The sequence below is a fragment of the Kitasatospora sp. NPDC001119 genome (genome assembly GCF_053598475.1).
In genome coordinates this window covers 1-53,948 of record NZ_JBSFKI010000052.1, presented here as the reverse complement: position 1 = coordinate 53,948, position 53,948 = coordinate 1, and the positions used below count along the sequence as shown (strand labels likewise).

The following is a 53,948-nucleotide window of genomic DNA, read 5'->3' as shown; positions in this document are numbered from 1 at the left end:
GGGTGTCCGTCCCGCCGGCCGCGATGCCGCGGGCGGCGGTGGCCGCGGTGCGCAGCCGGCGGCTGATCCGGTCGGCGACGAGCACGCCGGCCAGCACGGTGGTGAAGACCGCGGCGACGACGGTGAGCAGGATGATCCGGTCCAGGTCGGCGATGGCCTGGCGGTCCTGGGTGAAGTCCACCCGGACGGACACCACCCCGTCCGGCACCGGGCCGGCCGCCCACATCGACTCGCCGATGCCGTCGGCGACGAGCAGCGAGCCGTGCCGGTCGTCGGCGGCGAGGGCGCGCAGCCGCTCGGGCAGCGCCGGGTCGTTCAGGACGGCGCCCCGGCCGACCGCCTTCCCGCCGCCGCGCTCGTAGTCGTTCAAGGCGGAGTCGAGGGTGGCGAGCGAGGAGGAGCGGGCCTGGTCGACGTGCTGGCGGATCATCGCCTGGTGGACCAGCAGGCCGACGGCCACCGCGACCAGGACGGCGATGGCGGCGACGGCGGCGGCGATCTGGCGGCGCAGGGTCATGCCGGGCGCCGCAGCTTGTAGCCGAAGCCGCGGACGGTCTCGATCCGGCCGGAGCCGATCTTGGCGCGCAGCCGCTGCACGTGGACGTCCACGACCCGGGTGTCGGCGCCCCACTCGTAGTCCCAGACGCGTTCGAGCAGGGTGGAGCGCTCCAGCACGATCCCGGGCGCGGCGCTGAACTCCAGCAGCAGCCGCAGTTCGGTGGGGGTGAGCGGGACGAGGCGGTCGTCCACCCGGACCTCCATGCTGTCGGTGTCCACCCGGAGGCCGTCGAAGCTGCGGACGGACGGAAGGGTGGGCGGGGACGGCGGAGGGGACGAAGGAGCGGGCGGGGACTGCGGCAGGGCTGGCGGGGCGTCGGCCGCCGGGGCGACCGGGACGCGGCGCAGCACCGTACGGATCCGGGCGACCAGGACGGCGCTCTCGAAGGGCTTGACCACGTAGTCGTCCGCCCCGGCCTCCAGCCCGGAGACCACGTCCACCGGGTCGGTCCGGGCGGACATCATCAGGATCGGCAGCTGGCTCTCCTCCCGGATCCGGCGGCAGAGGCCGACCCCGTCGAGCAGCGGCAGCATGACGTCCAGCAGGAGCAGGTCGGGCCGGACGGCGTGGAAGGCCTCCAAGCCCTCCAGGCCGTCGGCGGCGGTGGTGACCGGGAAGCCGTAGCGCTCCAGGGCCATCCGGGTGGCCTCGCGGATCACCTCGTCGTCCTCGACCAGGAGGATGTGCGGGTGGGCGGGGGTGGCGGCGGGGGTCATCGCTTCGCTTCCGGGAGCACGGCGGGGACGGAGGGCGCGACGGGCGCGACGGACGCGCCGGGCACGGAGGGGGCGGAGGGCACGGAGGACGGCCGGGCGCCGCGCGGGGACGGGACGGCGGCTTCGGGGGCCGCCTGCTTCGGCGCGTACGGGGCGGGGCGGGGCGCCGGTCCGGGGTCGGGGACGGCGGTGGCCGGCCGGCCGGCGTCCGGGCCGGTGGACGGGAGCGGTATGACGCCCTCGTCCCTGCGTTCGTTCAGGGTGAGCCTCTTGCCGTCCCACGCGTAGTGGCTGGTGGTCCGGGCGTCGACGCTGGTCGGCTCGATCAGCCACAGGTCGGTGCCGATGGTCGAGGCGTTGAACGCCGGCTGGACCCGCACCCGGAGGACGGGCAGCAGCCGGTCCTCGGCGAGGGCGTAGACGTGCAGCACGGCCCGCCCGGGGGTGGTGACGACGGTGATCAGCTCGGGTTGCCCGTCGCCGGTGAGGTCGCGGAACTCCGGGGCGCGGACCTCGCAGCCGGCGCAGGAGCCGAGTGCCTGGCGCTCCTCCTGGTCGACGTCCGGGTCCTTGGCGAGGACGGTGCGGACGTCGACCGCGGTGATGTCGCGCCCGGGGACGGTCACGTCCGGTACGGGCTGCGGCGGTTCCTGGGTGGTGTCGGTCGCGGACGCGGCCGGCGGCGGGGAGGTGGGCAGGTCCGGCCAGAGCGGCTGGGACACCGCCGGCGGCCTGACGGCCCGGGCCGGGCCCTGGTCGCGCAGCTCGCCGGGGGTGGCCCGGCCGAAGGCCAGGGCGGCGAGGGCGAGGACGACGACCAGGCCGGCCAGGGCGGCCACCGGGACGGCGCCGGGACGGCGGCGGGGTGGTGGGGGTGCTGTTGCTGCCACGGTCGGTGCTCGTCCTCCTGCCGGGCCCGCGCTGTCCGCGCTGCCTGCTCTACCTGCTCTGCCTGCGTCCACGGCGACGGTCCGGATCGTCGCCTCCCGTCGCCGCCCCGGTGGTAGGTCGTGCGGGCGGTGGCCGGCGGTTCCCCGACGGCGGTTCGTGCACCGTCAGGCCAGGTCCGCCAGCACGATGATGTTGTCCGTCCAGTGGCCGTCCGAGCCGATCCGGCCACCGCAGGTGATCAGCCGGAGCGCGGGCGCGGGCGTGTCGCCGTACACCTGCTCGGTCGGGAAGCGGTCCTTGGCGGCCTGGAGCAGCTCGCGGACCTTGAAGTCCACGGTGCCGCCGTCCGCGCGCCGGATCCGGATGAGGTCGCCGGGGCGCAGTTTCGGCAGCTGCTTGAAGACCGCCGGGCCGTGCACGGTGTCGTAGTGCCCGATGAGCACGGCGGGGCCGGCTTCGCCGGGGGTGGGGCCGTTGCGGTACCAGCCGACCTCCTCGCCCCGGTCGGCCGGCGGCACCTCGACGGTGCCGTCGGGGTTGAGGCCGAGGTCGGTCACCGGTGCGTCCACTCCGACGGAGGGCACCAGCAGGCGGGTCGGCGGCGAGGAGGCGTACGGCTTCGGGGCGGTGGGCGCGGTGCCGGTCGTGGCCGGGGCGCCCGGGGTGCCCGGGGCCGCCGCCGGGGTGTCGGAGCCGGTGCCGTGCCCGGAGGTCTCGACCCGCACCACCGGGGTCTCCCGGCCGGACAGCGCGAGCGAGGTGCCGAGCACCAGGCAGAGCAGGCCCGCGGTGCCGAAGGCGGTACGGCGCAGCGGGCCGGGGCCGGGCCGGGCGGCGCGTCGGCGCCCCCGCCGGTGGCCCGGGGCGCGTCGGTGGCTGTCGGTCCCCGCCACCGGGGCGGCCCCGGCGCCGCTTCCCCGACTGGCCGGGTACGGGGAAGCGGCGCCGGGGTGCCCGGCGGACTCGGGACCGGTGTCAGCCGCGCGCACCGGAGCGGCGGCGCAGGAGGGCGAAGCCCAGGCCCGCGGCGCCGACGGCCGCGACGGTGCCGCCACCGGCGAGCATCAGGCCGGAACCGTCGGAGGCGGTGGAGCCGTCACCGGCCTGCGCGGCGCCCTTGGGCACCTCGCGGACCTGCGGCTGGGCGCCGCCGGGGGCGGCCGGGGCCGGGGCGGCGCCCTTCGGGGCGGCCACGGCCGGCGAGGCCTCGGCCTTCGGGGCGGCGGAGGGCGCGGCGGGCGCGGGCGGGGCGGTCCGCACCGCGGCGTCGCCGGCCGGGGCGGCGGAGGGCGCGGCCGGCTTCGGTGCGCTGTCGGCCCAGGCCTGCCCGCCGGTGACGGTGGCCAGCAGCGCGGCGCCGGTCAGGGCGCAGGCGGCCAGGACGCGGCGGGCGGGGGAGTGGTGGGTACGGCTCCTGCTCATACGGGGTGTCTCCATCGTGCGTCGGTCGGTGGGTGGTGGCCGCCGGTCCGCGGTGCGGTCCGCGGTGCGGTTTCGCGGGCCCCGGCGGGCCGGTGTCGCGGGACGTCCGTCGTCGGCGCCGGACGCGTACGTCCTCGTCGCGGACGCCCTCCGGCCGCTTCACCCGGTTCGACGGGTTCGGCCGGTGGCGTCGGGGATGACGCTAGGAGGGCCGTGTCGCGGTCCTCGGCCGGTCGTGTCACGGCCGCCCATCGGCTGCGTAACGGTGCGGACGGGGCCTCCGGAAAGCCCGACGCTGCCTCCACCCCTGTCCTGCTCTAACGCCCTGCCCTACCGTCCCGCCCTACCGCCCCGACCGCAGGCGGCGGAGCGTCCAGCCCGGGCCGAGCGGCCGGGTGTGGGCGGTGAAGAGTTCGGCGGCGCGGCGGTAGGAGAGGCGGGCGTGGCCGGTGTACGGGCAGCGGTCGCGGTCGGGGGTGCCGGCGGGGGCGCGGCGGTCGGTGAGGAAGAGCGGGCCGGTGGCGCGGCCGGCGACCAGGAGGGGGAGCAGCCGGGCGGTGCCGGACTGCCAGTGCACCGGGGTGCCGGGCGGGCGGGTGCGGCGGCGGGGCGGGTCGAGGTGGTCGGTGTCCAGGGCGAGGACGGTCGCGATCGCGGCGCCGGACTCGTGCAGCAGGTGCCAGAGCGCCTGCTCGCGCAGCGGCGCGCGGAGGGTGAACAGGGCGCGCAGTTCCTCGGGGCTCAACGGGCCGGTGGCTGTGGCGGGTTCGGGCAGTGGGCGGGGGAGCAGGCCGGTGGTCGGGTCGCCGTCGAGCCAGCCGCGGGCCCGCCACCAGGCCACGGCCGCGCGCAGGGTGGAGAGCTCCCGGTTGAGGGTGCGCGGGTCGGTGTCGGCGCCGCGCCGGGCGGCCGCGGCGCGGAGCCGCTCGGCGGCGTCGGGGTGGTCGAGCAGGGCGAGCGGCAGGACGGGCGGCCGGGCCCGTCGCCGTTCGGGGCCGGTGGGGGCGGGCCGGTCGGCGAGTGCCCAGGCCCAGGTGTCCAGTGCGATCCGGTAGATCCGCCGGGAGCCGTCGGCGAGCCCGGAGGCGGCCAGGTAGCGCTCGACGGCGACGGCGTATTCGACCGGTGGGAGTGCTGTCGCGGTTCCTGTCACGATCGCCTTCTTCCGAAATCCAAGTGCCGCAGTAAATCACTGTTCCGGGACATCTGAACCATAGTCGCTGGGCGCAGTAAACGGCAGGTGGAGAGCCATAGAGGTGTGAATTTACTGCGGTAGATCGAATCCTCATAGAATTGATTCCCAAAGGCTCAACTTTTTTCCCGCAATCCCTTGAATCCACCCTCCGTCGACGCGCAGACTTTCTGCACATGGCAGTGCAGACCGAACGGATCCCGGCCCGCCGAAGGCGCCCGGGAGACCGGCTCGCCGTGTTCGGCGAGCGCGAGTTCACGTGGTTCTTCCTGGGGTACACGACCTCCCTGATCGGCTCCTCGATGGCGCCGGTCGCGGTCGCCTTCGCGGTGCTCGACGGCGGTGGTGGTGGAAGCGGCAACGGCGGAGGGGGCACCGCCCTGGGGTGGGTGATGGCGGCCCGGATCCTCCCCGTGGTGCTGGTGCTGCTGGCCGGCGGGGCGATCGCGGACCGGCTCGGCAGCCGCCGGGTGATGCTGGGCTCGGACCTGTTGCGCGGCGTGGTCCAGGCGCTGTTCGCCGGGCTGCTGGCGGCCGGGCACGTCCCGGTCTGGGCGATGGTCGCGCTGGTGGCGGTCTGGGGGGTCGGCGAGGGGCTGTTCATGCCGGCCTTCGGCGCGATCGTGCCCGACCTGGTGCGCCGTACGGGACTGGTGGCGGACGCCAACGCCCTGCTGGGGCTGGCCCGTTCGGTGTCCACCGTGGTCGGCCCCGCCACCGCCGGCCTGGTCACCGCCGCCTGGGGCCCGGCGACGGTGCTGCTGGCCGACGCGGTGACGTACGGCGTCGGCGCCTTCGCGCTGGCCAGGCTGCGGCTGCCGGTGCGGGCGGCGGCCGGCGAGGGGTCGATGGTCCGGGACCTGCGGGCCGGCTGGTCGGAGTTCGCCTCCCGCCCGTGGCTGTGGGTCACCACCGTGCAGATGGGCCTGTTCAACCTGCTGGTCTGGGCCCCCTTCCTGGTGCTCGGCCCGCTGCTCGCGCAGCGGGACCTCGGCGGCGCCCGCGCCTGGGGCCTGGTGATGGGCGTCTACGGCGCCGGCGCGGTGCTGGGCGGCCTGCTGGTGCTCGGCCGGTCTCCGGCCCGCCCGCTCGCGGTGGCGTCCCTGGCGGCGCTGGCCTGGGCGCTGCCCTCCGCGGCGCTCGCGGCCGGGGCGGGGCTGCCCTGGGTGGCCGCCGGCGCGCTGGTGGCCGGGGTCGGCTCGGCGGTCTGCGGGACGCTCTACGGCACCACCACCCAGAAGTGGGTGCCGGTGGAACTGCTCGGCCGGGTGACGGCCTTCGGCGTGCTGGGCTCCTTCGCCCTCGGCCCGCTCGGGCTGGCGGCGGCCGGTCCGCTGGCGGGCCGGTTCGGCGCGGACACCGTGCTGCTGATCGGAGCGGTCTGGCAACTGGCGGCCGGGGCCGTAGTGTTGGCCGTACCGGCGGTACGTGACCGTCGCTGGGAGGAGGGCCCGGACAGCTGACCAACCCCTCGGACGGCTCCGGGGCGCACCCCCGGCCCACCGCGCACCGCGCCCGGCCGGCCCCGGAGCGCAACCGGCTGCCCCACCCGCGCACGTACGCCTCCGCGGCGGGCGGGGCGGCCGACCCGGTCGTACGGTGGAGGACGGGGGTGACGGAGGAGGTCGATCATGCCCGGCTCGCTCACCATCAGCCATCACGGGTCCGCGGTCACCCTGGACCACGCGGACGCGGAGCGGCTCGCCACCGTACTGGCGGACCTGGCGTACCTGCTGGAGATCCCGGGGCCGAACCGGATCAACGACGAACAGCTCGCCGTGCTGTGCGAGGGCCGCGCCCCGGACCGCGCCGAGCTGGTGCACTGGTGCGCGTCGAACGCGCGCGGACTGAAGGGGCAGTTCTGACCGGAGCGGCCCGGGCCCGGGCCGCGGACCGTCCGCACCCGGGCCGCCCGCCGGAGCCCTCGGCCCGTTCGCCGGAGCCCGTTGTCCGCCCGCCGGAGCCCGCTGCCGGCCCGCCCGAGCCCGTGGATCGCGCGCCGTGGCCTGTCGGCCGCCCGCCGTACGATGGCGCGCGGGGCGGGGACGCCCCCCGGACGCCGGGGTGGCCGGCGGCCGGTCCGGCGGAGGGTGGGGGCCCGAACGTGCCGCAGTCCTGGTCGATGTCCTGGCTGACCGTGCCCACGCCGCTGCCCAGCGGGCCGATGCACATCGCGGTGACCCCGCTCGGTGTGGTGTCGGCCGGCTACCGGGGGCCGCGCGAGGGCGAGGCGCCGCCGTGCACCGACGAGTCGAAGATCGCCGCCGTCACCGAGCGGATCGGCGCCTACCTGGCGGGCCGCACCCGCGACCTGGGCCTGCCGATCGACTGGAGCCTGAGCTCCGGCCCGCACCGCGCGGTGCTGCAGGCGCTCTGGCGCGAGGTGCCGTACGGCCGGACCATCACCTACGGCGAACTGGCCGCCCGCAGCGGGGTATTCGAGGACGTGACGGAGCCCGGCCTGGCCGCCCGCACGGTCGGGCAGATGATGGCCGCCAACCCCGTCCCCCTGCTGGTGCCCTGCCACCGGGTGGTGGCGGCGGACGGGATCGGCGGCTTCGGCGGCGGCCGGGTCGGGATCGAGGTGAAGCGCTGGCTGCTCACGCTCGAGGGCGTGCTGGAGCCGACCCTCGACTGGAACGGCCCGCTCTAGGGGCTCGGCCGCTCACCGGTGCAGCGCCCGGACCAGTGACACCCGTCCCGGCGCCCGGCGCTGCAGCACCGGCCGGATGCCGGACACCAGCGTGTACTCGATGCCGCGCACGTCCGGTTCCGCCCCCGGGTACTCCGGCCGCTCCCCGAGCGCCAGCCGCACCGCGTCCCACGGCAGGTTGAGGCCGCACAGCCGCAGCTGGTGGAGCCCGGCGGCGGGGCGGGTGTTGACATCGATGACCACCGGCCGGCCGTCGAAGCGGCGGAACTGCACGTTGGAGAGGTACGCCATGCCGGTCGCCCGGACCAGCCGCCGGACCGGGTCCAGGTAGCACTCCTCGGTGGTGAAGCCGCGGCGGCGGCCCTCCTTGGTGCGTCCGACCGCGGTGAGCGGGCCGCCGTCCCGGTCGGCGAGGCAGTCCACCGAGACCTCCGGTCCGTCCAGGTAGGGCATCACCAGCAGGTCCACCGGCTCGCCGTCCGGGCCGCCCTCGGCCAGTGCCGCGGCCACCTGATCGACCTGCACCCGGTGGTCCCAGCCGGTCAGCCGCCGCGCTCCGTACGGTTCCCGGGTGAGCACCCGGAAGCCGGCGCCGCCCGCACCGGCGGTGGGCTTGAGGCAGGCGGTGTGCCCGGCGTCCTCGATCCGCTCGACGGCGTCCCACAGCTCGCCGGGGGTGCGCACCCGCCACCAGGGCGGGGTGGGCAGGCCGGCCCCGGCGATCACCGCGTAGCCGTCGGCCTTGCTGGTGAAGGCCGCTATCGCGGTGGCCGGCGGGCAGAGCAGCGCGGTGCCGATCGCCTCGAACTCCGGCCGGGCGAGGGCGATGGCGAGCTGGTGCAGCTGCGGGACGAAGACGTCGACGGCGTGCCGGGCGCAGTAGTCCAGCGCGTAGCCGACGTAGCCGTCCGCCGGCAGGTCGGCCGGCTCGGCGCTGCCGTGGTCGGCGGCGGCGAGCACGGGGGAGTCCGGGTCGCCGTGGGTCGCGTGGACCACCACCGGGCGCGGGGCGGCGCGCAGTTGTTCGATGAAGAAGACGTTCTCGGCGTAGGTGCGGTTCAGCCAGACACGTACGGGTGCACTCATGTGACCCTCTCGGGAAGAGAGTTGACGAAGGGTCAGGGCACCCTAGCGGCCTGTTCGAACGGTCCGGACGGCGGGGGCGCCGCCTGTGGATCGTGGCGCGGGGTGGCGCGGTTCGGGGCGCGGATGGGGGAGGATGGGGCGCCGCGCTCCGAGTTGTTCGAATGGGCGGTCGAACAGATATCGATCGGGTGATCTATTCGTACTATTTGTTTAGGCATTCCGAACCACTCGAACGAGTGATTGCGGGGCACCCTCGGCAGGGCCCACCATGAAGCTGCAACACGCATGTGCAAGGCGACACTTCATCGGGATATGCGAAGGGCTCCCCCATGTCGACCGAAACCAATGCCGGAATTCCCGCGCCCAGTGCGCAGTCGGAGATTCGGCAGCAGCAGAGTCTGAGCACGGCCGGCGCGCGGAACCTCGCGACGACCACCAAGTCCGCGCCCCAGATGCAGGGCATCAGCCCGCGCTGGCTGCTCAGGAAGCTGCCCTGGGTGCAGGTGTCCGGCGGCACCTACCGGGTGAACCGCCGCCTGCGCCACTCGGTCGGCCGCGGCCGGGTGGGTTTCGTCAAGACCGGTGCCGAGGTGCGGATCGTCGCGCCCACGCTGGCCGAGGTGCCGGTGCTGCGCGGGTTCCAGGACGAGGCCGTGCTGGAGGAGCTGGCCTCGCGCTTCGTGCAGCGGGAGTTCGCCCCGGGCGACGTGCTGGTCCAGGCCGGCGCCCCGATCACCGAGGTGTTCCTGATCGCGCACGGCAAGCTCGACCGGCTGGGCACCGGCAAGTACGGCGAGGAGACGGTCGTCGGCACCCTCGCCGACGGCGACCACCTCGGCGACGAGGCGGTCCGGCAGGACGGCGGCGCCTGGCCGTACACCGTCCGCGCCGCGACGGCCGGCACCGTGATGACGCTGTCCTGGCCCGCCTTCCAGGAGCTGCACGACCGCTCCGAGGCGCTCCAGCTCCAGATCATCGAATACCTGAACGGCTTCCAGCAGGCGCAGAACAAGCACGGCGAGGCCGCGATCGACCTCTCCGCCGGCCACCAGGGCGAGTACGAGCTGCCCGGCGCCTTCGTGGACTACGAGCTCAAGCCGCGCGAGTACGAGCTCAGCGTCGCGCAGACCATCCTCAAGGTGCACAGCCGGGTCGCCGACCTCTACAACCAGCCGATGAACCAGACCGAGCACCAGCTGCGGCTGACCATCGAGGCCCTGCGCGAGCGCCAGGAGCACGAGCTCGTCAACAACCCCGACTTCGGCCTGCTCGGCAACGCCGCGTACGACCAGCGCTTCCAGACCCACTCCGGCCCGCCCACCCCGGACGACATGGACGAGCTGCTCAGCCGCCGCCGCGGCACCAAGCTGTTCCTGGCCCACCCCAGGGCCATCGCCGCCTTCGGCCGGGAGCTCAACAAGCGCGGCCTCTACCCGGACACGGTCGAGGTCGACGGCAAGCAGATCCAGTCCTGGCGCGGCGTCCCGGTCTTCCCGTGCAACAAGATCCCGATCGTCGGGAGCACCAGCTCGATCCTCGCGATGCGCATCGGCGAGGACAACCAGGGCGTCATCGGCCTCCACCAGACCGGAATTCCGGACGAATACCAGCCGAGCCTTTCGGTGCGGTTCATGGGAATCGACGACAAGGCCATCATTTCCTACCTGGTGAGCGCCTACTACTCCGCCGCGATCCTGGTGCCGGACGCGGTCGGCGTCCTGGAGAACGTGGACATCGCGCAGTACTGACGGTTCGCACGGCCGGTCGCGGCGCCGCGCCGTCGTGCCGTCCGTCGGGGCCGCCCATCCGGCCCCGGCGGACGGCGGCCCCGGCGCGTACGGACCCGGCCGGTACGACCCCGGCGCGTACGGGCCCGACCGGTACGGCCCCGGTGCGTACCGACCCCGCCGGCACGGGCCCGGCCGGGGCGAGGCGCGACCGCGCCCGGCACCGCAGCGAAACTCCGGTCCGCCGTCGGCGGGCCGTCCCACGACAGGCGCCCGACAGGGGGAGAGACCCATGACGAGTCCCACGCTGGAGCGGGACCACAAAGAGGGGCACGAGGCGGCGGACATCCTCGCCCGGACCCGCGCCCTGGTCGACCCGGTCCTGCGGGCCGCCGTCGACTCGCTGCCCGGCACCATGCGCAAGGTGTCCGGCTACCACTTCGGCTGGTGGGAGGCGGACGGCACCCCCGCCGAGGCCCCCGCCGGCAAGGCGATCCGGCCGGCCATGGTCCTCGCCGCCACCCAGGCCCTGGGCGGCAGGCCCAACGAGGCCGTCGCCGCGGCCGCCGCGGTGGAGCTGGTGCACAACTTCACCCTGCTCCACGACGACGTCATCGACCGGGACGACACCCGGCGCCACCGGCCCACCGCCTGGCGGGTGTTCGGCACCACCGAGGCCATCCTGGCCGGCGACGCCATGCACTCCCTCGCGCTGCGCCTGCTCGCCGAGGACACCCACCCGGCCGCCCAGGGCTCGATCCGCCGGCTCGCCGACTGCGTGGTCGAGCTCTGCGAGGGCCAGCAGATCGACTGCGCCTTCGAGCGGCGCGACGACGTCTCGCTGCCCGAGTGCCTGGCGATGGCGGAGGCCAAGACCGGCGCGCTGCTCGGCGCGGCCTGCTCGATGGGCGCCCTGTACGGGGGCGCCTCCGAGGAGGCGGCGCAGGCGCTGGACGGCTTCGGCCGGGAGATCGGCCTGGCCTTCCAGCTGATCGACGACCTGATCGGCATCTGGGGGGATCCGGCGGTCACCGGCAAGCCGGTCGGCGCGGACCTGGTCGCCCGGAAGAAGTCGCTGCCGGTGGTCGCGGCGCTGGGGTCCGGCACCGTGGATGGCAAGCGGCTGGCCGAGCTGTACGCGATCGAACGCCCGCTGAGCCCCGAGGAGTTGGCGCGGTGCGCGGCGGCCGTCGAGGCGGCCGGCGGGCGTGGTTGGGCGCAGGGCGAGTCCTGCGAGCGGATGGCCACGGCGATGGCGCAGCTGGCCGCCGCGGTCCCGGAGCCGGCCGCGGCCGACGAGCTGCTGGCGCTCGCCGAGCTGGTCACCCGCCGTACGCACTGAGCGGGCCGCCCGGGCCGGATGCGTCCCCGGGCCTTTCCCCGGTGTCTCCCCGGGAGTGGGAAGCCGGCCCGGCCGGCTTCCCACTCCCGGTCGCTTCCACGGCCCGGCCGACCGCGCCGTCAGCCGAAGGCGGCCAACAGCCGCCGCTCCTTGGCGGGTTCGATGCCGTGCCGCACCGCCGCCCCCGGCCGCCCCTTGCGCCCCTCGGCGTCGGTGTCCTCGACCGGCCCGCGCGTCCGCAGCCACTCCCAGGTGTCCCGCGCCGTCTCGGCGAACGGCCGGCAGCGCAGCCCGGCCGCCTCCGCCCGGCCGGTGTCGGCCAGCCAGACGCCCGCCAGCTCGGGCAGGTCCGGCGCCCAGAGCGGGAGTTCGGTCCACCAGTCGACCCGGTCCGGCCCCTCGGCGAGCAGCGGCCCGTCCGGGACCCGGACCAGCTCGGTGTCCGCGGCGCCCGCCACCTCCCGGCAGGTCTCCAGCCACTCGCCGAAGCGGAGCCGCCCCGGCGGCGCCGTCGTGACGAACCGCCCCGCCGTCCCGGCCGTCAGCAGGTCCAGCCCGAAGGCGGCGAAGTCCCGGACGTCGATCACCTGCATGGTCCGCCGCGGATCCCCCGGGGCGAGCACCCGCCCGCCGCGCGCCATCCGCTCCAGCCACCAGGGCAGCCGGCCGCCGAACTCGTACGGCCCGACGAGCAGCCCGCTGTTCAGCACCAGCGTGCGCCCGGCGCCGAACCCCGCCAGTACGGCGCGCTCGCAGCCGGCCTTCAGGGCGTTGCCGGGCGGCTGGTCGGGCGGGGTGTCGGCGGGGCAGGGGTGCGGCGCGGAACCCTCGTCGACCACGTGGGCGGGCCAGTCGGCGAAGGCGTGCACGGAGGAGACGAAGGTGTAGTGCCCGGCCCGCCCACGCAGCAGCCGGGCGCTCAGCGCGGCCTGGGCGGGCTGCTGGGCGGAGGTGTCGACGACGGCGTCCCAGCCGCGGCCGTCGACCAGCCGGGCGAGGTCCCCGGCGCTGTCGCGGTCGCCCCGGACGGCCTCGACACCGGGCAGGTCGGCGGCGCTGCGGCCGCGGTTGAAGGTGGTCACCCGGTGGCCCCTGGCGAGGGCCTCGGCAGCGTAGGCCCGTCCGAGGAAGGACGAGCCCCCAAGCAGGAGGATCTTCATACCGACGACCCTCTCCCGGCCGCCCCGCCGGTACGCCCGGATCAGCGCTCAGCAGATCCCGGCGGGCGGAAGCCGCGCGGCGTCCGGTCCGACGTGCCGCCCCACCCGGCCCCGCTTAGCATCCGAGGTGTACCGCGGTCGGCGACCGCACCCCGGCCCGGTGCGCGCCCCGCACGGCGGACCCGCCCGCCGCGCCGGCACCGACGGCCCGCCGGCGTCGAGCGTCCCACCGGTGCCGCGCCGGCGGCGCCGCCCCCGCCGACCGGCTGCCCGCCCCGGACGAAGGACCCGTGATGAACCAGCCCGAGCTGGAGGCCCTGGCCGCCGACGCGTACGTCTACGGCTACCCGCTGGTCGCCGGCCTCACCATGGTCGAGCGCTTCGACCGCGGCGGCCTGGGCACTCTGCCGGCGGCGCCGTTCAACCACCTCAGCCACGCCACCCGGCTGGCCGGTCCGGCCGACCGCTTCGTCTCGGTCAACAACGACACGGTCTACTCGATCGCCCAGCTCGACCTCTCCGAGGGCCCGCAGGTGCTGCGCGTCCCGGACACCGCCGGCGCCTACTACGTGCTGCAGATCATCGACGCCTGGACGGACAACGTCGCCTACCTCGGCCGCCGGGCCACCGGCACCGGCGCGCAGACCTGGCTGATCGTCCCGCCCGGCTGGCACGGCACCCCCTCGGACCCCGACCGGGTGATCGAACTGCCGACCACCGTCGGCACCCTCGTCGGCCGCTTCGCCTGCGCCGGCCCGGACGACTTCCCCCGGGTCCGGGCCCTCCAGGCCGCCCTCGAACTGGAACCGCTGGAACCCGGAGGCCTGGTCGCCGGACTCCCCGAACCGGACGCGGACGTCCCCGAGCGGCTGGCCTTCTTCGAGCGGCTGCGGGTCTGGATGCAGGCCTTCCCGCCCGCCACCGCGGACATCGAGTACCAGCGCCGCTTCGCCCCGCTCGGCCTGCTCGACGACGGCGCCTCGCCGTACCGCGCGGCCGCCGCCGAATGGACACTGGCGCTGGCCAAGGGCCTGGCCGCCGGCCGCGAACGGGTCGAGGACGCCACCCGCCCGCCCGAGGACCACCCGCCCGGCGAGTGGCGCAGCGCCCTCCACCTCTTCGACTACAACACCGACCACCTGGGCCCCGGCACCCTCGACGACCCCGAGTGGCGCATCCCCGACCGCCGCGCCGCCTACCTCAGCCGGGCCGCCGCCGCCCGGGCCGGCCTCTGGGGCAACCACGCCTACGAGGCCTCGTACGCGATGACCTACGACGACTCCGACGGCCGCCCCCTCACCGGCCTCCACGACTACACCCTGCGCTTCGACCAGCCGCCCCCGGCCGGGGCGTTCTGGTCCGTCACGATGTACTCCGTCCCGGACTACTACCTGGTGGAGAACCCGATCGACCGCTACTCGATCGGCGACCGCACCCCAGGACTGGTCCACGGCGAGGACGGCTCCCTCACCCTGACCCTCCGGCACGACCAGCCCGAGGACCCGACCGCCGCCGCCAACTGGCTCCCCACCCCACCTGGCGAGTTCCGCCCCATCCTCCGCATCTACCAACCCGAACTCGCCGTCCTGGACGGCACCTACCAAGTCCCCCCGATCCACCGCCTCTGACCCCCCGGGCCCACCCAGCCCCTGGACCCCAACCCGCCGGCACCTCGGCCCCTACCGCGCACACCCCGCAAGCCGCGCTGCCCCCGGGACCCCGTTGCGCGCACACCCCCGCACGCCCCGCCGCCCCTCGATTCCCACCCCCGCCAGCCCCGGACCCCAGCCCGCCAGCAAACCGGATCCCGCCGCGCACGCTGCGCCGCCATCTCGGACCTACCGCGCACACCCCGCGTGCCGCGCTGCCACCCCGGACCCTGCCGTGCTCGCCCCGCCGCCACCCACCTCGGGCCCCACCCCGCACGCCCCGCCAGCACCTCGGATCCCGCCGTGCACGAGAAGTCGGCTGGGTCGACTTCTCGTGCGTTCCCGGTTTTGCGGGCGGAATTATGGCGGTCGGTCTACATATTCGGCCCCTGGCCCGTCCTCGCCGCGCGCGAGAAATCGGCCTGGTCGGCTTCTCGCGCGCTCCCGGCTTCGGGCTGGCCGGTGAAATATGCAGGTCGGTCTACAAATCCAGCCAGGCTGGGCCCTGTTGCGCGTGAGAAGTCGGCCGGGTCGACTTTTCGCGCATCCTCGGCCTGGGGCTCTGGAGAAGCACGCAGGTCGGTGTATTTGCCCGCTGGTGTTGCGTGGGAAGTCGGGTGGGCCGACTTCCTGTGCGGCCTTGCCGGCTACTGCGGGCGGGATTATGGCGGTCGGTCTACATATTCGGCCCCTGGCCCGCCCTCGCCGCGCGCGAGAAGTCGGCCAGGTCGACTTCTCGTGCGCCCGTGCCCTCCGGGTGCCGGCCGGGAGGGAGGGCTGCCGCGTTTGCGTGGGCCGTTAGCGCTGCGACGGGGAGGCCGTTGCCGTGCCCGTCGGATGTGGCGAGGAGCTCGTCGCTGTGCCCGAGGGGGACGGGGTGCTCGTCGGTGGGCCGGAGGGCGACGGGGACGCGGTGGGTGCCGCCGTGGGCGAGGTGGTGGTGGAACCGCTGGGCACCGGTGTCGCCGGAGTCGAGGACGGCGTCGACGACGGTGACGGATCGGCCGGGGAGGAGGCGGAGCCGCCACGGTTGTGCGGCCCGCCCTCCAGGGTGACCACCGCCTGGGAGGGCGGCAGCGCGATCCGGGCGGTCCAGTGGGTCGTCGGCGCCTGGTCCTCGTCCACGGTGACGATCACGGTGATCCGCTGGCCGGGCGCCAGGGTGCCGGCGTCGCGGCTGAGCCGGAGCCAGCCGGCGTCCGTCGCCGCGTGCCAACGGATCTCCGTGGCGCCGGAGTTGGTGAGGGTGAGGATGGTCCGGCTGCCGTACTCGCCGGCCTCGACGGTGAGCAGCCCGGCCGGGGCGGGCTCGCCGGTGCCCGTCGTGGAGGCCTGGTCGGCAGCCGGGGCCGGTGCGGCGACCAGGGTCGGGCTGCTGAGCGGGGTCGCGCCGTGGGCCGGGACCGGGATGGCCGCGCCCTGGAAGGTGAGCCGCGGAAAACCGGGAGGCAACGTTTCTGCATCGCTTCCGCGGGCACCGCCCGCGACCATCCCGGGCCCGGCCCCCGCCAGCTCCATCCCGGGCATGCCGGGCGCACCCGCCCCAGCCGGGCCGTCCACCGCGGGCCGGGGCCGCTGCCCGGTCGGCTGCCCGGCCGCGTCCACCCGTACCGCCGACACCGAGGCCGCCGACCCCGACCCGACACCGCCCCGGTGCCCGGCCCAGAGCGCGATCACCGGCGCCGCCAGTACGGCCGCCAGCACGCCGGTGGTCACCACCCGCCGACGCACCGCCAACCCGCGCCCCGCGTCCGGCGCCCGGTGCCGGGGGAAGCCGCTCTGGTCGAACCGCAGCCCCGGCTCCGCGCCCCGAGCACCCGCTACCCGAGGACCCACAGCCCGAGCGGCCGCCGCCGGAGCGGCCGCCCCGCCGGTGACCGCGACGGCCCCGAGGAGGTCCGCCGGAGCCCGCAGCAGCGCCAACCCGGATAGCCCCGCCGCCCCCGCCGTACCCTCCGCCGCCTCGCCCGCGGCCACCCGTTCCGCCGTCCCCCGGCAGGTCGGGCAGTCCACCACGTGCTGCACCAGCTCCCGGCGCAGCGCCGGACCGAGCACCCAGTCCCGCCAGGACTCCGCCCCGGCCCCGCCGAGCCGGTCCAGTTCCGGGCAGCTGCCCACGCCGAGCACCAGCAGCGCCGCCCTGGTCCGGGCGACCTCGGCCTCGGCCCCGGCCAGCAGCGCGCGGGTCCGTTCGAACGGCTGGCCCAGTACGGCCGCCACTTCGAGCGGGGTCAGCCGGTGCCGGACGGAGAGTTCCAGCGCCTCGCGCTGTTCCGGGTCGGTGCCGGCCGCCTCGGGCCAGGCGAGCGAGGAGAGCTCGCGCCGCCGTCGGGCCGCCTCGGCCTCGCCGGGCTCGGCCGGGGCGGTCCGCCCGGCCTCGGTACCGGTCGGACCCGGGGCGTCGCCGGCGAGCCTGCGCAGACAGCAGTACCGGGCGAGGGAGAACAGCCAGGCGCGCAGCAGCCCGGGCTCGGCCAGCCGGGCGCCGTGCCGTCGCGCCAGCTCGCGGACCTCGCGCAGGGCGTCGGCGGCCGCGTCGTGCTCGCAGAGCACCGAGAGGCAGTAGGTGAACAGGCCGTCCACCTGCCGGTCGTACGCCGCGAGCACGGCGGCGGTCCGCACCCCGGCCGACCCGGCCGACCCGGCCGACCCGGCGGACCCGCCAGACCCGCCAGACCCGGCAGGTCTACCCGACCTGCCCGGCCTGACCGATCGGGTCGACCGGGTAGGCCCGTCCGGCCCCACAGTTCTCGTCGTCACCCGTCCGACGGTAGAGAACGCGGACGGCTGACCCCGGCCATTCGCCGCGTATGTACTTCTTTCGGGTAACAACATCGCCCATCTGTGTGGACGCGCGGCCGGCCCGCCCGCGGACCCTGGTCGTCGGCCCCGACCCGGACCCGGACGCTGCCGCCGTTGTCGGACCCGGACGCTACGGTGGGCGGCATGCCTCCGCGTTCCAAGACCACCGCCAAGCCCCGCCCGGCGTACCGCTGCACCGAGTGCGGCAACCAGCTGCCCAAGTGGGTCGGCCGCTGCCCGGAGTGCAACGCCTGGGGCACGGTCGAGGAGTACGGCGCGGTGCCGATCCGCACCACGGCCGCCGGCCCGGTCAGCGCGCCCGCTCGCCCGATCGCCCAGGTGGACGGCCAGGTCGCGACGGCCCGTTCGACGGGCGTGCCGGAGCTGGACCGGGTGCTCGGCGGCGGCCTGGTGCCCGGCGCGGTGGTGCTGCTGGCCGGCGAGCCCGGCGTCGGCAAGTCCACCCTGCTGCTGGACGTCGCCGCCAAGGCGGCCACCGCGCAGCACCGCACGCTCTACGTCACCGGCGAGGAGTCGGCCGGCCAGGTCCGGCTGCGCGCGGACCGGATCAACGCCCTCTCCGAGCACCTCTACCTCGCCGCCGAGCAGGATCTCGGCGCGGTGCTCGGGCACATCGAGGCGGTCAACCCCGGCCTGCTGATCCTGGACTCGGTGCAGACCATCGCCTCCGCCGAGCTGGACGGCGCCCCCGGCGGCCCGGCCCAGGTCCGCGAGGTGGCGGGCGCGCTGATCCGGGCGTCGAAGGAGCGCGGCATGGCCACCCTGCTGGTCGGCCACGTCACCAAGGACGGCCAGATCGCCGGTCCGCGCCTGCTGGAGCACCTGGTGGACGTGGTGCTGAGCTTCGAGGGCGACCGGCACGCCCGGCTGCGGCTGATCCGCGGGGTCAAGAACCGTTACGGCGCCACCGACGAGGTCGGCTGCTTCGAGCTGCACGACGAGGGCATCGTCGGCCTGGCCGACCCGTCCGGCCTCTTCCTGACCAGGCGTGACAAGCCCGTCCCGGGCACCTGCCTCACCGTCACCCTGGAGGGCAAGCGCCCGCTGGTGGCCGAGGTGCAGGCGCTGATGGTGGATTCGCAGATCCCCTCCCCGCGGCGCACCACCTCGGGCCTGGAGTCCCCCCGGATCGCGATGATCCTGGCCGTGGTCGAGCGGCACGGCGGGGTGAAGCTCGGCAAGCAGGACATCTACACCGCGACGGTCGGCGGGGTGAAGCTGACCGAGCCCTCCGCGGACCTCGCGGTGGCGCTCGCGGTGGCCAGCTCCTCCACCGACACCCCGCTGCCCAGCAACCTGGTGGCGATCGGCGAGGTCGGCCTGGCGGGCGAGGTACGGCGGGTGACGGGTGTGCAGCGGCGGCTCGCCGAGGCGCACCGGCTGGGCTTCACCCACGCCCTGGTCCCGCCGGACCCGGGCAAGGTGCCGCCGGGCATGAAGGTGGTCGAGGTGGCCGACATCGGCGAGGCGCTGCGGGCCATCCCGGGCCGCCGCCGTTCGGCCGCCAAGCCGCGCACCGAGCCGCGCGGTGAGGCACCGTCGGCGCCGCCGTCCCCGCGTTCCGCCCGGGCCGCGGACCGCCCGGCGGCGTACCCCGAGGAGCTGATGGACGGCTGGGAGCCGCTCGACTCCGACGAACTGCGCTGACCCAAGCCCTGCCGAGGCCACACACAGTTAGACTTTCCCCAGTCTCATTGGCCAGAAGGCAGTACCGAGCGGTACTGAGCGACAGAGCAACAGACCGCGGACCGGCGCACGGCGTGAGGCGCGCGGCACGGGTCGACCGGAGGAGTCACGTGGCAGCCAGCGACCGGGGGGCGGACAAGGCCTCCCGCGAGGAGGCCCTGCTGCGGGCCTCCCTCACCGCCATCGCGCCCGGTACCGCGCTTCGTGACGGTCTGGAGCGGGTCCTGCGGGCCAACACCGGCGGTCTGATCGTGCTGGGCTTCGACCGGACCGTCGAGTCCCTGTGCACCGGCGGCTTCGTCCTGGACGTCGAGTTCAGCGCCACCCGGCTGCGCGAGCTGTGCAAGCTGGACGGCGCGGTGGTGCTCGACAAGGACATCACCAAGATCGTCCGGGCCGGCGTGCACCTGATGCCGGACTCGACCATCCCGACCGACGAGACCGGCACCCGCCACCGCACCGCCGAGCGGGTCAACCGGCAGACGGGCTACCCGGTGGTCGCGGTCTCGCACTCGATGCGGCTGATCGCGATGTACGTCAACGGCACCCGCCGGGTGCTGGAGGACTCCACCACCGTCCTGTCCCGCGCCAACCAGGCGCTGGCCACCCTGGAGCGCTACAAGCTGCGCCTGGACGAGGTGGCCGGAACGCTCTCCGCGCTGGAGATCGAGGACCTGGTGACGGTCCGGGACGTCACCGCCGTGGCCCAGCGCCTGGAGATGGTCCGGCTGATCGCCACCGAGATCGCCGGCTACGTGCTGGAGCTCGGCATCGACGGCCGACTGCTCTCGCTCCAGCTGGACGAGCTGATCGCGGGCGTGGAGCCGGAGCGCGAGCTGGTCGCCCGGGACTACTTCCCGGAGCGGGCCGCCAAGAAGGGCCGGACGGTCACCGAGGTGCTGGCCGACCTGGAGGCGCTCACCCACGCCGAGCTGCTGGACCTCCAGACCGTCGCCAAGGCGCTCGGCTACTCGGGCTCGCCGGAGTCGCTGGACTCGGCCGTCTCGCCGCGCGGCTACCGCCTGCTGGCGAAGATCCCGCGCCTGCCCAACACGGTCATAGAGCGCCTGGTCGAGCACTTCGGCGGCCTCCAGAAGCTGCTCGCCGCGAGCATCGACGACCTGCAGACCGTCGAGGGCGTCGGCGAGACCCGCGCCCGCTCGGTCCGCGAGGGCCTGTCCCGCCTTGCCGAATCGTCCATCCTGGAGCGCTACGTCTGACCGGACGCGCCACCGTACGGACACCCGAACACCGCGACGGCCCCCGGGGGGAACCTCCCCGGGGGCCGTCGCACGTCCGCACCGCACCCCGGCCCGCCCCGCGCACCCCGCCCGCGTCCGCCCCCGCCCGCGTCCGCCGTCCGCCCCCGCCCGGCACCCCGGACACGGCGGAGCCCCCGGCCGAGCGACGGCCGGGGGCTCCGAGGGAAGGTGACCGGTTCTCAGCCGTCCAGCCGGATCGAGGCCCGCGCCGAGACCTTGTCCCCGGAGAGCCCGGTGAGCTCCGCGAGCACCACGTAGGTGCCGCTCGGCGGCGGCGTCTGGTCGGCGGTCGCGCACTGCGGCTTGCTGCGGCTGCGGTCCCAGGTGAAGGTCTCGGTCTGGTTGCCGTTCGCGCCGAGCTGCACCCAGATGCTGCCCTTGTCGGTCGGGCAGTCGCCGGAGGACCAGACTCGGTCGTTGTTGCTGCCGCTCACCGTGATCACGGAGGCGGTGCGGCCCAGGTCCACCCGGCAGTTGGTGCCGGAGGAGTTCTTGACCGTCAGGGCCAGCCGGGGCTTGTCCTTGGGCTGGTACGAGTTCTGGGTGCCGGCCAGCTCCAGCGCCACCTGCGAGGAGGCGCAGACCGGCAGCGCCATGACCTCGGGGGTGTTCACCGGCGGAGCGCCGCCGCCCGTACCGCCGGAGCCGCCCGTGCCGCCACCGGTGCCGCCGCCGGTCGCCGGCGCGGCGCCGCCCCCGGGGGCCGGGTTGGCCCCGCCGGCGCCGGTGCCGCCGCTGAGGTTGACCTCGGTGCCGCCACCGCCCGCCACCGGTCCGCCCCCGGAGCCGCCGCCCGGGCGCGCCGCGGGGCCGCTCGGTGAGGCGCCGGGCGTGATCGCCTGAGCCGGTGTCTGGTTCTGGGACTGGGAGGGAACGGCCTGTGCGGCGTTGCCCGGTGAGCCGCCGTCACCGCCCCCGCCCTGATCGATCATCAGCCAGGCGATCAGGGCGACGACCGCCGCGACGGCGACGAGCACGATGACGCGCCGACGCCAGTAGATCGAGGCCGGCAGTGGTCCGACGGGTTGACGCAGAGAAGGCACGACCAAACTCTACGAGACTGTGTGTGGCGATTGACTCACCAACACCGCACAGTCGCCCCTTCCTTCACATGATCCGCCATTTGATCCGTTCGAGCGAGCCCCAATCGGACGATTTCCGGTCGGTCCCCCGGTCGGTCCGGAGCAGACTGATCCACTTCGGCCCGGTCGGCGGGCATGGGAGGATCGAAGGGCCATGACTGCCATCACCACCCCTGCCACCGCCGCCGACGCCGCCCGGCCGCCGATGCCCCTGCCGCTGTTCCACTCGACCGTCCTGGACTGGTACGAGGCGAGCAAGCGGGACCTGCCCTGGCGGACCCCCGACGCCACGCCCTGGGCGGTCATGGTGAGCGAGTTCATGCTCCAGCAGACCCCGGTCAAGCGCGTGCTGCCCGCCTGGGAGGCCTGGCTCACCCGCTGGCCGACCCCAGCCGACCTCGCCGCCGACGCGCCCGGCGAGGCGGTCCGGATGTGGGGCCGGCTGGGCTACCCGCGCCGGGCGCTGCGCTTGCACGCGGCCGCGGTGGCGATCACCGAGCAGCACGACGGCGAGGTCCCGGACGACCACGCCACCCTGCTCTCGCTGCCCGGCGTGGGGGAGTACACCGCCGCCGCCGTCGCCTCCTTCGCCTTCCGCCAGCGGCACGTGGTGCTGGACACCAACGTCCGCCGGGTCTTCGCCCGCGCGGTGACCGGCGTCGAGTACCCGGCCCAGGCCACCACCGCCGCCGAGCGCCGCACCGCCACCGCGCTGCTGCCGGACGACGCCGAGACGGCCGCCACCTGGGCGGTCGGCGTGATGGAGCTGGGCGCGCTGGTCTGCACCGCCCGCGGCCCGGAGTGCGGGGACTGCCCGCTGTTCACCACCTGCGCCTGGCAGCGGGCCGGCCGCCCGCCGTACGAGGGACCGGCCCGGCGCGGCCAGTCCTACGAGGGGACGGACCGCCAGGTGCGCGGCAAGCTGCTCGCGGTGCTGCGCGAGGCGCACGGGACGGTGCCGCAGGCCCGGCTGGACGCGGTCTGGCCGGACTCGGTGCAGCGGGCCCGGGCGCTGGACGGCCTGGTGGCGGACGGCCTGGTCGAGCCGGTCGAGCAGGGCGTCTACCGGCTGCCCCAGTAGGCGGCGGAACACGAGGGCGCCCCCGGGAGAGGACCTCCCGGGGGCGCCCTCGTGCGCGGGGACCGTCAGACGGCCGCCGCCTCCAGCGAGGCCTCGGCCGGAGCCTCGCCCTTGCCGGTGCCGCGCAGCGGCACCTCGCGGAGGAACACCGCCGCGGCGATCGCGATCACGGCCACCCCGGCGCCCCACAGGAAGACGGTGTGCATGCCGTTGGACACCGCGTGGTGGTAGGCGTCCTGGACGGGCGCGGGCAGTGCGCGCATCGCGGCCGGGCTCATCTGGCCCGGGTCCTTCGCGCCGCCCGCCGAGGCCTGCTCGCCGAGCCGCTCCTTCATGGTGTCGGCCACCCGGTTGTTGAACAGCGCGCCGAACAGCGCGACGCCGAAGGAGCCGCCGATGGTGCGGAACAGGGTGGCGGTGGAGCTGGCCACGCCCATGTCCTTGAGCTCGACGCTGTTCTGCGCGACCAGCATGGTGATCTGCATCAGGAAGCCCATGCCGGCGCCGAGCACGACCATCCAGCAGGCCGAGGTGAAGCTGCTGGTCCCGACGCCCATGGTGGAGAGCAGGATCATGCCACCGGTCATCACGATGGTGCCGATGATCGGGTAGATCCGGTACTTCCCGGTCTTGGTGACGGCCTGGCCGACCACCAGCGAGATCACCAGCATGCCGAACATCATCGGCATCAGCAGCAGGCCGGAGTTGGTCGCCGAGGCGCCCTGGACGATCTGCTGGTAGAGCGGCAGGAAGACGGTCGAGCCGAACATCACGAAGCCGACGATGAAGCCGATGATCGAGACCAGGGTGAAGTTCAGGTTGCGGAACAGGCTCAGCGGGAGCATCGGCTCCTCGACCCGCTGCTCCACGTAGCAGAAGGCGATCAGCGAGGCGGCGGAGAGCGCGGCCAGGCCGAGGATCTCCTTGGAGCCCCAGGCGTACTGCTGGCCGCCCCAGGTGGTGATCAGCACCAGCGAGGTGATGCCGACGGTGAGCAGGATGGCGCCCAGGTAGTCGATCTTGGCGGTGCTGCGGACCTTCGGCAGCTTCAGGGTGACGACGACAACGGCGAGTGCGACGACGCCGAGCGGCAGGTTGATGTAGAAGGTCCAGTGCCAGCTCAGGTGGTCGGTGATGAAGCCGCCGACCAGCGGGCCGCCGATGGTGGCGAGGGCCATCACCGCGGCGAACATGCCCTGGTACTTGCCGCGGTCGCGCGGCGGGACGAGCGCGCCCATGATCGACATGACGCCGACCATCAGTCCGCCGGCGCCCAGGCCCTGCACGGCGCGGAAGCCGATCAGCTCGTTCATGTTCTGCGACAGGCCGGACAGCGCCGAGCCCACCAGGAAGATCACGATCGAGGTGAGGAAGGTGCCCTTGCGGCCGTACATGTCGCCGAGCTTGCCCCAGATCGGGGTGGAGGCGGCGGTCGCCAGGGTGTACGCGGTGACCACCCAGGACAGGTGCTCGGCACCGCCGAGGTCGCCGACGATGGTCGGCATCGCGGTGCCGACGATCAGGTTGTCGAGCATGGCCAGCAGCATGGTAACGACCAGGCCGACCATCACGAGGCGGATCTCGCGGGGCGACCGCGGCTGCTCCTCCTCGGTCGTCTTGTCCTCCGGCACCGGGCCGGCGGTCTTGGACTGTGACATGAGGTGGGGTCTCCCGGAGGGTGGTTCGGACGGAGCGTCGTGCCGTGCGGCGGCTCACTTACTTGTCGCCCGGCTAGTTTATCGACCGTCGGCACGGTAGGTTGTTTCCTAGCCGGTCGTCAAGCCAGTTTCCCGACCGGCCTTCTGGGCAGGGAGAATGGGCCCGGGGCGGACACCGCTCCGGGGTCCGCAGTAGTCACCGACGCAGTCATGAGGCAGGCCATGGGCACTCCGCACAGCCCCCGCAGCGACACCCGGGCTCGCATCATCGAGGTGTCACTGGAGCTCTTCGCCGAGCAGGGCTACGAGCAGACCTCACTGCGCGAGATCGCCGACCGCCTGGGCGTCACCAAGGCCGCGCTCTACTACCACTTCAAGACCAAGGACGACATCGTCCTGGGCATCGTCGAGCGGATGGCCGCGCCGATCGACGAGTCCATCGCGTGGGGCCGCAAGCAGGCCTGGAGCCCGGAGATGCGCGACGAGCTGATCCGCCGCTTCGCGGACGGGATGGCCGAGCGGGCCCCGCTGCTGCGCTTCTTCCACGAGAACCAGCCCGCGCTGCGCGAGTCCCCGGCCGGGCTGGCCTTCCGGGACCGCATGATCACCATGATGCAGCTGGTGCACGGGCCGGGGGCGGACTTCCACGACCGGCTGCGGGCCGCGATGGCGCTGTTCACCGTCCACTCGTCGCTGTTCCTGCTCAAGCAGGACAAGGCGGACTGCGGCCACACCCCGAACGTGTGGGGCGAGCAGCCGCCCCCCGCCGGCCTGGACGAGGCGATCGGGGCGGCCCGGGACATCGCGCTGGAGATCGGCGCCGGGATCAGCCACCCCGCCCGCACCACCGGCTGAGGGCGCCGGTCCCGCAGGGCCCGGCGCCCGGGGCGGCTCAGAAGTCCGTGACGCCGTGCCCCGCCAGGTACGCGATCGGGTTGACCACCGCGCCGTAGCGGTTGCTGGTGCGGATCTCGAAGTGCAGGTGCGGGCCGGTCGAGTTGCCGGTGCTCCCGGACAGCCCGATCCGCTCGCCCGCGGACACCCGCTGGCCCGCCGAGACGGTGACCGAGGACATGTGGGCGTACTGCGCGAAGTGCCCGTCCGCCAGCCGCAGCACGACCTCCTTGCCGTACGCGCCGTCCCAGCCGGCCGACACCACGCTCGCGTCGCCGACCGCCAGCAGCGGTGTGCCCGGGGAGACCGCGAAGTCCACCCCGGTGTGGTACCCGGCGGCGTAGCTGCGGTTGGCCTTCCCGTACGGGTTGCTGGTCGGCGCGTTCGGCACCGGCGCCGACCACCCGGGAGTCGGTGCGGGCCCGGGCTCCGGCGCGGGTCCGGCCTCCGGGGCCGGCTCGTCGGCGGGCTCCGGCTCCGGCTCCGGTGCCGGCGGTTCGAACGGCAGCAGGTTGGGCGCCACCGTCACGAACTCCTGTGCCGAGTCGCCGTCGTCGGGCAGCTTGTACGGGCTGGGGCCGGCCACTTGGACCAGACCCGCGCTCGGCACCTCCGCCCGCGGCACGGTGAAGGCCGAGCTGCCCGGCGTGGTGGGCCGTACGGTCTGCGCCGAGGCCGTGCCCGGGGTGGCCACCAGCAGCACGCCGGCGAGCAGGGTGGCGACCGCTCCGGCCGAGGCCAGCGCGTGGTCGTGCTCGGCTCGCTGACGGCTGCCGGGCAGGGTGGTGTGCCGGGGCGCCCCGAGGGCGCGCAGCGGCGCGGCCTGGGTGCGGACGGCGTGGCCGATCCGGGGCTGCCAGACGGCGGCCCGGGCCGCCGCCTGGGCGGCGAGCCGGCGCAGGGCCGGCCCCACGGGTGGGACGGTGGACATCTGCCGTACCTCACGGATCGTACGAGGGCAGCACGAAGCGCCCGTTCGGGCGCGTGCTGAGCGGGGGACCACTCAGGTGTAACGGTCACCGGGCGGAGTCCCAAACGCGGTGATGTACTACGGCGTGTAGTCATCGTGGCGCCGGAGATTCAAACCGACGGAGCAATGATCATGAGATCGGATCGCCCATGACCGCTCCGGGCCGTCCACCGCTTCCCCGGCCCCGCTACTACCGCCGGTCGTACCGTGCCGGAGGCCTGTGACCAGCACCACGCGCGGCCGGGGTTTCGCGGGCTCGAACCGCTTTCCGTCCGCACCGCTGACCGGTCCGGCCCGCTGCGGGACCATCGAGCCATGTATGGCAACAGGAGCGAAGACACCGACGCCGGTGACCGCCCGAGCCTGCCGGACCGCCGCTTCGCCGCCCTGCGCGGCTGCGAGCGACTGCTGTCCGGGGCCCGGCCGCAGAGCATCCGCGAACGCCTCGCCGACCTGGCCGGCCCGCCGCCGGGCGCCGCCCCCGACCCGGACGGAGCACCCGACCTGGACGGCCGCCCGGACCAGTACGGCGACGGCGTGGTCCGCACCCTGGAGCACCGGGTCGCCGAGCTGCTTGGCACCGAGGACGCGGCCTTCTTCCCGACCGGCACGATGGCCCAGCAGATCGCCCTGCGGATCCACGCCGAGGCCGCCGGGTGCCGCACCGTGGTCACCCACCCGCTGGCCCACACCGACCGGCACGAGCGGCACGCGCTCGGCGTGCTGACCGGGCTGCGCAGCCTCTGGCCGACCGACGAGCCGCGCCAGCCCACCGCCGAGGAGCTGCGCGCCCTGGACGAGCCCTACGCCGCGCTGAGCCTGGAGCTGCCGCTGCGCGACGCCGGGTTCGTGCTGCCCGGCTGGCCGGAGCTGGTGGAGCTGGCCGCGGTGGTGCGGGAGGAGCACGGCGCGGCGCTGCACCTGGACGGCGCCCGGATCTGGGAGTCCGCGGTCGCCCTCGGCCGGCCGCTGCCGGAGCTCGCCGGCCTGGCCGACTCGGTCTACGTCTCCTTCTACAAGACGCTCGGCGGGATCAGCGGCGCCGCGCTGGCCGGCCCGGGCGGCTTCGTCCGCACCGCCCGGGCCTGGCGGCACCGCTACGGCGGCCAGCTCTACCAGCAGTGGCCGTTCGCGCTCGCCGCGCTGGCCGGGCTGGAGCGCGAACTGCCGCGGCTGGCCGGGTACGTGGCGCACGCCCGGACGATCGCCGGGGCGCTGGCCCGGGCGTTCGCCGCCGTCCCCGGCGCCCGGGTCCACCCGGCCCCGCCGCACACCCACCAGTTCCAGCTCTGGCTGCCGTACCCGGTCGGGGAGTTGGAGGAGGCCGGGCTGGGGCTGGCCGAGGACACCGGGATCGGGCTGTTCGGCGCCTGGCGCGCGGGCGGGCCGCCGGGGCTGTCGGTGACCGAGGTCACGGTCGCCGCGTCCGCCCTCGACTGGACCGCCGCCGACGTCGCGGTGGCGGCCGCCGCCTTCCTGGACCGGCTGCCGGCCGTCCGGGCCTGACAAAGCGTCCGGCCCGCCCCCGCGCGCTGCGGGGACGGGCCGGACGTGGAGTTGTCAGAGCTGCCTGGTCACAGGCCGATCGCTACCCGGGGGGCGACGATCAGAAGTTGTCGACCGGGCGGACCCGGATCCAGGTCTCCAGGTAGTTCGAGGACTCGTTCTCGACCTCGATGCTGGTCCCGGTCTTCGGGACGTTGACACCGCTGTACGGGTTGTCCTTGTTCCACCACGACTTCAGGTCGTTGAACTCGTCGACGCCCTTGGCCTTCGGGATGACGGTCTCGACGCCGGCCTTGTGCAGGGTCAGACCGGAGGTGCGGCGCGAGCCGAAGGTGGAGTCGTAGCCCTGCATGCGCGGACGCATCAGGGTGCCGTCGGTCCACTTCAGCGGAGCCGGGTGCGAGTCGACCGGCAGGATCAGGCCCTGGCCCGGGTGGGCGCTGACGTTGTTGTCGGTCTGCGACTCGTCCCAGTACCAGATCAGCAGGCCGGGCTGGTACGAGTAGTGCTCGACCCAGTTCGGCTTGTCGGCGAAGCCGAAGTTGTACGGGCCGGTCTTCAGGGTCTGGTCGAAGGACACGTACTGCCGGTTCTCCGCGATGTAGTACTGCGCGTAGTCCTTGGTGTACGAGCCGCCGAAGCGGGAGAACCCGTCGGCCACCCAGCCGTTGTCACCGTTCTCGACGTCGTCGCTGAACACGGTGGCGCCGTCGGCGACGACCGCGATGTTGTCCAGCGTCAGGCCGCGGAAGTGCAGGCCGCCGTCGGTGGTGTTGTGGTAGCGGAACTTGACCTTCTGGCCCGCGTAGGCGTCCAGGTTGAAGGACAGGTCGCCCCAGGCGGCCACCTGGCCGCTGATGGCCGGACGGCCGTTCTCGCGCGGCAGCGCGGTCCCGTTCCAGGTGCCGTCGACGACGGTCCAGGTCTTGCCGCCGTCGGTGGAGACCTCGCCGAACGCGTAGTCGAAGTCCTGCTCCAGCTCGTACCAGGCCTTGGCGTTGATGCTGGCCTTGGTCTTGCCGGTCAGGTCGATGTCACGGGTGAGCGTGACGTTCAGGTTGTCGGCGCTGCCGCTCCACCACTCACCGGTGCCGCCGAACGGCTTGTTGATCTCGGTGGTGATGCTCTTCTTCGGCAGGTCGACGATCAGACCCTGCGGCAGGTTGCTGTTGTACTCCGCCGGGCCGATGTGGTGGGTCGACTCGGTGCCCGCCTTGGCGTGGTCGGCCTTCAGCCAGCCCAGCTTGTACTTGCTCCAGGCGTCGAGGTCGTTCGGCATGTCGCCGATGCTGTCCTTGCCCTCGCCGAGCCAGGAACCGGAGGACATCAGCGACCAGAAGCCGACCGAGTTGTCGATGCCCTTGCCGGCGGTGTCGTAGAGGTCCGGCAGACCGAGGTCGTGGCCGTACTCGTGGGCGAAGACGCCGAGGCCGCCGTTCTCCGGCTGCATCGTGTAGTCGCCGATCCACAGGCCGCTGTTGCCGACCTGGACGCCGCCGAGCTTGTTGCCCTCGGGACCGGCCGTGCCCTGCAGGTTGCCGTAGACGTACGAGCGGTGCGCCCACAGGGCCTTGCTGCCCTGCTTGCCGCCACCGGCCGACTTGTCCTCGCCGGCGTGCACGATCTGGAAGTGGTCGATGTACCCGTCGGGCTGGTTGAAGTTCCCGTCGTGGTGCGAACCGTAGCGGTCCCACTGGTCGTACTGGGCCAGCGTGGCCTTGATCTGGGCCTCGGTCTGGCCCTTGGCCTGCTGGTCCTTGTACCAGATGTCCACGGCGTCGCGGATCAGGTCCTGGGCGCTGGCGCAGACGTTGGAGCCGCAGTAGTCGGAGCCGTACCGGGCCTCGTTCCACGGCACCCGGACCCAGTCCGAGACCACGCCGTCGACCGAGTAGCGGCCCGAGGACTGCTTCTCGTAGTAGGTCTTCAGCGAGGGCTTGTCCTTGGCGAAGTACAGGTCCTGGTAGTGCTGCTGGTTGTAGTCGGCCTGCCACTCGGTCGAGTTGTTGGTGGCCGGGTCCGGCTTCTCGATCTCGTTGTGCTTGGGGCCGGCCTCGCCGCCGTACTTGACCTTGCCGTCCGGCGTCTTGGTGGTGTTGTCCACCTGGTCACCGAAGTCGACCAGGATGGTGAAGATCTTGTCCGTGCGCTCGCGAGCGAGCTCGACGTACTTGTCCTTGCCGAGCTTCACGCTGGTGCTGCCGTTGTGCTGCTCGACCTCGGCGGTGCCGTTGAGGAGCTTCTCGGTGGCGGCCTTCTGCTCCGCCTCCACCTTCGCGGTCAGCGGACCCGGAAGGTTGTGCTCGGTGTTCTGGACGGCGTCGGCCGGGTCCCGCGGGACCGGGGCCGAGCCGGCGGCGACGGCGGAGGCCGGGAACAGGCCCGTGCCGAGCGCGACTATGACCGCTGCGGCCGTGGCAGCCGCAGCGGTTCTCCTGGTGTTCTTCAACGTTGTGACGTCCTCCCCGACCAGGGCCCAGCTCTTGGCCAAAGCCCGGCAAACCAAAATGAAAGACAGGTGGACGTCATTTGATCCAAGCGTGCACGGAAAAGATAGACCTTGACCATGACATGGTCACGGCGCTATCCTCCGCGACTTCCCATCATCTGACCGCCTGTCAACCGTATGTTCGTGAAAGGTCGGTGAGAAACCGAGCGCACCCGCACCAGCCAGCGCGGGGGCCAGCCGACCCGGCCCGCACCGGCGCGGGCGGCGGCGGGAGCGAACGCACCGAGCCCCCGGCGTCAACGCCGGGGGCTCGGTGGCTGTGAAGTTGTCTGTTAAAAGTTGGGTTACTTCGTCAGGTCCGGACCGGACGAGGCGACCGCGGCCGGGGTGTCCGCGACGGCCGACTTCTCCTCGCCGCGGAAGGTGAACTTGGCTTCCTTGCCCTCGCCCTCGACGTCGACGACGACGATGTGGCCGGCCCGCAGCTCGCCGAAGAGGATCTTCTCGGAGAGGTGGTCCTCGATCTCGCGCTGGATGGTGCGGCGCAGCGGACGGGCACCCAGGATCGGGTCGTAGCCGCGCTTGGCCAGCAGCTTCTTGGCCTCGACGCTGAGCTCCAGGCCCATGTCCTTGTCCTTGAGCCGCTCGTCCACCTTGTCGATCATGAGGTCGACGATCTGGATGATGTCTTCCTCGGACAGCTGGTGGAACACCACGATGTCGTCGACACGGTTCAGGAACTCGGGGCGGAAGTGCTGCTTGAGCTCCTCGCCGACCTTCGCCTTCATCCGCTCGTACCCGGTCTGGGTGTCACCCGCGGCCGCGAAGCCGAGGTTGAAGCCCTTCGAGATGTCCCGGGTGCCGAGGTTGGTCGTCATGATGATGACGGTGTTCTTGAAGTCGACCACGCGGCCCTGGGAGTCGGTCAGGCGACCGTCCTCCAGGATCTGCAGCAGCGAGTTGAAGATGTCCGGGTGGGCCTTCTCGACCTCGTCGAAGAGGACGACCGAGAACGGCTTGCGGCGGACCTTCTCGGTCAGCTGGCCGCCCTCCTCGTAGCCCACGTAGCCGGGCGGGGAGCCGAACAGCCGGGAGACGGTGTGCTTCTCGGAGAACTCGGACATGTCGAGCGCGATCAGCGCGTCCTCGTCGCCGAACAGGAACTCCGCCAGCGTCTTGGACAGCTCGGTCTTACCGACACCGGACGGGCCGGCGAAGATGAACGAACCGCCGGGGCGCTTCGGGTCCTTGAGGCCCGCACGGGTGCGCCGGATGGCCTGGGAGAGCGCCTTGATGGCGTCCTTCTGGCCGATGACGCGCTTGTGCAGCTCGTCCTCCATGCGCAGCAGGCGGGACGTCTCCTCCTCGGTCAGCTTGAAGACCGGGATGCCGGTGGCGGTGGCCAGGACCTCGGCGATGAGCTCCTCGTTGACCTCCGCGACGACGTCCATGTCGCCGGCCTTCCACTCCTTCTCGCGCTTGGCCTTGGCCTGCAGGAGCTGCTTCTCGTCGTCGCGCAGGGACGCGGCCTTCTCGAAGTCCTGCGCGTCGATCGCGCTCTCCTTCTCGCGGCGCACGTCGGCGATCTTCTCGTCGAACTCGCGCAGGTCCGGCGGCGCGGTCATCCGGCGGATGCGCATTCGGGAGCCGGCCTCGTCGATCAGGTCGATCGCCTTGTCCGGCAGGAAGCGGTCCGAGATGTACCGGTCGGCCAGGGTGGCGGCGGCGACCAGGGCGGAGTCCGTGATGGAGACCCGGTGGTGGGCCTCGTAGCGGTCGCGCAGACCCTTGAGGATCTCGATGGTGTGGGGCAGCGAGGGCTCGGCGACCTGGATCGGCTGGAAGCGGCGCTCCAGCGCGGCGTCCTTCTCCAGGTGCTTGCGGTACTCGTCCAGGGTGGTGGCACCGATGGTCTGCAGCTCGCCACGGGCCAGCATCGGCTTGAGGATGCTGGCGGCGTCGATGGCGCCCTCGGCGGCGCCCGCGCCGACCAGGGTGTGCAGCTCGTCGATGAACAGGATGATGTCGCCGCGGGTGCGGATCTCCTTGAGCACCTTCTTCAGGCGCTCCTCGAAGTCACCGCGGTAGCGCGAGCCGGCCACCAGGGCGCCCAGGTCCAGCGTGTAGAGCTGCTTGTCCTTGAGCGTCTCCGGGACCTCGCCCTTGACGATCGCCTGGGCCAGGCCCTCGACCACGGCGGTCTTGCCGACGCCGGGCTCACCGATCAGCACCGGGTTGTTCTTGGTGCGGCGGGACAGCACCTGCATGACCCGCTCGATCTCCTTCTCGCGCCCGATGACCGGGTCGAGCTTGGCCTCGCGGGCGGCCTGGGTGAGGTTGCGGCCGAACTGGTCCAGGACCAGCGAGGTCGACGGGGTGCCCTCGGCGGGCCCGCCGGCCGTGGCCGACTCCTTGCCGCCGCCGGTCTGGTAGCCGGAGAGCAGCTGGATGACCTGCTGGCGCACCCGGTTGAGGTCGGCGCCCAGCTTCACCAGGACCTGGGCGGCGACGCCCTCGCCCTCGCGGATCAGGCCGAGCAGGATGTGCTCGGTGCCGATGTAGTTGTGGCCGAGCTGAAGGGCCTCGCGGAGCGAGAGCTCCAGGACCTTCTTCGCCCGGGGGGTGAAGGGAATGTGACCGGACGGGGCCTGCTGGCCCTGGCCGATGATCTCCTCGACCTGCTGGCGAACGGCCTCAAGAGAAATCCCGAGGCTCTCCAGGGCCTTGGCGGCGACGCCCTCGCCCTCGTGGATCAGACCCAGGAGGATGTGCTCGGTGCCGATGTAGTTGTGGTTGAGCATCCGGGCTTCTTCCTGAGCCAGGACGACAACCCGCCGCGCGCGGTCGGTGAACCTCTCGAACATCGTTTATCGCTCCTCAGAGCGGTCGGGCAGTTCGGGGTCCGTCCCCGCCCTGTCCTTCCGCATGCTAGTCCCGCTCAGCGGCGCGGCCCACGGATTCACTCCCCGGTAGAGGAGCGAGATGCTGCGCGACCAGCCGACACCAATCCCAACCTGGTGTTGGGAAACGGTGTTCCCACAGGTGGGCCGGATGCACCGGATTCCGCTACGCCATCGGCGAACACGTGCCGCCGACGCCGCCGCCGGAACCCCTCCGGCCGGTCGCACATACTGCCCCTGGACGGGCCGAAGAACCCGTCCACCTGCATTCATACCCGGTATCGGGGCGGTTCTCGCGCAGTTTCCGCGGTGGCGGTGTTCGCCTGGCGAGAAGTCGGGCCGCGGTGACGGCGGTTCGACGGCGGACGGGGTGCCGGGCACGTCGCCCCGGTGTCGTCCGCGTTGCCGCTTCGCCCCTACAGCGTCGCACGGCCCGTGATTGTTCCGCCGCCCGAGCCGCTACCCGAGCCGGTGCCCGAGCCGCTGCCCGGGACGGCCCCCGGGGCCGGCCGCGGCGGGCTCCTCCGGGTACGCGCCGCGGGGCGCGGAGGAGACTCCTCCGCGCCCCGTGCGTGTGATGGTGGCGGCCGTCCCCGGCCGCCGGGCCCCGCACCCGCTCCGGCGGGCCCGCGGCGCCGGGATCAGGACGCGTTGGCCTTCTCGTAGGCCTCGCGGACGTTGCTCGGAACGCGGCCGCGGTCGTTGACCTCCAGGCCCTGCTCCTTGGCCCACGCGCGGATCTTGGCGGTGTCCGGGGCGCCGCCGCCGGCCGGACGCGCCGCGGTGCCGCGGCCCGGACGACGGGCACCGGCGAGCCGGCCGCTCTGCTTGCGGCCCTTCTCCACGTACGGCGCCAGCAGGCCGCGGAGCTTGTCCGCGTTGGCGCTCTTCAGGTCGATCTCGTAGGCAACGCCGTCGAGGGCGAACGTCACCGTCTCGTCCGCCGAACCGCCGTCGAGATCGTCTTCAAGAATGACCTGCACCCTCTGTGCCACGGGCTTCCCTTTCCGCTAAACGACCCATTGCCTAAGGAAAGGAAAGCGCCTTTCTCCGGAAAACACAAACCCTTGACCCGGTTGGAGCGGCTCAGAGGTGCAGCAGCATGCGCGAGTTGCCCAGTGTGTTGGGCTTCACCCGCTCCAGGTCGAGGAACTCGGCGACGCCTTCATCGTACGAGCGGAGGAGTTCTTCATAGACATCCGTAGCGATCGCCGCCGGGTCTGTCGTACCATCATCGGTTTCCTGGACCTCGCCGATCTCGACGAAACCGTGTTTCGCGAAGAACGCGACCTCGAACGTCAAGCAGAAAATCCGACGGACGCCCAGCCAGCGCGCGGTCTGCACCAGCTTCTCCAGCAGCAGGTGCCCGATCCCGGTGCCCCGGGCGACCGGATCCACCGCGAGCGTGCGGACCTCGGCGAGGTCCTCCCACATCACGTGCAGTGCGCCGCAGGCCACCACCACGCCGTTGTCGTCCCGTTCCGCGACCCAGAACTCCTGGACGGATTCGAACAGTGTGACTGTGGGCTTGTCCAGCAGAATGCCGTCGCGTGAGTAGGTGTCGATGAGCCTGCGCACTGCCCGCACGTCCGTGGTCCGCGCCCGGCGGATGGTGACCTCCATGGTCGGGACGTTATCGCGCCGCTCCCGGTTCCGTCCCACCGGTATCCGGTCCGCCGTCCGCGGAATCCGCGCCGGCCGGATCGGGCGGGAACAGAGCGGCCACCCGCAAGGCGTCCCGGAGCGCTTCGCGTTGCTCGGGCGACATCAGGCCGAAGAAGTGCACCAGGGCCGCCGCCGGATTGTCACCGGTGGCCCAGGCGTCGTTCATCAGGGCCGCCGTGTACGCCTCACGCGAGGAGACCGGTTCATAACGATAGGCCCGGCCGACCCGCTCGCGGCGCAGCCAGCCCTTTCTGTGGAGCTTGTCCAGGACGGTCATCACCGTGGTGTACGCGATTTCGCGTTCCGACCGCAGATCCAGGAGAACCTCGCGAACCGTGACCGGTCGGTTCCACTGCCACACCCGGGTCATGATGGCGTTCTCAAGTTCGCCGAGTTGCCGGACCATAGTGCGGCCAGGATAGGGAGTGAATGGGGCAAATCTTGTGAAGTGCGCCAAACCGGCGCGCCGCCACCCCCGGGAATCGGGAATGGCGGCGCGCCGGTCGTTCGGGGCGGCTGACGGGGTCAGTCGAGGTCTTCCTTGGCCCGCTGGGCCCCGCCCTGGCTGCGGACGATGGCCCGCACCAGGAATCCGAAGCCGATCGCCATGACCAGCGGCGGCACGATCGCGCTGACGTAGTCCATCAGGTCACTCCTCCTCGGTCTTCTCCGCCGTCGCGGCGGAAGCCTTCGGCTCCGGCTTCACCAGCGGGAAGAGCACCGTCTCCCGGATGTTCTTGCCGGTCAGCAGCATGATCAGGCGGTCCACGCCGAGGCCGAGGCCACCGGTCGGGGGCATCGCGTACTCCAGGGCGCGCAGGAAGTCCTCGTCCACCTGCATCGCCTCGACGTCGCCGCCGGCCGCCAGCAGCGACTGGGCGGTGAGGCGGGCGCGCTGCTCGACCGGGTCGACCAGCTCGGAGTAGGCGGTGCCGATCTCGGTCCCGAAGATCACCAGGTCCCACTTCTCGGCCACGCCGGGCCGCGAGCGGTGCTGGCGGGTCAGCGGGGAGACCTCGGTCGGGTAGTCCTTGATGAAGGTCGGCCGGACGGCGTTCTCCTCCAGCAGGCGCTCGACCATCTCCAGCACGATCTGACCGTGGCCCCAGTCCTTCTCGAACGGGATGCCGTGCTCGGTGGCCAGCTTGCGCAGCTCCTCGACGCCGGTCTCCGGGGTGACCTCGACGCCCAGGCGGGCCGAGATGCCCGGGTAGACGCCGATCTCCTCCCACGGCTCGGCCAGGTCGATCTCGTGCTCGACGCCGTGCGCGTCCACGCCCCTGATCACCGTGGTGCCCAGCGCGTCCCGGGCCGCGTTGACGATCGTCTCGCGGATCAGCTCGGCCTGGGTGTCGTAGTCGCCGTACGCCTCGTACGACTCCAGCGAGGTGAACTCCGGGTTGTGGGTGGAGTCCGCGCCCTCGTTGCGGAAGTTGCGGTTGATCTCGAAGACCTTCTCGGCGCCGCCGACCACCAGCCGCTTGAGGTACAGCTCGGGGGCGATGCGCATGTAGAGGTCGATGTCGTACGCGTTGATGTGCGTCTTGAACGGACGCGCGTTGGCGCCGCCGTGCACCGGCTGGAGCATCGGGGTCTCGACCTCGATGTAGCCGCGGTCCTCGTAGGTGCGGCGGATCGAGCGGACGACCTTGCTGCGCAGGTGCAGGATCTCGCGGGCCTCGGGGTTGACGATGAGGTCCACGTAGCGCTGGCGGACCCGGGCCTCCGGGTCGGTCAGGCCCTTGTGCTTGTCCGGCAGCGGACGCAGGCACTTGGCGGTGAGCTCCCAGCGGTCCACCATCACGGACAGCTCGCCGCGCTTGGAGGTGATCACCTCGCCCTCGACGCCGACCTGGTCGCCGAGGTCGATGTCGGCCTTCCAGGCCGCCAGCCGCTCCGGGCCCAGCTTGTCGAGGGAGAACATCACCTGGAGGTCGCCGGTGCCGTCGCGCAGGGTGGCGAAGCAGAGCTTGCCTCCGGTGCGGGAGAGGATCACGCGGCCGGTGACGCCGGCCCGCTCGCCGGTCGCGGTGTCCGGCTCCAGGTCGGGGTGCTTGGCACGCAGGTCCGCGATGGTGGTGGTGCGGGGGAAACCGACCGGGTACGGGTCGACACCGGCCGCCCGGAGCCGGTCGAGCTTCTCGCGCCGGACGCGCATCTGCTCGGGAAGGTCGTCGGTCGCGGGAACAAGGCTCTGATCGCTCACCCCACAAGGGTAGCCAGCCACACACGGTGCTCCGCGCCGGGATTGCCGCGGGGGAGGCCGCGACGGCGGCCTCCCCCGGATCGGACGCGGACGGCTCAGCCGGTGCCGGTGGCGAGTTCGACGTCCTCGGGGGCGTCGTCGGCGGGCGGGGCGGGGTGGGCGGGGGGCTTGGGGCGGCGGCCGAACAGCTCGGCGGGGGTGGGCATCCGGTGCGGACGGGGCGGGGTCTTCGCGGCGGCGGGCTGCTCCGGGCGGGAGTCGGTGCTGCTCATGGGGGTCCGTCCTCCTACAGGGGTGGGGTGACTGTGCGGCGGTGCGGCGGGACTCGGTACGGCCACCAGGTGGCGGGGCGGTCCGCTATGGAGGGCGAGCCGCTCGCGGACGGCGGCCTCGGCCAGCGCGTGGCAGCGCCCGGCCAGCCGGGAGCGGCGGGCCCGCTCGCCCTGGCCGCAGGGCTGGCGGCTCAGTCCGCGCAGTGCGGTGAGGTCCTCCGGCCCGGGCAGGTACCCGTCGGACACCGCCTCCTCCAGCCGTTCCAGGTAGCCGGGGGCGCTGCCGGGCAGGGCGGATCGGTAGCGTCCGAGGTCGGCGAGCAGGAAGGCGCGCAGCCGGCCGCCCTCCTGGACGGCCTCGTCGATCGCCTCGGTGAGGCGCAGGGCGTCCTGGACGTCCTCCGCCCAGAGTTCGGCGCCCGGCCCGGCGAGGGCGGGCCGGACGGGCCCCTGGAGGTGGACGGGCACGGCGGGGTGGAGGGCTTGGGCGAGGGCGCGGCGCAGCACGCGGACTTCGTCGGCGCTGAAGGCCATGCCGCCGCGCGATCCGTGTGGCGTAGGCATGGGCTGACACTACGTGACGAATATCCGATTTGTCGGTAACGTCGCGCCGAACCACCCACGGTCGGCCCGGCGAAGAAGCCTTTCGCCGCCACCTGTAACGCCACCCGGGGCGCACCTGGTCATCCAGGTGTCAGGGGAGAACGAGCGAGGGGGCCGGGCAGGATGCGACCGGACGGTCAGGGGAAGGCGGCCCGGGGCGGGCGGCGGGACGAGGACTTCCAGGCCTTCGCGGCCGCCCGCGCCAGACCGCTCTACCGGTCGGCCTGCCTGCTCACCGGCGGGGACACCCACCTCGCCGAGGACCTGGTGCAGGAGGCCCTCGGGCGGATCTACGCCCAGTGGCACCGCACCTCCTGGTTCGGGGCCAAGCGCCGGATCGACAACCCGGCCGGGTACGCGCACACCGTGCTGGTGCGGGCCTTCCTCTCGCACCGCGTCCGCCGCTCCAGCGGCGAGCGGCCGGTCGAGGCGGTGCCGGACGGCGCGGCCCCGCAGGGCGACCCGGAACTGCGGCTCGCCCTGGTGGACGCGCTCGGCCGGCTCGCCCCGCGCGACCGGGCGGTGCTGGTCCTGCGCTACTGGGAGGACCGCAGCGTCGAGGAGACCGCCGCGGTCCTGCACAGCACCCCGGGCGCCGTCCGGACCCAGGCCTTCCGCGCGCTCGGCCGGATCCGCACGGTGCTCGGCAGCGGCCTCGACGACCTCGCCGAGCGCTGAGCCGGCGCGTCACGTCACGTCAACCCACTTGGTAGAGAGGTTGGTTCAGCATGTCCGCAGAGCACGACGGGCCCGAGGGGCGGTTCGAGCGGGCCTTCACCGAGGCCCTCGGCCGGGCCGGCGAGGCCTACGACACCGAACCCGGCCCGCTGGTCGACACCGGCTGGTCGCACGGCCGCCGGCTGCGCCGCAGGCGGCGGATCGGCACCGCGGCGGGCGCCGCCGCGCTGGCCTTGGTCGGGGTGGGCGGGGTCGCGCTCGGCGGCCTGCTGCCCGGGCGGGGTACGGCGGTGGCCGGTCCGGCGGCGGCCCCGTCCGCCGGTCCGGTCTCCGGCGCGGAGTTCCAGCGGATGCTCACCGAACTCCTGCCGTCGCCGACGGTGCAGGTCGGCGAGGCCCGGGGCACCGAGAGTGACACCCCGCAGCTGCGGCTGGTGGTGGACGACGGCCACGGCCCGGCGCAGTACCTGTTCTGGATCACCCGCTTCCCGGGTGGCGAGGACACCGACTGCCCGGCCGTGCCGACCGGCGACGACACCTGCACCGAGACCACCCTCCCGGGCGGCGGCCACCTGCGCCTCTACCAGGCCGGCACCCGGGACGGAGAGCCGGCCGGATCGAAGACCTGGTCGGCCAAGCTGACCGTGGACGGGTACCAGCTGATGCTCCAGGAATGGAACCGCAAGCCGCTGGAGCAGGGCACGCCGATCACCAGGACCGACCCGCCGCTGACCATGGACAAGCTCGCCGAGGTGGTCACGGACCCGCGCTGGAAGCAGGTCATGGCGGCCATTCCGCAGGCCTCGGCGGTGGGTTCGCTCCCGAGCCCCCGGTTCGGGGTCTCGGTGCCGCTGCCGACCCCGCTGACGGGGCCGACGCAGTTCACCGTCGACGTGCCCCCGTGGTCCGGCCTGACCCCGCCGCCGGGGGGCGGCCCGATCACCCTGCCGGCCACCCCGAGGCCCGGCAGCTGAGCGCCGCTCAGCTGGCGGGGCGGTTGCGCTCGTACACCAGGCGCAGGCCGATCAGGGTCAGCCAGGGCTCGTGCACGTCGATGGTGCCGGCCTCGCCGAGGACGAGCGGGGCCAGGCCGCCGGTGGCGATCACCTGGACGTCGTCCGGGTCCTTGGCGAGCTCCCGGGCCATCCGCTCCACCAGGCCGTCGACCTGGCCGGCGAAGCCGTAGAGGATGCCGGACTGCATGCCCTCGACGGTGTTCTTGCCGATCACGTTGCGCGGGCGGGCCAGCTCGATCTTGCGCAGCTGGGCGCCGCGGACGCCGAGCGCCTCGACCGAGATCTCGATGCCGGGGGCGATCGCGCCGCCGACGTAGTCGCCGCGCGCGTTGACGGCGTCGAAGGTGGTCGCGGTGCCGAAGTCGACCACGATGCACGGGCCGCCGTACAGGTGGTTCGCGGCCAGCGCGTTGACGATCCGGTCGGCGCCGACCTCCTTGGGGTTGTCCATCAGGACGTGCACCCCGGTCTTCACGCCGGGCTCCACGATCACCGCGGGGACGTCGCCGTAGTAGCGGCGGGTCACCTCGCGGAGCTCGTGGAGCACGGCGGGGACGGACGAGCAGATCGCCAGGCCCTCCACCGCGGCCTCCTTCACCGCGGTGTGGCTGCCCATCAGCCCTTGCAGCAGCACCGCCAGTTCATCGGCCGTGCGGCGCGGATCGGTGGAGATCCGCCAGTGTTCCACCACGTCCTCGCCGTCGAACAGGCCGAGCGTGGTCTGGGTGTTGCCGACGTCGATGGTGAGGAGCACGGGGACGCTTTCTGCGAGTCGGGACGGGACTGCGGCCGACCTGACGGTCAGGCGCGCAGGTCCAGGCCGATGTCCAGGATCGGCGAGGAGTGGGTGAGCGCGCCCACGGCCAGGTAGTCGACACCAGTCTGGGCGACCTCGCGCGCGCTGGCCAGGGTCAGACCGCCGGAGGCCTCCAGCTTCGCCCGGCCGGCCACCAGCGCGACGGCCTCCTTCAGCTGGCCGACGGTGAAGTTGTCCAGCAGGATCAGGTCCGCCCCGGCCTCCAGCACCGGCGTGATCTGCTCCAGGGTGTCCACCTCGACCTCGACCGGCAGCTCCGGGTACGCGGCCCGGACGGCCCGGAAGGCCTCGGCCACGCCGCCGGCCGCGACCACGTGGTTGTCCTTCACCAGCGCGGCGTCCGAGAGCGCCATCCGGTGGTTGGCGCCGCCGCCGCAGCGCACCGCGAACTTCTCCAGCGCGCGCAGGCCCGGGGTGGTCTTGCGGGTGTCCCGGACGACGGCGCCGGTGCCCTCCAGGGCGTCCGCCCAGGCGCGGGTGGCGGTGGCGATGCCGGACAGGTGGCAGAGCAGGTTGAGCGCGCTGCGCTCGGCGGTCAGCAGGTCGCGGGTGCGGGAGCGGACCGAGAGCAGCACCTGGCCGGCCTCGACCCGGTCGCCGTCCTCGACGTGCCGCTCGACCTCGAACTCCTCCTCGCAGACCAGCGAGACGACGGCCTCGGCGACCCGCAGGCCGGCCACCACGCCGGCCTGGCGGGCGGTGAAGTCGGCGGTGGCGACGGCCTCGGCGGGCACGGTCGCCACCGAGGTGACGTCCTCGCCGCCGGCCAGGTCCTCGGCGAGCGCCAGGGTGGCGATGTCCTCGACCTCGACCGGGTCCAGCCCGGCCTGCTCCAGCAGCTCGGCGAGCTGCGGGTCCAGACCGGTCTCGTAGCCCTCGCCGTCCCCGCAGGCGCAGCCGTCGCCGCAGCCGCCCTGGTCGGCCAGGGGGAGTTCCTCGTGGGAGTGGGTCATGGTTCTACTGCTCCTCAGGGGTGCTGACGGGACCGCCGGTGGCGGCGAGGGTGGTGATCAGGTGGCGCCGCCAGTGGGCGTCGTCGCGCTCGGGGAAGTCCTCGCGCCAGTGGCAGCCGCGGGTCTCCTCGCGCTGCGCGGCGGCCGCGACCAGGGCGGTCGCGACCAGCAGCAGGTTGGCGGCCTCCCAGGTCTCCACCCGGGGGTCGGCCGGCTTCTCCTCGGCCACGTGGGAGCGGGCCTGCTCGGCGAGCAGGGCCAGTCCGGCCGCGGTGTCGGCCATCGACGCGGCGGAGCGCAGGATGCCCGCGCCGCGCGACATCAGCCGCTGGATCTCGGCGCGCGCCTCCGACGGGGGCAGCGGGACGGGCTGCGCGGCGCGGGCGGCGGCGACGTCCACCGCGCGCTCGGGCAGGTCGCCGGCCGCGTCCAGCCCCGCCAGGTCGGCGGCGATCCGCTCGGCGAAGACCAGGCCCTCCAGCAGCGAGTTGGACGCCAGCCGGTTGGCGCCGTGCACCCCGGTGCAGGCGACCTCGCCGCAGGCGTACAGGCCAGGGACGCTGGTGCGGCCGTGCCGGTCGGTGCGGACGCCGCCGGAGGCGAAGTGCGCGGCCGGGGCGATCGGGATCGGCTCGGTGACCGGGTCGATGCCGTTGGCGCGGCAGAAGGCGAGGATGGTCGGGAAGCGGTGCTCCCACATCTCGGCGCCGAAGTGCCGCCCGTCCAGGAACATGTGCTCGGCGCCCTGCTCCTGCATGCGCCGGGTGATCGCCTTGGCGACGATGTCGCGCGGGGCGAGTTCGGCCAGCTCGTGCTGGCCGACCATGAAGCGGACGCCGTCCGCGTCCACCAGGTGGGCGCCCTCGCCGCGGACCGCCTCGGAGACCAGCGGCTGCTGGCCCTCGGCCTCCGGACCGAGCCAGAGCACGGTGGGGTGGAACTGGACGAACTCCAGGTCGGTGACGGCGGCGCCGGCCCGCAGGGCCAGGGCCACGCCGTCGCCGGTGGAGACCGCCGGGTTGGTGGTGGCGGAGAAGACCTGGCCCATGCCGCCGGTGGCGAGCACCACCGCGCGGGCCCGGACGGCGCCGACGCCGTCGCGCTGGCCCTCGCCCATCACGTGCAGGGTGAGCCCGGCGGCGTGGCCCGCCGCGTCGGTCAGCAGGTCGAGGACGAGCGCGTGCTCGATCAGCTCGATGCCCGGGTCGGTGCGGACGGCGGCGACCAGGGCGCGCGATATCTCGGCGCCGGTCGCGTCCCCGCCCGCGTGGACGATCCGGCGGCGGTGGTGGCCGCCCTCGCGGGTCAGCAGGACCTCGCCGTCCTCGCCCCGGTCGAACAGGGCGCCGGTGGCGATCAGCCGGCGGACGGCGTCCGGGCCCTCGGTGACCAGGGTGCGGACGGCCTCCTCGTCACAGACGCCGGCGCCGGCCACCAGGGTGTCGTCCAGGTGCTGTTCGGGGGTGTCCCCCTCGCCCAGGGCGGCGGCGACGCCGCCCTGGGCCCAGCGGGTGGAGCCTTCGTCCAGCACGGCCTTGGTGACCACCATGGCCCGCAGGCCGGCCTTGCGGACGTTGAGCGCGACGGTGAGGCCGGCGACCCCGGAGCCGACCACGACCACGTCGGTGGCGGCGGTCCAGCCGGGGGCCGGTGCGGTGAGGCGGTGCGTGGACATGGGTGGCTGGCTCCTTCAGCGCGAGACGGCGTCGGCCGCGCCGTTGCCGTCACCGTACGCCCTGTCACCCCGGAGCAGTCCGCTGCCCTCCGGGGCCTCCGCCGGGTCCCCGCCCAGGCCGGTGATCCGGTTCTGCTTGTCCACGAAGACGATCTTCGGCTCGTAGCCCTTGGCCTCGGCCGTGTCCATCTGCCCGTAGGCGATGAGTATGACGAGGTCGCCCGGGTGGACGAGGCGGGCGGCGGCGCCGTTGATGCCGATCACGCCGGAGCCGCGCGGGCCGGCGATGGTGTACGTCTCCAGCCGGGCGCCGTTGTCGATGTCGACGATGTGGACCAGCTCGCCGGGGAGCAGGTCGGCGGCGTCGAGCAGGTCCTCGTCCACCGTGACGGATCCCACGTAGTGCAGGTCGGCCTGGGTCACGGTGGCCCGGTGGATCTTGGACTTGAGCATGGTGCGGAGCATTGCGGGTCACGCCTCCTGTGAGTGCATGCCTGAAGGGGGTTCTTACTGCGGTACTACCGAACGATGATGCGGACGTTGTCGATCAGGCGGGTCGGGCCCACCTTCGCGGCGACGGCCAGCACCGCCTCGCCCTGGAAGTCGTCCGCCGCCTCGGAGAAGTCGTGCGGGTCGATCAGGGCGAGGTAGTCCAGGGTGACGCCCTCGGCGCCGTCCAGGGCGGCCGAGGCGGCCTCGCGGACGGCCTTCGGGCCCTGCGCGGCGGCGTCCCGGCCGGCGAACAGGGCCTTGGACAGGGCGAGCGCGTGCTCGCGGTCCTCCGCCGAGAGGTAGCGGTTGCGCGAGGACAGCGCCAGGCCGTCCTCCTCGCGGACGGTCGGCACGCCGACGATCTCGACGTCGAAGTCCAGGTCGGCGACCATCCGCTGGATGATCGCCAGCTGCTGGGCGTCCTTCTCGCCGAAGAAGGCGAAGTCCGGGTCGGTGATGTGCAGCAGCTTGGCGACCACGGTCAGCACGCCGTCGAAGTGGCCGGGCCGGGTGGCGCCCTCGAAGCGCTCGCCCATCGGGCCGGCCGCCATCCGCACCTGCGGCTCGCCGTTCGGGTAGACCTCCTCGGCGGACGGCGCGAAGACCACGTCGGCGCCGTGCTCCTCGGCCAGCCGCACGTCGTCGTCGAGGGTGCGCGGGTAGCGCTCCAGGTCCTCGCCCGGGCCGAACTGGAGCGGGTTGACGAAGACCGTCACCGCGACCCGGCCCTCGCGGCCGACCTGCTTGCGGGCGGCCCGGATCAGCGCGGCGTGGCCCTCGTGCAGCGCGCCCATGGTCATCACGACGGCGTTGTCGACCGGCTGCTCGTCCGGCCAGAACGCGGCCTCGAAGTCGTCCACGGTGCGGGTGACGACGGCCCGGTGGACCTTCGGCGTCCGCTGGGGCTTGTTCGGCTGCTTACCGCGTGCCATCAGTGCTCTCCTCGTTCAGTACGTCCAGCAGTGCCGCCGCCGACGTTTCGTCGATGGTTCCGTTGGCGAGCGCCCGCTGCGCGGTGGCGCGGGCCATCGCCCGGTAGGCCGCCGGGATGTCCGGGGACACCGTACTGAGCTGCGCCAGGTGGCGCCGCACGGTGCCCGCGTCGCCCCGGGCGACCGGGCCGGTGAGGGCCGCGTCACCGGAGCGCAGGCTGTTGTCCAGGGCGGCGCCCAGCAGCGGGCCGAGCAGCCGCCCGGGCTCGGCGACGCCGGCCGAGCGCAGCAGCTCCATCGCCTGCGCGACCAGGGTGACCAGGTGGTTCGAGCCGTGCGCGAGGGCGGTGTGGTAGAGCGGGCGGACCTCCTCGGGCACCCACTCCGGCTCGCCGCCCATCTCCACCACCAGCGCCTCGGCGACCGGCCGCAGCTCCTCGGGGGCGGTCACGCCGAACGGGCAGCCGGCCAGCCGGGCCAGGTCCACCGAGGTGCCGGTGAAGGTCATCGCCGGGTGCAGGGCCAGCGGCAGCGCCCCGGCCCGGGTGGCGGGCTCCAGGACGGCGACGCCGTGGGCGCCGGAGGTGTGCACGACCAGCTGGCCGGGGCGGACCGCGCCGGTGGCGGCCAGCCCGGCCACCAGGTCGGCCAGCGCGTCGTCCGGGACGGTCAGCAGCACCAGGTCGGCGGCGGCCAGCACCTGCGGCGGGGTGACGATCCGCACGCCCGGCAGCAGCGCCTCGGCGCGGCGGCGGGAGACGGCGGAGACCCCGGAGGCGGCGACCACGGTGTGCCCGGCGAGCTGGAGCGCCGCGCCCAGCGCGGGGCCGACCCGGCCGGTGCCGACCACGCCGACGGCCAGCCGGGCGGGGCGGTTGCCGGGGTCGCCTGGGTCGCCGAAAGCCTGGTCGGCGAAGTCGGACGGATTCACGTCCACCCTTGTCCTGCCTTGTCCTGAATGACCGTTCCAGTCCGCTCCACGGGTACCGGACGTACCGCCCCAGTCTACGGGGGCGCCCGGACGCCGAAGCGGCTCAGTCGCCGGCCCCGGCCCGGATCAGCCCGGCCTCGTACGCCAGCACCACGGCCTGGACCCGGTCGCGCAGCCCCAGCTTGGCCAGGATCCGGCCGACGTGGGTCTTCACGGTGGCCTCGGAGAGCACCAGCCGGGCCGCGATCTCGCCGTTCGACAGGCCCTGGGCGACCAGCAGGAACACCTCCCGCTCGCGCTCGGTCAGCGGGCCGAGGACGTCCGAGCCGGGCGCGCTCTGCGGGGTGGGCAGCACCTCGGCGAAGCGGTCGATCATCCGGCGGGTGGTGGTCGGGGCGACCACCGCGTCCCCGCCGTGCACCGCGCGGATCGCGGCCACCAGCTCGGTCGGCGGGACGTCCTTGAGGAGGAAGCCGCTGGCGCCGGCCTTGAGCGCGGCGAAGGCGTACTCGTCCAGGTCGAAGGTGGTGAGGATGAGCACGTGGGGGGCGTTCGGCAGCGGGCTGCCGTCCTCGGCGAGGCAGATCCGGCGGGTCGCCTGCACGCCGTCCAGCCGCGGCATCCGGACGTCCATCAGGATCACGTCCACCTCGGTGCGCCGCAGCTGCTCCAGGGCCTGCGCGCCGTCGCCCGCCTCTGCGGTGATCTCGATGTCGCCCTGCGACTGGAGGATCATCCGGAACCCGGTGCGCAGCAGTTCCTGGTCGTCGACGAGCATCACGCGGATGGTCAAGGTGGGACTCCTTGGAGGGGGGTGGACGGCGGACGGGGCTAGTGGGCCGCCTTGAGCGGCAGGACGGCGCGGATCCGGAAGCCGCCGCCGGGGCGGGGGCCCACGTCGAGGCTGCCGCTGACCATGCCGACCCGCTCGCGCATGCCGATCAGGCCGTGGCCGAGGCCGTCCGCGCCGCCGGCGGCCAGGTGCTCGTCGGTGCTGCCGCGCCCGTCGTCCTCCACCAGGACGGCCAGCTCGCGCTCACCGAAGTCGACCGCGACCCGGGCGTGCGCGTCGGGGCCGCCGTGCTTGCGGACGTTGGTGAGCGCCTCCTGGACGATCCGGTAGACGGTCAGCTCGACGCCGCGCGGCAGCTCGCGCGGGTGCCCGGAGGTGGCGTAGTCCACGTCGAGCCCGGCGGTGCGGACCTGCTCCAGCAGCTCCGGCAGCTCCTCGACGCCCGGCTGCGGCACGTACTCCTCGGCCTTGGTGTCGGCGGTGCGCAGCACGCCCAGCAGGCGGCGCATCTCGACCAGCGCCTGGCGGCCGGTGGAGGCGATCGTGCCGAGCGCCTCCTTGGCCTGCTGCGGGGAGTTGTCCAGCACGTACGCGGCGCCGTCGGCCTGGACGATCATCACCGAGACGTTGTGCGCGACCACGTCGTGCAGCTCGCGGGCGATCCGGGCGCGCTCGGCGGCGACCGCCACCTTGGACTGGGCGTCCCGCTCGCGCTCCAGCCGGGCGGCGCGGTCCTCCAGCTCGGTCAGGTAGGCGCGGCGCACCCTGGTCAGCCGGCCCCAGGCCCAGCAGAGGATGAACGGCGTGCTCATCAGCAGCGTGATCAGCGCCGCCTCGCCGAAGGTGTACGGGCGGGTGTGGGCGTCGCCGGCCCGGTCGAAGACCGTCTTCACCGGCATCATCTGCCAGAACACCAGCGGCCCGGAGGCCAGGCCGGCCATCAGGGCCAGCCGGGAGATCCACTTCTGGCCGAAGGCGGCGCCGGTGTAGGCGAAGACCAGATAGGCGATCGAGGAGCCGGCCGGCGAGATGTCCACGAGTACCTGGCCGACGCCGATGGCGGCGGCGGCGGACACCGTGAGGTCCGGGTAGCGCCGCCGGACGACCATCAGCAGCGGCAGCACCACCGCGATCGCGATCGAGAGGTCGAAGCGCCAGCCCTCGTCGATCGAGGCGTCGTTCGGCACCAGGCCGGCGAAGAGCACCATCGCCGCCCAGGCGGCGTCGACCACCATGGGGTGACGGCGGAGCCAGGCGTTGAGTCGATGCACGTGTCCAGCGTAGGCAGTCGCTCCGTGTGCCCAGGTCCGCCGGTAGGGCGATCCGCCCTACTCCGTAGGTCGGAGAAGCACCCGATCCGATGGGGAGGGTCGACCGGGCGCCGGGTAGCGTCCAGCCCCATGACTTGGATGCGGTGGGCGCCCGCCATGGAACGGGCCCTGTACGACCCCGGGCAGGGCTTCTACCGCAGGCCGGAGGGCCCCGCCGGCCACTTCCGCACCTCCGTGCACGCCTCGCCGAGGTTCGCCCGTGCGGTGGCCCGGCTGCTGCTGGAGGTTGACGAGGCCCTCGGTCGTCCGGAGGAGCTGGCCCTGGTCGACATGGGGGCCGGGCGGGGCGAACTGCTCACCGGCGTCCTGGCCGAACTGCCCGCGGAGGTGCTGGCGCGGCTGCGCCCGTACGGCGTGGAGATCGCCGACCGCCCGGCCGGCCTGCCGTCCACAGCCCTGTGGACGGACCGGCCGCCGCGCGGGGTGACCGGGCTGCTGTTCGCCAACGAGTGGCTGGACAACGTCCCGCTGGACGCCGGGGAGGTCGACGAGGACGGGGTGCTGCGCTACGTCGAGGTGGACACCGCGACCGGCGGGACCCGCCTCGGCGAGCCGGTCTCGGCGGCCGACGCGGCCTGGGCCGGCCGCTGGTGGCCGGTCGCGGAGCCCGGCGAAGCCGTGGAGTTCGGCGGCCCCCGGGACGCCGCCTGGGCGCGGGCGGTGGCCGGGCTGGAGCGCGGCCTGGCCGTCGCCGTCGACTACGGGCACACCGCCGGGCGGCGGCCGCCGTTCGGCACGTACGCCGGATTCCGGGACGGCCGGGAGGTGGCGCCGGTGCCGGACGGCTCCTGCGACGTCACCGCGCACGTCGCGCTGGACTCCGTCGCCGTGCCCGGTCTCCACAGCCTGTGGACAACGCAGCGGGAGGCGCTGCGGGCGCTCGGCGTGAGCGGCGGGCGCCCGGCGCTCGCGCTGGCCACCAGCGACCCCGTCGGCTACCTGCGGGCGCTCAGCGGGGCGGGGGAGGGGGCCGAGCTGACCGACCCGGGCGGGCTGGGCGCCTTCGGGTGGCTGGTGCAGGCCGTCCGCATGACGGAACCGGTGAGCTTGGCGGGCCTGCCGGGATGGCAGACTCTGGGGGCATGAGGGAGACCACGGTCGGCATCGGGGCGGGAGCCGAGAACTTCACCGGCGCGGCGGGCACCACCGACATGGTGCTCAACATCGGCCCGCAGCACCCGGCCACCCACGGCGTGCTGCGCCTGAAGCTGGTGCTGGACGGCGAGCGGATCGTCAGCGCCGAGCCGGTGATCGGCTACATGCACCGGGGCGCGGAGAAGCTGTTCGAGGCCCGTGACTACCGGCAGATCATCATGCTGGCCAACCGGCACGACTGGCTCTCCGCCTTCTCCAACGAACTCGGCGTCGTCATGGCCGTCGAGCGGATGCTCGGCATGGAGGTCCCGGAACGGGCGGTCTGGATCCGCACCCTGCTCGCCGAACTCAACCGGGTGCTCAACCACCTGATGTTCCTCGGCTCGTACCCCCTGGAGCTCGGCGGGATCACCCCGGTCTTCCACGCCTTCAACGGCCGCGAGGACCTCCAGCACGTGCTGGAGGAGGCCTCCGGCGGCCGGATGCACTACATGTTCAACCGGGTCGGCGGCCTCAAGGAGGACCTGCCGGCCGGCTGGCTCGGCCGGGTCCGCACCGCCGTCGCCACCGTGCGCTCGCAGCTGCCCGTCTTCGAGGACCTCGTCCTCGGCAACGAGATCTTCCGCGCCCGCACCGCCGGGGTCGGCATCCTCACCCGGGCGCAGGCCGAGGCGTACGGCGTCAGCGGCCCCATCGCCCGGGCCAGCGGCCTCGACCTCGACCTGCGCCGCGACGAGCCGTACCTGGCGTACGGCTCCGAGGAACTGCGGCAGGTGCTCACCGTGGTCACCCGCGAGGAGGGCGACTGCCTGGCCCGCTTCGAGTGCCTGCTGGAGCAGACCCTCAACGCGCTCGACCTCGCCGACGCCTGCCTCGACAAGCTCGCCACGCTGCCGCCCGGCCCGGTCAACCAGCGGCTGCCCAAGGTGCTCAAGGCACCCGAGGGCAGCACCTACGCGTGGACCGAGAACCCGCTCGGGATCAACGGCTACTACCTGGTCTCGCGCGGCGACAAGACGCCGTGGCGGCTCAAGCTGCGCTCGGCGTCCTTCAACAACATCCAGGCGCTCACCGAGCTGCTGCCGGGGACGCTGGTCGCGGACATGGTGGCGATCCTGGGGTCGATGTTCTTCGTGGTCGGGGACATCGACAAGTAGGCCGGCGCCGGGGGCCGGCGCCGGTGGGTGGGCCGGTGCCGCCGCGTGGGGCGGGCACCGGGGGCGGGGGTCAGTCCTTCTTGGCCTTCCTGACCGGGTCCGCCGGGTGCGGGGCCACCTTGCGGTCGCCCTTGGTGGCGATCCGCTCCTCGCACAGCCGGGCCAGCGCCTCGTACCCCTTCCGGCCCATCAGCTCGGTGAGCTCGGGGCGGTAGCTGACGTACACCGCGTCCGCGCCCTGGTGGGCCGCCGGGGCGCCGGTGCACCACCAGTGCAGGTCGTGGCCGCCCGGGCCCCAGCCGCGGCGGTCGTACTCGCCGATCGTGACCTGGAGGTAGCGGGTGTCGTCGGGGCGGTCGATCCAGTCGTAGGTGCGGCGGATCGGCAGCTGCCAGCAGACGTCCGGCTTGGTCTCCAGCGGCTCGCGGCCCTCCTTGAGGGCGAGCGCGTGCAGGGCGCAGCCGGCGCCGCCCGCGAAGTCCGGGCTGTTCACGAAGATGCACGCGCCGCCGACCCGGCGGGTCTGGCGGTCGCCGTCCTCGTCCAGCATGGTGATGCCGCCGTCGGAGACGATCCGGCCCTTGGCGTCGGTGCCCTCGGCGAAGTTCTCCCACAGCTCGGGGGTCAGCCGGGTCGCGTGCCCCAGGACGCGCTTCTCGTCGTCCTCGTCCGAGTAGTGCGCGCCCAGCGTGCAGCAGCCGTCCGACTCGCCGCGGCCCTCGCGGATGCCGTGGCAGCCCTGGCCGAAGACGCAGGACCAGCGGGAGGTCAGCCAGGTGAGGTCGCAGCGGAAGACCTGCTCCTCGTCGGCGGGGTCGGCGAACTCGACCCAGGCGCGGGCGAAGTCCAGCGGGACCTCGTCGCGCGGGATCTCGCGGCGCAGGCTCGGCATCGCGAGGTCGACGGGGGCGGGGGAGGCCTTGGGCTTCGCCTTGGACTTCTTCTTGGACGTTTCTGCTGGTGCCACCCGGCAAGGGTAGAGCTTTCGGGGGCGGGAGCGCGGTGGCGGGACCGGTGGCGGGGTCGGGGGTGGGGTCGGGGCGGGTTTTGCGGCGGGGCCCGGCGGAGCACGGGGCGGGGTCGGTGGTGGCGGGGTCGGCCGGGGTGAAGGCGGGGTGAAGAGGTCCGTCGGGCGCTGCGGGCGGGCCCGGGGGCGCGCCTAGGATGGCGGCCGGTCCGCGGCGGGGTCCGCGACGGGACCGCTACGGGGAGGTACGGGGATGGCAGGCGGCAGCACCGGGGCGTCCGGCGGCGCGGGCGGGGAGTTCATCCTCAAGCCGTGGGAACTGCACGGCGAGGGCCGGGAGTTCGAGAAGCTCGGCGGCGAACTGACGAAGGCCGTCGCCGCCCTGGAGCAGGGCCTCGCCGCGCTCGGCGCCCCCTGGGGCGCGGACCAGCCGGGCAGCGGGTTCGCCACCGTGTACGGGCAGGCGCGCGGTGAACTCGTCGGCGGGCTGCGGGGGTTGGCCGGGCGGGTGGCCGGGGTCGGGGCCGGGCTGCACACGATGGCCGCGCGGACGGCGGACGCGGACAGCGCGGCGGCGGGCGGGTTCGGGGCGACGGCGGTGCCGGGGGTCGCGGGAGTTCCCGGGGTGCCGGGGGCAACCCCCGGGGTGGTGCCCGCCGTCCCCAAGGACATGTCGGTCTGACGGACCCGGCCCGAAGCCCGGCTCGAAGGGGGAAGCGCGTGTCCCGGAAACTGCCCGAGGAACTGGTCCCGGTGCTGGCCCGGACCGGCCGGCTGTGGCCGCAGGCCGACGAGGAGGGCCTGCGCAGGGCCGCCGGAGTCTGGCGCGAGTTCGGCAAGGAGGCCGACCGGCTCACCCGCCGCTGCGGCGAGTCCGTCCGGCGGGTCACCGCCGACAACTCCGGCCACGCGGTCGAGGCCTTCGGCGCGTACTGGCAGGCCTTCAGCGGCGGCGGCAAGGGCCACCTGGACGACGCGCACAGCGCGGTCGGGCTGGTCGCCGGGGCCTTCGACACGTCCGCGCGGGCCGTGGACACCTGCAAGGCCGAGATCATCGCGACCCTGCGGCAGCTCGCCGCCGAACTCCGGCAGGCCGAGGAGCAGGCGGCCAAGGCCAAGGAGGCGGCCGGCAAGGTCGCCGCGGCGGCGACCGGCGGCGACCCGGCCGGGAACGGGGTGGCCGGGAGCGAGGTGGTCGGGAACGGGGTGGTCGCCGGACTGCGGAAGGCCGTCGGCGGCCTCGCGGCCACGGTGGAGAACGCCGCCACCGAGCAGGTCGCGGCGGGCGTGGCGGCCGTCGCCGTCGAGACCGCCGCGCTGAAGATCGGCGGACTGCTCGCCGAACTCGGCCGCGCCATGAAGGACGCCCTGTCCGGCGTGCTCGAGGAGCCGGCCGCGGTCGCCCTGCTGAAGCTCGGCAGCACGCCGGGAACGGAGGTCACCGCCGCCTCGTACCGCAACGGCGCGTTCGACCCGCTCGCCGCCGGGTTGCCCGCCGCCCTCGGCGAACCGGGCGTGCTCGGCGCCGACGGCTCCGGGCTGGTGCTGCTCGCGGGGAAGGACGGCAAGCCGCTGGTCGGCGTGCCCGGGCTGACGGTCAAGGTGGACGAGCAGGGCAAGCCCGTCCTCGGCCCGGACGGGCAGCCGGTCATCCTCCGCGCCGACGGCACGCCGGTGGCCGACACCACCGGGCTGCTGGTCGTCCCGGGGCCGGACGGCAAGCCGGTGGTCGGGGTGGCGGACCTGGCGGTCCGGCTGGACGAGCACGGGCAGCCCGTGCTCACCGACGAGGACGGCAAGGCGCTCCGCGGGGTGCCGCTCGCCGGGCTGACACCGGGGGCGGACGGGCCGGGGGTGGTCGGGCCGTCGGCGGTCGGGCCGGGTGGCGACAAGCCGCTCGCGGGTGCGGCGCCCGACGGGCCGACGGCGCCGGGCGCGGTGACGGTGGCCTCGGTCGCGGTGGCGGACCCGGGGGCGGTCGTCGGCGGGCCGGACGTGGCGAGCGCGGCGAGTGCTCCCGTGGGCGCGTCGGCGGGCGGTTCCGTGGCGGCCGGGGGCTCGCCGGGGCAGCACCGGGCGACGGGCGGTGGGGGTGGGGGCGGCGGTGACTGGGCACCGCCGGTACCGGCCGTTGCCGCGCCGGTCCGGCAGGGCGGCGGGTCGGCGGGCTGGTCGGACGGAGACTACCCGCTCCAGGCGCCCGCGGCCGCCTCGCACAGCGGCGGGAGTACGGGCGGGCCGGTGGCCGTACGGACGGACTCGGTGAGCGCTCCGCCCGCGCCCGCCATCGCGCCCGTCACCGCACCGTCCGCCGGAGGACCCGCGTACGGCCCGGCGCCGGAGACCCCCTCGGCGGTCCGGCCGGTCGGGGTGCCCGGGCAGTTCGGGACCCCGGCGTACGGCGGCGGGTACGGCACGTACCAGGCGGCCGGTCCGGTCGCCACCGTCGGGCCGGGGCCGCTGGCGGGCACCGGCGGCGGACCCGCGAACGTGGCGGCCCCGTTCGGCAGCGGCGTCGGGGCGGGGGCGACCGGCAGTCCAGGCGGCCCCGGCGGCGTGGTGGGCGGTGGGCAGGCCGTCGGCGGTCCGGCCGCTGGAGGGCCGCAGACCGGCGCGCCGGTGGCCCGGACTCCGGTCGGCGCGGCGCCGCACCCGGTCGTCGGACCGCCGCCGGTCCACACCGCGCCGCCTTCCCCGGCCGCACCCCCGGTCGTCGGGACCACCCCGGTGATCGGCCGCCCCGAGGCGCACCCGGTGGAGGCCCGACGGCGGGAGAACGCGGCGGTCCCCGCCGACCCGACCCTCGCCTGGGGCGCGGTCCCGGTCGCGACCGCTCACGCGATGGCCCTCCAACTCGCCCTGCGCGCCCGGCGCGGAGCCCCGCCGGAGGATCCGGCGTTCCGGCCGCGCAGCATCGCCGACAGCCGTCCGTACGGTCTGCCGGGCGGGCTCGCACCGGTCGACCCGGAGCACCAGGCCGAACTCGAACGCCGCGCCCCCCGGGACGCGGACGGCCTGCCCGTCCGCCACCCCGACCCGGCCGCCGGCGGCTGGGCGGAGGCCGTCAACGACGGCGGCCACCGCGAACCGGGCCGGGCCAACAACAGCCTGGAGATCGCCCTCTCGGCGGTCGAGTGCTACACCGGCCGCCCCACCTGCGCGGCCCCGCGCATCCCCACCGAGGGCGACGCCGGCGAACGCGGGGGCCGCGACCGCGCCGAACGCGAACTCGGCGCCCCCTTCCGGGACCTGGGCGACGGCGCCCCGGCCTTCGACCGCCTCGCCGACGACCTCCGCCGCGCCGGCCACGGCTCCCAGGCGGTGCTCCTCACCCTCGACGCCTACGGCCGCCCGCACGCCTGGAACGCCGTCAACCACCAGGACGCCGTCACCTACCTCGACCACCAGCTCGCCCGCCAGGCCCCCACCCCCCTCCACCCCGCCACCCACGGCCTCTGGGCCATCGCCCTCACCCCCGAAGGCCGCCCCCTCCCCCTCACCCCCGCCGCCTGACCTGCGCCACTGATCCGCACCCCACACCCCGCGCAGGAAGTCGGCCCGCCGACTCTGCTGGCGAAGTATTCGATCTAGGTCAGGCTCAGGCCGTTGTTGCGATGCCGTGTTGGGTGCAGAGTGTGTGGATGCGGGTGGGGCGGC

44 protein-coding genes and 1 pseudogene are annotated in these 53,948 nt (G+C 74.0%); 17 read left to right on the top strand and 28 right to left on the bottom strand.

Annotated elements, in window-relative coordinates; translation table 11 throughout:
• The 6 genes and pseudogenes from ACWDD9_RS39210 to ACWDD9_RS39185 form a co-directional block, all read right to left on the bottom strand.
• Positions 1-517: pseudogene (locus ACWDD9_RS39210) on the bottom strand (two-component sensor histidine kinase); the annotation flags it as partial.
• A complete protein-coding gene (gene cseB, locus ACWDD9_RS39205; RefSeq protein ID WP_449814238.1) occupies positions 514-1,275 on the bottom strand; it encodes a two-component system response regulator CseB in 762 nt (253 codons plus the stop codon). The gene cseB and the pseudogene ACWDD9_RS39210, both read right to left, overlap by 4 nt.
• Complete coding sequence (locus tag ACWDD9_RS39200) at positions 1,272-2,165, bottom strand: hypothetical protein (RefSeq protein WP_416873653.1); 894 nt, start codon at positions 2,163-2,165, stop codon at positions 1,272-1,274. The genes cseB and ACWDD9_RS39200 overlap by 4 nt, the downstream gene beginning before the upstream one ends.
• 165 nt (positions 2,166-2,330) lie before the next feature.
• Entirely contained in the window at positions 2,331-3,059 is a 729-nt protein-coding gene (locus ACWDD9_RS39195) for a class F sortase (RefSeq protein ID WP_375876593.1), read from the bottom strand.
• 82 nt (positions 3,060-3,141) lie between these two features.
• Entirely contained in the window at positions 3,142-3,588 is a 447-nt protein-coding gene (locus ACWDD9_RS39190; RefSeq protein ID WP_375876592.1) for a hypothetical protein, read from the bottom strand.
• 343 nt (positions 3,589-3,931) lie between these two features.
• On the bottom strand, positions 3,932-4,741 hold the full coding sequence (locus tag ACWDD9_RS39185) for a hypothetical protein (RefSeq protein WP_375876591.1): 810 nt from the start codon (positions 4,739-4,741) through the stop codon (positions 3,932-3,934).
• 215 nt (positions 4,742-4,956) lie between these two features.
• Between ACWDD9_RS39185 and ACWDD9_RS39180 the strand changes: the two genes are divergently transcribed.
• The 3 genes from ACWDD9_RS39180 (at position 4,957) to ACWDD9_RS39170 (ending at position 7,433) form a co-directional block, all read left to right on the top strand.
• Entirely contained in the window at positions 4,957-6,243 is a 1,287-nt protein-coding gene (locus ACWDD9_RS39180; protein WP_449814237.1) for an MFS transporter, read from the top strand.
• Positions 6,244-6,411: 168 nt separating this feature from the next.
• Positions 6,412-6,645, top strand: coding sequence for a hypothetical protein (locus tag ACWDD9_RS39175; RefSeq protein ID WP_049661653.1), 234 nt, complete (start codon positions 6,412-6,414; stop codon positions 6,643-6,645).
• Between the two features lie 239 nt (positions 6,646-6,884).
• Positions 6,885-7,433: a methylated-DNA--[protein]-cysteine S-methyltransferase gene (locus tag ACWDD9_RS39170; protein ID WP_304414273.1), complete on the top strand. Its 549-nt coding sequence runs from the start codon at positions 6,885-6,887 to the stop codon at positions 7,431-7,433.
• Positions 7,434-7,445: 12 nt separating this feature from the next.
• Here ACWDD9_RS39170 and ACWDD9_RS39165 read toward each other — a convergent pair whose 3' ends face one another.
• Positions 7,446-8,519 carry an ATP-grasp domain-containing protein gene (locus ACWDD9_RS39165; protein WP_117488360.1) on the bottom strand — a complete coding sequence of 358 codons (1,074 nt, stop codon included), beginning with the start codon at positions 8,517-8,519 and terminating at the stop codon, positions 7,446-7,448.
• Positions 8,520-8,848: 329 nt separating this feature from the next.
• On the opposite strand from ACWDD9_RS39165, the gene ACWDD9_RS39160 reads away from it, so the two are divergent.
• On the top strand, positions 8,849-10,267 hold the full coding sequence (locus tag ACWDD9_RS39160) for a family 2B encapsulin nanocompartment shell protein (RefSeq protein ID WP_074001715.1): 1,419 nt from the start codon (positions 8,849-8,851) through the stop codon (positions 10,265-10,267).
• 271 nt (positions 10,268-10,538) lie between these two features.
• Positions 10,539-11,588 (top strand): family 2 encapsulin nanocompartment cargo protein polyprenyl transferase, encoded by a 1,050-nt coding sequence (locus tag ACWDD9_RS39155; RefSeq protein ID WP_380742683.1) that lies wholly within the window; start codon positions 10,539-10,541, stop codon positions 11,586-11,588.
• A 119-nt stretch (positions 11,589-11,707) separates the two neighbouring features.
• Here ACWDD9_RS39155 and ACWDD9_RS39150 read toward each other — a convergent pair whose 3' ends face one another.
• Complete coding sequence (locus ACWDD9_RS39150) at positions 11,708-12,748, bottom strand: NAD-dependent epimerase/dehydratase family protein (RefSeq protein WP_449814236.1); 1,041 nt, start codon at positions 12,746-12,748, stop codon at positions 11,708-11,710.
• Between the two features lie 293 nt (positions 12,749-13,041).
• Between ACWDD9_RS39150 and ACWDD9_RS39145 the strand changes: the two genes are divergently transcribed.
• Positions 13,042-14,376 carry a DUF1254 domain-containing protein gene (locus ACWDD9_RS39145; protein WP_449814235.1) on the top strand — a complete coding sequence of 445 codons (1,335 nt, stop codon included), beginning with the start codon at positions 13,042-13,044 and terminating at the stop codon, positions 14,374-14,376.
• 819 nt (positions 14,377-15,195) lie between these two features.
• Here the strand turns inward: ACWDD9_RS39145 and ACWDD9_RS39140 are convergent.
• Positions 15,196-17,019 carry a BACON domain-containing protein gene (locus ACWDD9_RS39140; RefSeq protein WP_449814234.1) on the bottom strand — a complete coding sequence of 608 codons (1,824 nt, stop codon included), beginning with the start codon at positions 17,017-17,019 and terminating at the stop codon, positions 15,196-15,198.
• A 324-nt stretch (positions 17,020-17,343) separates the two neighbouring features.
• On the opposite strand from ACWDD9_RS39140, the gene radA reads away from it, so the two are divergent.
• Entirely contained in the window at positions 17,344-18,867 is a 1,524-nt protein-coding gene (radA, locus tag ACWDD9_RS39135; protein WP_375877325.1) for a DNA repair protein RadA, read from the top strand.
• A gap of 200 nt (positions 18,868-19,067) precedes the next feature.
• Entirely contained in the window at positions 19,068-20,126 is a 1,059-nt protein-coding gene (disA, locus tag ACWDD9_RS39130) for a DNA integrity scanning diadenylate cyclase DisA (protein ID WP_049659060.1), read from the top strand.
• A gap of 221 nt (positions 20,127-20,347) precedes the next feature.
• Here disA and ACWDD9_RS39125 read toward each other — a convergent pair whose 3' ends face one another.
• Entirely contained in the window at positions 20,348-21,211 is an 864-nt protein-coding gene (locus tag ACWDD9_RS39125; RefSeq protein WP_074001711.1) for a hypothetical protein, read from the bottom strand.
• A gap of 193 nt (positions 21,212-21,404) precedes the next feature.
• Between ACWDD9_RS39125 and ACWDD9_RS39120 the strand changes: the two genes are divergently transcribed.
• Positions 21,405-22,331: an HhH-GPD family protein gene (locus tag ACWDD9_RS39120; protein ID WP_375877324.1), complete on the top strand. Its 927-nt coding sequence runs from the start codon at positions 21,405-21,407 to the stop codon at positions 22,329-22,331.
• Between the two features lie 65 nt (positions 22,332-22,396).
• Here the strand turns inward: ACWDD9_RS39120 and ACWDD9_RS39115 are convergent, their stop codons facing one another.
• Positions 22,397-23,989: an MDR family MFS transporter gene (locus ACWDD9_RS39115; RefSeq protein ID WP_387967213.1), complete on the bottom strand. Its 1,593-nt coding sequence runs from the start codon at positions 23,987-23,989 to the stop codon at positions 22,397-22,399.
• A 222-nt stretch (positions 23,990-24,211) separates the two neighbouring features.
• Here ACWDD9_RS39115 and ACWDD9_RS39110 point away from each other — a divergent pair, with 222 nt between their 5' ends.
• Positions 24,212-24,844, top strand: a complete 633-nt coding sequence (locus ACWDD9_RS39110) for a TetR/AcrR family transcriptional regulator (protein WP_053112112.1) — start codon at positions 24,212-24,214, stop codon at positions 24,842-24,844.
• Between the two features lie 37 nt (positions 24,845-24,881).
• On the opposite strand, the gene ACWDD9_RS39105 is transcribed toward ACWDD9_RS39110, so the two are convergent.
• Positions 24,882-25,814, bottom strand: coding sequence for a M23 family metallopeptidase (locus ACWDD9_RS39105; protein ID WP_449814233.1), 933 nt, complete (start codon positions 25,812-25,814; stop codon positions 24,882-24,884).
• Positions 25,815-26,168: 354 nt separating this feature from the next.
• Between ACWDD9_RS39105 and ACWDD9_RS39100 the strand changes: the two genes are divergently transcribed.
• The gene (locus tag ACWDD9_RS39100; protein WP_449814232.1) at positions 26,169-27,359 is read left to right on the top strand and encodes a threonine aldolase family protein; all 1,191 of its coding nucleotides are present in this window, start codon (positions 26,169-26,171) and stop codon (positions 27,357-27,359) included.
• A 100-nt stretch (positions 27,360-27,459) separates the two neighbouring features.
• Here ACWDD9_RS39100 and ACWDD9_RS39095 read toward each other — a convergent pair whose 3' ends face one another.
• The 7 genes from ACWDD9_RS39095 to ACWDD9_RS39065 form a co-directional block, all read right to left on the bottom strand.
• On the bottom strand, positions 27,460-29,808 hold the full coding sequence (locus ACWDD9_RS39095; RefSeq protein ID WP_049652524.1) for an immune inhibitor A domain-containing protein: 2,349 nt from the start codon (positions 29,806-29,808) through the stop codon (positions 27,460-27,462).
• A 344-nt stretch (positions 29,809-30,152) separates the two neighbouring features.
• Entirely contained in the window at positions 30,153-32,672 is a 2,520-nt protein-coding gene (locus tag ACWDD9_RS39090) for an ATP-dependent Clp protease ATP-binding subunit (RefSeq protein WP_049652522.1), read from the bottom strand.
• 677 nt (positions 32,673-33,349) lie between these two features.
• Entirely contained in the window at positions 33,350-33,703 is a 354-nt protein-coding gene (locus ACWDD9_RS39085) for a histone-like nucleoid-structuring protein Lsr2 (RefSeq protein ID WP_049652521.1), read from the bottom strand.
• A gap of 91 nt (positions 33,704-33,794) precedes the next feature.
• A complete protein-coding gene (locus tag ACWDD9_RS39080; protein WP_049652520.1) occupies positions 33,795-34,331 on the bottom strand; it encodes an amino-acid N-acetyltransferase in 537 nt (178 codons plus the stop codon).
• A 10-nt stretch (positions 34,332-34,341) separates the two neighbouring features.
• Positions 34,342-34,779: a BlaI/MecI/CopY family transcriptional regulator gene (locus tag ACWDD9_RS39075; RefSeq protein WP_074001706.1), complete on the bottom strand. Its 438-nt coding sequence runs from the start codon at positions 34,777-34,779 to the stop codon at positions 34,342-34,344.
• Positions 34,780-35,022: 243 nt separating this feature from the next.
• Positions 35,023-36,579 carry a bifunctional lysylphosphatidylglycerol synthetase/lysine--tRNA ligase LysX gene (gene lysX / locus ACWDD9_RS39070; RefSeq protein ID WP_082345799.1) on the bottom strand — a complete coding sequence of 519 codons (1,557 nt, stop codon included), beginning with the start codon at positions 36,577-36,579 and terminating at the stop codon, positions 35,023-35,025.
• Between the two features lie 95 nt (positions 36,580-36,674).
• Positions 36,675-37,415, bottom strand: coding sequence for a hypothetical protein (locus tag ACWDD9_RS39065; RefSeq protein WP_074001704.1), 741 nt, complete (start codon positions 37,413-37,415; stop codon positions 36,675-36,677).
• Positions 37,416-37,577: 162 nt separating this feature from the next.
• On the opposite strand from ACWDD9_RS39065, the gene ACWDD9_RS39060 reads away from it, so the two are divergent.
• Together ACWDD9_RS39060 and ACWDD9_RS39055 are read left to right on the top strand one after the other, a co-directional pair.
• Positions 37,578-38,132 (top strand): SigE family RNA polymerase sigma factor, encoded by a 555-nt coding sequence (locus ACWDD9_RS39060; protein ID WP_388044915.1) that lies wholly within the window; start codon positions 37,578-37,580, stop codon positions 38,130-38,132.
• A gap of 50 nt (positions 38,133-38,182) precedes the next feature.
• Positions 38,183-39,106 carry a hypothetical protein gene (locus ACWDD9_RS39055; protein WP_449814231.1) on the top strand — a complete coding sequence of 308 codons (924 nt, stop codon included), beginning with the start codon at positions 38,183-38,185 and terminating at the stop codon, positions 39,104-39,106.
• 7 nt (positions 39,107-39,113) lie between these two features.
• Here the strand turns inward: ACWDD9_RS39055 and ACWDD9_RS39050 are convergent, their stop codons facing one another.
• The 8 genes from ACWDD9_RS39050 to ACWDD9_RS39015 all read right to left on the bottom strand — a co-directional run bounded on the left by ACWDD9_RS39050 (position 39,114) and on the right by ACWDD9_RS39015 (position 47,012).
• Entirely contained in the window at positions 39,114-39,902 is a 789-nt protein-coding gene (locus ACWDD9_RS39050; RefSeq protein ID WP_074001702.1) for a type III pantothenate kinase, read from the bottom strand.
• Positions 39,903-39,949: 47 nt separating this feature from the next.
• Entirely contained in the window at positions 39,950-40,918 is a 969-nt protein-coding gene (gene nadC, locus ACWDD9_RS39045) for a carboxylating nicotinate-nucleotide diphosphorylase (RefSeq protein ID WP_049660205.1), read from the bottom strand.
• Positions 40,919-40,922: 4 nt separating this feature from the next.
• The gene (locus tag ACWDD9_RS39040; protein WP_387967205.1) at positions 40,923-42,593 is read right to left on the bottom strand and encodes an L-aspartate oxidase; all 1,671 of its coding nucleotides are present in this window, start codon (positions 42,591-42,593) and stop codon (positions 40,923-40,925) included.
• Between the two features lie 15 nt (positions 42,594-42,608).
• Positions 42,609-43,058, bottom strand: a complete 450-nt coding sequence (panD, locus tag ACWDD9_RS39035; protein ID WP_074001700.1) for an aspartate 1-decarboxylase — start codon at positions 43,056-43,058, stop codon at positions 42,609-42,611.
• A 53-nt stretch (positions 43,059-43,111) separates the two neighbouring features.
• The gene (panC, locus tag ACWDD9_RS39030; protein ID WP_074001699.1) at positions 43,112-44,017 is read right to left on the bottom strand and encodes a pantoate--beta-alanine ligase; all 906 of its coding nucleotides are present in this window, start codon (positions 44,015-44,017) and stop codon (positions 43,112-43,114) included.
• Complete coding sequence (locus tag ACWDD9_RS39025) at positions 44,004-44,948, bottom strand: Rossmann-like and DUF2520 domain-containing protein (RefSeq protein ID WP_074002121.1); 945 nt, start codon at positions 44,946-44,948, stop codon at positions 44,004-44,006. Before ACWDD9_RS39025 ends, panC begins: the two co-directional genes overlap by 14 nt.
• Positions 44,949-45,051: 103 nt before the next feature.
• Positions 45,052-45,741 (bottom strand): response regulator, encoded by a 690-nt coding sequence (locus ACWDD9_RS39020; protein WP_074001698.1) that lies wholly within the window; start codon positions 45,739-45,741, stop codon positions 45,052-45,054.
• 38 nt (positions 45,742-45,779) lie between these two features.
• Entirely contained in the window at positions 45,780-47,012 is a 1,233-nt protein-coding gene (locus ACWDD9_RS39015) for a sensor histidine kinase (protein WP_449814230.1), read from the bottom strand.
• Between the two features lie 129 nt (positions 47,013-47,141).
• On the opposite strand from ACWDD9_RS39015, the gene ACWDD9_RS39010 reads away from it, so the two are divergent.
• Together ACWDD9_RS39010 and ACWDD9_RS39005 are read left to right on the top strand one after the other, a co-directional pair.
• Positions 47,142-48,158 carry an SAM-dependent methyltransferase gene (locus ACWDD9_RS39010; protein WP_449814229.1) on the top strand — a complete coding sequence of 339 codons (1,017 nt, stop codon included), beginning with the start codon at positions 47,142-47,144 and terminating at the stop codon, positions 48,156-48,158.
• Entirely contained in the window at positions 48,155-49,324 is a 1,170-nt protein-coding gene (locus ACWDD9_RS39005) for an NADH-quinone oxidoreductase subunit D (RefSeq protein ID WP_449814228.1), read from the top strand. The genes ACWDD9_RS39010 and ACWDD9_RS39005 overlap by 4 nt, the downstream gene beginning before the upstream one ends.
• 70 nt (positions 49,325-49,394) lie before the next feature.
• On the opposite strand, the gene ACWDD9_RS39000 is transcribed toward ACWDD9_RS39005, so the two are convergent.
• A complete protein-coding gene (locus ACWDD9_RS39000) occupies positions 49,395-50,291 on the bottom strand; it encodes a hypothetical protein (protein WP_449814227.1) in 897 nt (298 codons plus the stop codon).
• A gap of 253 nt (positions 50,292-50,544) precedes the next feature.
• On the opposite strand from ACWDD9_RS39000, the gene ACWDD9_RS38995 reads away from it, so the two are divergent.
• Both ACWDD9_RS38995 and ACWDD9_RS38990 read left to right on the top strand, forming a co-directional pair.
• Entirely contained in the window at positions 50,545-50,973 is a 429-nt protein-coding gene (locus tag ACWDD9_RS38995; RefSeq protein ID WP_449814226.1) for a hypothetical protein, read from the top strand.
• A gap of 38 nt (positions 50,974-51,011) precedes the next feature.
• Entirely contained in the window at positions 51,012-53,804 is a 2,793-nt protein-coding gene (locus tag ACWDD9_RS38990; protein WP_449814225.1) for a toxin glutamine deamidase domain-containing protein, read from the top strand.
• Positions 53,805-53,948 lie beyond the last annotated feature (144 nt).

Excerpts from the sequence above, each read along its gene's own strand:
- ACWDD9_RS39010 (WP_449814229.1), top strand. The coding sequence starts at position 47,142 with ATGACTTGGATGCGGTGGGCGCCCGCCATGGAACGGGCCCTGTACGAC.
- ACWDD9_RS39110 (WP_053112112.1), top strand. The coding sequence starts at position 24,212 with ATGGGCACTCCGCACAGCCCCCGCAGCGACACCCGGGCTCGCATCATC.
- ACWDD9_RS39005 (WP_449814228.1), top strand. The coding sequence starts at position 48,155 with ATGAGGGAGACCACGGTCGGCATCGGGGCGGGAGCCGAGAACTTCACC.
- ACWDD9_RS39155 (WP_380742683.1), top strand. The coding sequence starts at position 10,539 with ATGACGAGTCCCACGCTGGAGCGGGACCACAAAGAGGGGCACGAGGCG.
- ACWDD9_RS39065 (WP_074001704.1), bottom strand. The coding sequence starts at position 37,415 with ATGCCTACGCCACACGGATCGCGCGGCGGCATGGCCTTCAGCGCCGAC.
- ACWDD9_RS39100 (WP_449814232.1), top strand. The coding sequence starts at position 26,169 with ATGTATGGCAACAGGAGCGAAGACACCGACGCCGGTGACCGCCCGAGC.
- ACWDD9_RS39060 (WP_388044915.1), top strand. The coding sequence starts at position 37,578 with ATGCGACCGGACGGTCAGGGGAAGGCGGCCCGGGGCGGGCGGCGGGAC.
- ACWDD9_RS39165 (WP_117488360.1), bottom strand. The coding sequence starts at position 8,519 with ATGAGTGCACCCGTACGTGTCTGGCTGAACCGCACCTACGCCGAGAAC.
- ACWDD9_RS39055 (WP_449814231.1), top strand. The coding sequence starts at position 38,183 with ATGTCCGCAGAGCACGACGGGCCCGAGGGGCGGTTCGAGCGGGCCTTC.
- ACWDD9_RS39180 (WP_449814237.1), top strand. The coding sequence starts at position 4,957 with ATGGCAGTGCAGACCGAACGGATCCCGGCCCGCCGAAGGCGCCCGGGA.
- panC (WP_074001699.1), bottom strand. The coding sequence starts at position 44,017 with ATGGCACGCGGTAAGCAGCCGAACAAGCCCCAGCGGACGCCGAAGGTC.
- ACWDD9_RS39190 (WP_375876592.1), bottom strand. The coding sequence starts at position 3,588 with ATGAGCAGGAGCCGTACCCACCACTCCCCCGCCCGCCGCGTCCTGGCC.
- ACWDD9_RS39175 (WP_049661653.1), top strand. The coding sequence starts at position 6,412 with ATGCCCGGCTCGCTCACCATCAGCCATCACGGGTCCGCGGTCACCCTG.
- ACWDD9_RS39075 (WP_074001706.1), bottom strand. The coding sequence starts at position 34,779 with ATGGTCCGGCAACTCGGCGAACTTGAGAACGCCATCATGACCCGGGTG.
- panD (WP_074001700.1), bottom strand. The coding sequence starts at position 43,058 with ATGCTCCGCACCATGCTCAAGTCCAAGATCCACCGGGCCACCGTGACC.
- ACWDD9_RS39090 (WP_049652522.1), bottom strand. The coding sequence starts at position 32,672 with ATGTTCGAGAGGTTCACCGACCGCGCGCGGCGGGTTGTCGTCCTGGCT.
- ACWDD9_RS39145 (WP_449814235.1), top strand. The coding sequence starts at position 13,042 with ATGAACCAGCCCGAGCTGGAGGCCCTGGCCGCCGACGCGTACGTCTAC.
- ACWDD9_RS39040 (WP_387967205.1), bottom strand. The coding sequence starts at position 42,593 with ATGTCCACGCACCGCCTCACCGCACCGGCCCCCGGCTGGACCGCCGCC.
- nadC (WP_049660205.1), bottom strand. The coding sequence starts at position 40,918 with ATGACCCACTCCCACGAGGAACTCCCCCTGGCCGACCAGGGCGGCTGC.
- ACWDD9_RS39160 (WP_074001715.1), top strand. The coding sequence starts at position 8,849 with ATGTCGACCGAAACCAATGCCGGAATTCCCGCGCCCAGTGCGCAGTCG.
- cseB (WP_449814238.1), bottom strand. The coding sequence starts at position 1,275 with ATGACCCCCGCCGCCACCCCCGCCCACCCGCACATCCTCCTGGTCGAG.
- ACWDD9_RS39120 (WP_375877324.1), top strand. The coding sequence starts at position 21,405 with ATGACTGCCATCACCACCCCTGCCACCGCCGCCGACGCCGCCCGGCCG.
- ACWDD9_RS39115 (WP_387967213.1), bottom strand. The coding sequence starts at position 23,989 with ATGTCACAGTCCAAGACCGCCGGCCCGGTGCCGGAGGACAAGACGACC.
- ACWDD9_RS39105 (WP_449814233.1), bottom strand. The coding sequence starts at position 25,814 with ATGTCCACCGTCCCACCCGTGGGGCCGGCCCTGCGCCGGCTCGCCGCC.
- ACWDD9_RS39080 (WP_049652520.1), bottom strand. The coding sequence starts at position 34,331 with ATGGAGGTCACCATCCGCCGGGCGCGGACCACGGACGTGCGGGCAGTG.
- ACWDD9_RS38995 (WP_449814226.1), top strand. The coding sequence starts at position 50,545 with ATGGCAGGCGGCAGCACCGGGGCGTCCGGCGGCGCGGGCGGGGAGTTC.
- ACWDD9_RS39150 (WP_449814236.1), bottom strand. The coding sequence starts at position 12,748 with ATGAAGATCCTCCTGCTTGGGGGCTCGTCCTTCCTCGGACGGGCCTAC.
- radA (WP_375877325.1), top strand. The coding sequence starts at position 17,344 with ATGCCTCCGCGTTCCAAGACCACCGCCAAGCCCCGCCCGGCGTACCGC.